Below are 56,372 nucleotides of genomic sequence, written 5' to 3' on the forward strand. Positions count from 1 at the left end.
CGGTGTTGTCGGCCTCGACCCCGCCCGCGAAGCCGGCGCGCTGCACCGATTTCGAGCGGAGATAGTAGAGCGATTTGATGCCGAGTTCCCACGCGCGGTAGTGGAGCATGAGCAGGTCCCACTTCTCGACGTCCGCCGGGATGAACAGGTTCAGCGATGCGGCCTGGTCGATATAGGGTGTGCGGTCGGCGGCGAGTTCGAGCAGCCAGCGCTGGTCGATCTCGAAGCTCGTTTTGTACACATCCTTTTCGTCCTGCGTCAGGAAGTCGAGGTGCTGGACGCTGCCGCCGCGTTCGAGGATCGAGTTCCACACCGCGTCGCTGTTCTTCGCCTTGTCGACGAGCAGGGCTTCCAAATGCGGGTTGCGGATCGAGAAGCTGCCCGAGAGCGTCTTGTGCGTGTAGATGTTCGCGGGGATCGGCTCGATGCACGCGCTGGTGCCGCCGCAGATGATGCTGATCGACGCGGTCGGCGCGATCGCCATCTTGCAGCTGAAACGCTCCATCACTCCCTGATCGGCGGCGTCGGGGCAGGGGCCGCGCTCATTGGCGAGCAGCATCGAGGCGGCGTCGACCTGCGCGCGGATATGCTTGAAGACGCGGAGGTTCGAGGACTTCGCCATCGCGCCCTCGAACGGCAGGCCGCGCGCCTGCAGGAAGCTGTGGAAGCCCATGACACCGAGGCCGACCGAGCGTTCGCGCGACGCGCTATATTTGGCGCGCGCCATTTCGGGCGGGGCGCGGTCGATATAATCCTGAAGGACGTTATCGAGCATGCGCATGACATCCTCGATGAAGCGCTTGTCGCCGTTCCACTCGTCCCAGGTTTCGAGGTTGAGGCTCGACAGGCAGCAGACCGCGGTGCGATCGTTGCCGAGATGGTCGCGGCCGGTCGGCAGGGTGATTTCGGAGCAGAGGTTCGAGGTGGTGACCTTGAGCCCGAGGTCGCGATGATGCTTGGGCATCATGCGGTTCACCTGATCGATGAAGATGATGTAGGGTTCGCCGGTCGCGAGGCGCGTTTCGACGAGCTTCTGGAACAGCCCGCGCGCGTCGACGCTGCCGCGGACGCTGCCGTCCTTGGGCGATTTCAGGTTGAATTCATTGCCGTCGCGGACGGCCTCCATGAACTCGTCGGTGATCAGGACGCCGTGGTGGAGGTTCAAGGCCTTGCGGTTGAAGTCGCCCGAGGGTTTGCGGACTTCGAGAAACTCCTCGATCTCGGGGTGCGAGATGTCGAGGTAGCAGGCCGCCGAACCGCGGCGGAGCGAGCCTTGGCTGATCGCGAGGGTGAGCGAGTCCATCACGCGGACGAAGGGGATAATGCCGCTGGTCTTGCCGTTCAAACCGACGGGTTCGCCGATGCCGCGCACCGCGCCCCAATAGGTGCCGATGCCGCCGCCGCGGCTGGCGAGCCAGACATTCTCGTTCCAGGTGCCGACGATGCCCTCGAGGCTGTCGTCGACCGAGTTGAGGTAGCAGCTGATCGGCAGGCCGCGACCGGTGCCGCCGTTCGACAGCACGGGGGTGGCGGGCATGAACCACAGTTTCGAGATATAGTCGTAGAGCCGCTGCGCATGCTCCTGATCATCGGCATAGGCCGACGCGACGCGCGCGAACAGATCCTGATATGATTCGCCGGGGAGGAGGTAGCGGTCCTCGAGCGTTTCCTTGCCGAAGTCGGTGAGCAGCGCGTCGCGGCTCGCGTCGGTCACGATTTCGAATCGGCGCGCGTGGACCTTGGCCTCGCTGCTGTCGTTAAGCTTGGCGGCAGGCGCTGTTGCCGGGGTCGATTCGTTCGCTGGGGGCGCTTCGTTTTTCGTCAATTCCATCGTCGCCACGTCGCTCGTCTCCACCCGTTCTGTCTCGCGAAAATCCATCTTTTCCGTCCCCGATTGCCCATGCGCCGCGGCGCATATGTTCCTGTCTTGTTCGACTCGGGACGAAGCCCCAGCCTAGCATTTATTCGATCCGCGGGGGCACATATTTTTGGCCGCACGAAGTAGTTTTCCGAGCCCATGTGCAGCGGGCGACGGAAATCCGCCATTTTTGGCTAACCACTAATGCTTGGGGTGCCCCCTCGGCTGACCCACCATCTATAGTGCCACGTCGGCGTGACGATGCAAGACGGTAAATGACGTTTTAGCGACTCGGTTCGTCGATATTTTGATTCGTCTCGTCGCTGGCGATGCCCGCGCGCGGCGCGCCATGCCAGCGTTTCCGCCGCTCAGGGCCGGTGGCTGCGCCGCGCGACCGCGCGCAATGTTTTTGCAAGCGGGATCGGGCGGTGATGAAGGAGCGGCGCGGAGGTGGCGCTTCGCCGGATCGCTATTCGCGGTTTCGCCAATCGCCCGCGCCGGAGACGGACGCATGACAGGCAAAGAACATGACAGGCAAAGAAAAAGGGCCCCGGACATGTCCGGGACCCTTTTCTGTTTGATATTCGGATTAAGCTTCTGCGCCGCCGTTGCCGGAGCCGCCGCCGCCCATCCATCTCCAAAACCAACCCATAAGATATCTCCTGTCGGCACTGCCCACGAAGAACAGTTAACGGAGCATATACCATCTTTGGTAAGGTAAATCGAGTCTTAACCATAAAATTGCCACCAATATGGCAGCTATCCGGTGCGGTTTTGTTGCGGTGCAGCAAGGGTTGCCGTGAGCTCGGAAAACAATTGCGGTTTTCCAAGATGATAACCTTGGCCAACGTCGCAGCCGAGCTGGCCGAGCAGCGTCATGGTTTCGGCATCTTCGATGCCTTCGGCGACTGCTACGGCGCCCAGGCGATGTGCTAGGTCAATGGTCGACTTAACGACTTCGAGGTTGCGCTGCGAATCGCGCATGGTCATCACGAATCGCTTGTCGATCTTGATTTCGTCGGCCTCGATTTCGGTCAGATATTCGAGATTTGACTGCCCCGTGCCATAATCGTCGATCGACAGCCGGATGCCGGTGCGGCGAAGCTGCGCGAGCGTCTGGCGCGCCTGGCGGCTGTTTTCGATCTGCGCGGTTTCGGTGATCTCGATCGTCAATATCTCGGGCGGCAGATGATGCGCGGTCAGCATGACGCGGATCGTCCCGACCAGATCATTATGGTCGAGCAGCGCCGCCGACAGGTTGACCGACATGTTGATCCGCATTCCGCGCTCGTGGAGCTGCGCCGCCGAACGGATCGCCTGATCCATGACGAACAGGGTCAGGCGGTAGATGTCCTGGCTCTTTTCGGCCTGCACGATGAATTCGTCGGGCGGGATCGGGCCGCGCGTCGGGTGGGTCCAGCGCGCCAGCGCCTCGACCCCGACCAGCTTGCCCGTCGCGATGGCATATTGCGGCTGGAACGCGACCCAGATGTCGCCCCCGGTCAGCGCATCTTCGAGCTGCGAGTGGAAGGAGAGCTGCCAGCCGGCATCGTCCTTTTGCCGCGGGACATATTTGGTCCACAGCGCGCGCGTACGGATCGCGCGTTCGGCGGCGACGAGCGCGGCGGCGAGCCGCTGTGCGTTCGATCCTTCGAACTCGTCGTTGACCCCGAAGGCGATCGCGACGTCGACGCGCAATTCGCCGATCGTGAGCGGTGCGTTGAACAGCGCGGCGAGGCCCGCCAGCTGCCCTTCGATCTGGCTGTGCTGATAATAGGGGACGAGCCAGGCGAAGGTGCCGTCGAGATCGTGGTGCAGCGTCGTCCCCTGCGACGCCAGTTGCAGGCGGCGGGTGACCTGTTCGACCAGCTTGCCGATGCCGTCGCCCGGAATGAAGGCGGCGAGATCCTCGAAATTGACCACCTTGGCGGCGATAACGGTCGCGCTGCCGAAGGGAGCCTGGGTACGCAGCGCTTCGAAATTGGGCAGGCCGGATACGGGATTTTCGCGCTGCGCAGACGAGCGGCGGCGGGTGCGCGCGACGTTGGCACTTATCGCCGCGATCAGGAAGCAGGCCGCGCCGATGTGGATCGTGACGAGCGAGAGGCTGCCGACGACCTTTACGACCAGCAGCGCCGCAGCGATCACGCCCGCCGTCACGCCCTGCCACCGGCCGTTTCGCCACGCGAGCGCCGCGAGCATGGCGAGGAAGCTGACGGCAAGGGCAGGGAGCCAGCCAATATCGACCGGCTGCCCACGCTTGAGTGCTTCTCCCGCGATCAAATGGATATAGGCGCCATGCACCTTGTCACGACCCGGCAGATAATGCTGGTCAGGCAAGGCCGCCGACGCCGAGGCAAAGATCACATCCTTGCCGCGGAGCAGCTCTGGATCCAGTTTGCCCGTCATGACGTCGATCGCGCTATATTGCGTGATCGTGTCGGGGTCGTAGGACAGGTCGAGGGCGAATTGGCCGGGCGCGTCGAGCGGGCGATTCGCCAGCAGTGCGGCAAAGCTGGGCAGGATCCGGCCTTCGGCGTTCACCGCGAGAGGCACTTTCCATACCTGCCAGAATTCATATTCCAAACCGATGAAGCCAAGCGTGGCCTGGTTGCCAAAGCGCGAATCGGGCCATCGCAGCGCGGTGGCCGTGGTTCCACCAAAGCTGGCGGACGGTACCGCGAGGATGATGCGATCGCCCATCTGGCGCACCGCTGCGGCAAATTTTGGAAAATCCCGATCCTCGGTCCGGCGTGCGTAGGAAAAGTCGACGAACAGGCGCTTTGCTGGCGACGCGTCGATGGCGCGCACCAGTTGCATGTGGTGGTTGATGTCGAAATCCTGATTGCCGACCGCCTGCAGCGTCTTGTCGTCGAGCGCAACGACCACCGTGTCACCCGATACCGCGCGCGCGGTCATGCGGCTGGTCGCGACCGACGCCAGCCGGTCGGGCAGTTCGCCCGCACCGCTGACGCCGACGATCAGGCTGAGAATCAACGCCAGGGCGATCGTGCGCCAGCTGATGATCAGACTTTTGACCGGGATGGGCACGCACGTCTCCAGCAATTGCCGGATGTGCCTAGTCCCAGATGGTTATCATCGCGTTAATCATGAACAAATTCTTGCCGGGATCGAGGCGCCCGAAACCGGCTTGAATCCGCCGGATTCAGGCGAGTTTCGGGAGCGGAGCCAGCACGGCGTCGCCGGCCAGCGCCGACGGTGCCAGGCCGATCGCCGCGGGGACGATCTGGGCCAGGTAAAAATGCGTCGACGCGAGCTTGGCTTCGAGGAAGGCGCGGTCGCCGCTGCCCTCGTCGAGCGCGATTTTCGCCGCGCGATGCTGAAGCGCCATCAGCCGGCCGCAGGTCGCGGTCGCGAGCATCGTCAGATAGGGGTAGCTGCCCGCGAGCCGATCGGCGGTGTTCGCATCGACCATCCAGTCGGTCACGGCACGGCATGCATGGGCGAGCTGCTGAAGCTCGGCGAAATCGGTGGCGGCATCGGTGATGTCGTCGATCAACCCGCGGACCAGATCGCCACCCGCCATGCCGAGCTTGCGCCCGACGAGATCGGCCGCCTGAATGCCGTTGGTGCCTTCGTAGATCGGGGCGATGCGCGCGTCGCGATAATGCTGCGCGGCGCCGGTTTCCTCGATAAAGCCCATGCCGCCATGGACCTGGATGCCGAGGCTGGCGACCTCGCAGCCGATGTCGGTGGCGTGCGCCTTGACCAACGGGATCAGGATTTCGGCGCGCATCGCCGCGTCCTCGTCGCCCAATTTGCCGAAATCGGTCTGCGCCGCGGCGTAATAGGTGAGCGCGCGCGCCGCTTCGGTCTGGGCGCGCATCCGCCACAGCATGCGGCGCACGTCGGGATGCTGGTCGATCGTCACCGGGGTGCGGTCGGGCGAGCCCGCGAGCGACGACTGGACGCGCTCGGCGGCAAAGCGCTGCGCCTGCTGAGTCGCGCGTTCGGCGATCTGGACGCCCTGGCAACCGACCATCAGCCGCGCATTGTTCATCATCACGAACATGGCGCGCATCCCGCCCATTTCGTCGCCGACGATCTCGCCGAGGCAGTCTTCGCCCTCGCCATAGACCATCACCGCGGTCGGCGAGCCGTGGATGCCGAGTTTGTGCTCGATCGAGGCGCAATGGACGCCGTTCGAAATCGTCGGATTGCCGTCCGCGTCGAGGCGGTATTTGGGGACGAGGAACAGCGAAATGCCGCGCGTCCCCTCGGGCGCGCCGGGGGTGCGCGCGAGGACGAGGTGGACGATATTGTCGGTGAGGTCATGCTCGCCGAAGGTGATGAAGATTTTCTGGCCCTTGATCCGGTAGAGGCCCGCATTTGGGCCTTCGGTGACCTTTTCCGCCGTCGAGCGCAGCGCGCCGACGTCGCTGCCCGCGGCGGGTTCGGTCAGGTTCATCGTCCCGTTCCATGCGCCCGACACCAGCTTCGGGAGCCATGTCTGGCGCTGCTCCTCGGTGCCATAGGCCATCAGCGCGTGGATCGCGCCCGGGGTCAGGATGTTGCAGAGGGTAAAGCCCATGTCGGCGCTGCCCAGCGCCTCGATGATCACGGTCGCGAGGGTGAAGGGCAGGCCTTGCCCACCATATTCGGTCGGGCCGTCGATGCTGCCCCAGCCGGCATCGACGAACTGTTGGTACGCTTCCTTGAACCCCGGGGGCATGGTGACCTTGCCGTCCTGCCATTTGGGGTTCTCGACGTCGCCGACGCGGTTCAGCGGCGCGTACACCTCGGCCGCGAATTCGCCGATGCCGGTGACGATCGCCTCGACCATGTCGGGGGTCGCATCGGCGAAACGATCATGCTGCGCCATCGCGTCGATGCGCGCGATGTGATTGAGGACGAAGATCTGTTCGGTGGTGGGCGGCGTATAGGTCATAGCGGGTACTTTGCTGGTGAATATCGTTGCGTGGGCGCTATAGCGCGGCATGGCCAAGGGTCAAAACAACAGCGGTGCGACCGAAACCTTCCCCTACGGCGCCGACGCGATCGCGCGCGCGGCGGCGCTGGTCGCGGCGGGACAGCCCGTCGCGGTGCCGACCGAGACGGTTTACGGACTCGCCGCCGATGCGCGCAACGCGGCGGCGGTGGCGCGGATCTATGCGGCGAAGGGGCGGCCCGATTTCAATCCGTTGATCGTGCATGTGCCCGATCTGGCGGCGGCGGAGCTTTTGGGGGTGTTCGGCGCGGCCGAACGGGCGCTGGCGACGCTTTTCTGGCCGGGGCCGCTGACGCTGGTCGTGCCGCGTACGGACGACTGCCCGGTGGCGAGCATCGCGACGGCGGGGCTGGCGACGATCGCGCTCAGGGTGCCCGGGCATCGCGCGATGCAGGCCTTGCTGGCGGCGAGCGGGGCGCCTTTGGCGGCGCCCAGTGCCAATGCGAGCGGCGGGGTCAGCCCGACGAGGGCAAGCCATGTGCTCGCGACGCTGGACGGGCGGATTGCGCTGGTGGTCGACGACGGGCCGACGACGGCAGGGGTCGAATCGACGATCGCGCGCGTGAATGAGGGCGCGGTCGAGGTGCTGCGGCCGGGGCCGGTGACGGCGGCGATGCTGGGCGAAGCGAGCGGCTTTCCGGTGACGGGGGTCAAGGGATCCGAGATTGTCGCGCCGGGGATGCTGGCGAGCCATTATGCGCCGGGCAAGCCGGTGCGGCTGGAGGCGACGGATTTTGCGGAGGACGAGTTCGGGATCGGATTCGGCGCGGTTCGGGGCGATTATGATTTGAGCGCGGCGAGCGATCTGACCGAAGCGGCGGCGCGGCTGTTCGATGCGCTGCACGCCGGGGCGGCGAGCGCGAAGACGCGGATTGGGGTGGCCGCTATTCCGGCGGAGGGGTTGGGTGTGGCGATCAACGATCGGCTTTCGCGCGCGGCGGTGTGATATTTGGTTCACACGAAGATCTCGGGTCGCCGCTCTTCAGTCCGCTTATCGCCGCAGGCGATTTATACGAAAGGCGCTTCGCGCAATCGGCAAGCGAATGGGGGGCTATTGCCGGTGTCTTCGTGTCTTTGTGTCTTCGTGCGAACTATTCTTCTCAAGCCGCCGCCGGTTCGACCGGGTCGAGCTGCGGGGTCTTGCGCGCCACGATCAGGCAGCCGACGACGATCAGCGCCGCGCCGGCGATCGTCGGCCAGGTCACCGCTTCGTCGAAGAACATCCAGCCGAACAGCATCGCCCACAGGAAGCCGGTATATTCGGTGGTTGCCAGAATCTGTGCCTCGGCGCGGGCATAGGCCCAGCTGAGCAGCAGGAGCGAGGCGACCGCAAGGAAGGCGGCGCCGACGATCGGTAGCGTCTGGTCGCCGCCGGGGACGGCGAGGAACCAGGGGGCGCCGAGCGCGAGGATCAGCGCGACGAAGCCGTTCTGGAAAAAGGCGATTTCCATCGGTTCGGCCATCTTCGCCTGCCGCCGCGCGAGGATCAGGTTATAGGCATAGAGCAGCGCCGAGCCGACCACCGCACCGACCGCCCACAAGGCTTCGGGCGCATAGTCGCCGCGGCCGAGCTTGCCCGCGACGATCACCAGCACCCCGCCGAGACCGAGCAGCGAGGCGAGGATCGAGCGCGGGCCGATCTTTTCGCCGAGAAAGATCGCCGCCATGTAGAGCGTGACGAGCGGCGCGATGAAGGCGATCGCGATCGCCTCCGCCATCGGCAGCCGCGCCAGCGCCCAGAAAAAGCTGACCGCCATGCCCGCCACGAATAGCGAGCGCACCGCGTGGATGCGGAGGGTTGCGCGGTCGGGCATCGCGGGGCGCGAGGCGAAATAGAGCGCGCCGCTGAGGATCGTCCCGGCGCCGGTGCGCCACAGGACGGCGTTATAGGCGCCGATGTCGATCGAGAGCCCCTTCATCAGCACGTCCATCGCGGAAAAGGTCGCGATCCCCGCGCAGGCGATGAGGAAGGGGATGACGGGGGAGGGCGAATCGGGGCGCATGGGCGGGCTTTAGCGAAGATTGCGCTGGTTAGCTCCCCTCCCTGCAAGGGAGGGGCCGGGGGTGGGTGCGCGGCCTGGCCGCGCAGCGACGTCGCGAGATATTCGCCCGGCGGGGCATCGAGCCCCGCCCGACGAGACCCACCCCTAACCCCTCCCTTGCAGGGAGGGGAAATCTATCGAAACGTCGCCTGCCCGGCGCCGTCGATGTTGAGTTTCTGGCCCGAGCAATAGCTGTTCGCATCGCTGACGAACCACACGACCGCTGCGGCGACGTCGGCGGGCACGGCGACGCGGCCGAAGGGCATTTTGGTATCGAGGTGGTGGATATCCTCGTTGCCGGTGATCGCGCGCGACAGTTTTGCGCCCATGTCGCTGACGGTGAGCGCGGGGGCGACGATGTTGACGCGGACGCCGTTTTTCAGCTCTTCCTTGGCGAGGGTGAGCGCGAGGGCTTCGCCTGCCGCCTTCGCCATCGTGTAGGGCGCGCCGTTCGGCGAGTTCACATAGGTGGCGATGCTGGAAATGACGATGATGTCGCTGCGCTTGTGCTGGCGGAGCTGCGGCAGCGCGAGGCGGCTGAGGCGGTGCGGCCCCGCGGCGTGGACCGCGAAAAGCTTGTCGACTTCTTCGGGGGTCGTGTCGGCGACCGACAGCCCGCGGCTCGCGATGCCCGCGTTGTTGACGAGGATCGACATCGCCCCGAAGTCGGCCTCGATCGCGGCGACCATTGCGGCGCAGGCGGCCTCGTCGGTGACCGACGCCTGATAGGCCTTGGCCTTGCGGCCGAGTGCTTCGATCGCGGCGACGGTTTCGGCGGCGGCCTCTTCGCCGCGGGTATAGTTGACCGCGACATCGGCGCCCGCTTCGGCAAGGCCGATCGCGATGCCGCGGCCGATGCCGCGCGAGGCGCCGGTGACGAGCGCGACGCGCCCCGTCAGGTTCATGTCGGCCATGTCTCTCTCTCCCTAATCCATCAGCTCGTTGTAGATATCGTCGTCGCTGCGGCTGGCGGCGTTGCGCCATTTGGGGGCGGCCTTGCGATTGAGGACGCGGCCATCGGCGGCGAGGATCGCGACGGTCGGCGTGCCCTTGATCTTGAAGCGGAAGCGTTTGGCGACTTCGGGATTGCGACCTAGCCCGCGGACATGCGGCATACCGATGTCGGCATAGACGATCTCGTAGCGCGCGCGGACGGGGGCGAAGCGGTCGGTGGCGATCAGGTTGGCGAGCCAGGCGCTGTCGTGGCAGCCCCCGGTGCCCATGATCAGGAGGACGGGTTTGCCCGATTGTCTGGCAGCGGCGAGCGCCGCGTCGATCGCGGGCATCGGATCGGCGACAAAGGCGGCGCTCTTATACACATCCTCGACGCCGGGGAGTGTGCGTGGTTCGGCTGCACCGGCGGGCCACGTTGCGAGCATCGCGGCGGCGAGAGCGAGGGTAATCGGGCGCGTCATGTCCGGACGATAGGTTTCGGATGACGTTTCCGTCAACGTAAGATAGCCTCCCGCCCATGAGCTGGGAAAAAGAGATTGACGAACTCGCCGCGCGGCGCGCGATGGCGGAGAAGATGGGCGGCGAAGAAAAGGTCGCGCGCCAGCATGGGCGCGGCAAGATGGACGCGCGGGCACGGCTCGCGGGGATCGTCGATGCGGGCAGCTTTCGCGAGATCGGCAAGATCGCGGGGCGCGGGACTTATGGCCCCGACGGCGAACTCGAAGACCTTGCGGCCAGCAATTTCATTTTCGGACGCGCCAATATCGACGGGCGCCCGGTGGTGGCTAGCGCCGACGATTTTACCGTGCGCGGCGGCGCGGCCGATGCGGCGCTGCACCGCAAGTTCGTCCAATGCGAGGCAATGGCGCATGAATATCGCCTGCCGCTCATTCGCATGATCGACGGCACCGGCGGCGGCGGGTCGGTCAAGACGCTGGAGGATATGGGCTATACCTACATCCCGCATGTGCCGGGGTGGCATGAGATCATCGCCAACCTCGATACGGTGCCGGTGGTCGCGCTGGCGCTGGGGCCGACGGCGGGGCTGGGCGCGGCGCGGGTGGTGGCGAGCCATTACAGCGTGATGGTGCGCGGGCTGTCGCAGCTGTTCGCAGCAGGACCGGCGGTCGCGGCGGCGATCGGCGATACGCTCGATCGTGAGGAACTTGGCGGCAGCGACGTCCATACGCGCAACGGGGTCGTCGACGATGAGGTCGCAAGCGAGGCCGAGGCGTTCGCCGCGGCGCGGCGGTTCCTGTCCTACCTGCCGTCGTCGATCGATGACCGGGCCGAGCGTAGGCCGTGCAGCGATCCGGTCGATCGCCGCGACGAGAGCCTGCTGTCGGTGGTGCCGCGCGAGGCGAAGCAGGTTTATTCGATGCGGCGCATCGCCGACGCGGTGTTCGACAAGGGCAGCTTTTTCGAAATGGGTTCGCGCTGGGGCCGCGCGGTGATCACGGCCTTCGCGCGATTGGACGGCTATCCGGTCGCGGTGCTCGCGAGCGATCCTTCCTATCTGGGCGGATCGTGGGATGCGAAGACGAGCGAGAAGGCCGAGCGCTTCGTGAAGCTCGCCGACCAGTTCCGGCTGCCGATCGTCCATCTGGTCGACAATCCCGGCTTCATGATCGGCGGCGAGGCCGAGCGGACGGGGACGATCCGCTATGGTGTGCAAGCAATGAACGCGATCTACCGCGCGACAGTGCCATTGGCGTCGGTGGTGGTGCGCCGCGCCTACGGGATCGCGGGCAGCGCCATGTCGAACGCCGAGCGGTTCCAATATCGTTTCGCCTGGCCGTCGGGCGACTGGGGCAGCCTGCCGATCGAGGGCGGGGTCGAGGTCGCGTACAAGAGCGAGCTGGAGGCGGCGGCGGACCCGGCGGCGCATCTGGAGGCGATCAGGGAGCGGCTCAACCGGGTGCGTAGCCCGTTCCGGACGGCGGAGAAATTCGGGGTCGAGGATATTATCGACCCAAGGGATACGCGGCCGCTCTTGTGCGAGTTTGCCGAGCTGGCGTGGCGGGTGCTTGGATAGCCGGAAGGTGACGTTGGACGTAGTTGCGGGGTGCCACAACAGCGCTGAGACATTCTCTTGGTCCGTCATCCCGGCGAAGGGTGAGACGGTGGAGAAATAACGTCGTCATTGCGAGCGCAGCGAAGCAATCCAGAGTTGCGTAAACCGCTCTGGATTGCTTCGCTGCGCTCGCAATGACGGGATGGGAAGGCAGCGCATGAATTCTACGCGCCATTACGGCATGGACTGGCTGCGGATTGCGGCGTTTGCGCTGCTCATCCTTTATCATATCGGCATGTATTTCGTGCCGTGGGGCTGGCATGTGAAGATTGCCGAACCGCTCGACTGGGTGGCGATCCCGATGCTGGCGACCAATGGCTGGCGGCTGGCGCTGCTGTTCCTCGTTTCCGGCTACGCGAGCGCCGCGCTGTTCGCCAAGCTGGGTGGCAGCGGTGCGTTTGCGCGTTCGCGCAGTGCCCGGCTGCTAATTCCCTTATTCTTTGCGGTGGCGGTGATCATTCCGCCGCAGCCGTGGATCGACCTCAAGGGACAGCATGGCTATCCGCATGATTTTCTCCATTTCTGGCTGCGCGATTATTTCGGGTTTCAGTTCATCGACGGCATCGCGCTGCCGACCTGGCAGCATCTGTGGTTTGTCGTGTATCTGTGGGCGTACACGATGCTCGCGGCGCTGGTGATCGCCGTCGTCCCCGGGACGGCGCGCGCGCGGGTTGCGGACGCGGCGGCACGGCTGTTGCACAGATGGGGCGTGCTGGCCGTGCCGATGCTGCTGTGGATCGCGATTTATGTCGCCTTTCCCGACCATGACGAGACGCATGCGCTGTTCGACGATGGCCCGTCGCACCTTCACTATCTGGTCGCCTTTGCCGCCGGCTGGCTGCTGCGGGTGCGCCCGCAGCTGTTCGCGGCGGTCGCACATTGCTGGAAGCCTGCCGCGGTGCTGGCGGTGATCGCCTTTGTTCCCATCGCCTGGGTCTAGCTGAGCTGGCCCGGCGATACCCGCGCGCCGGACGGGGCGATCCTGCTCTACCACCTGATGCGGCAGGTGCAGGGGTGGGCAACGATCGTCGCGCTGCTGGGGATCGCCGACCGATATTGGAACCGCGACCATGCGCGGCGCGCGATGCTGGCCGAGGCGGTGTTCCCCTTTTACATCGTCCACCAGACGATCATCGTCGTTGTCGGCTGGTATCTGTTGGGCGCCGGGGTCGCGGCGCTGCCGTCCTTCCTGATCCTGCTCGCGGCGACGGTGACGGGATGCTGGCTTTTCTATTGGATCGGGCGCAGCATCGGCTGGCTGCGGCCGCTGATCGGATTGCAGCGCATATAGGGGGAGGTCATCATGGGTGCATTGAAGGGCGTTTTCGCGATTCTGGGGGTCGCGATGATCCTGGTCGGCGGGCTGTGGGCGTTGCAGGGGCTCGACATCGTCCGCTGGCCGGCGAGCAGCTTCATGCTGGGCGATACGACGTGGACGCGCAACGGCATCGTGCTCGCGGTGGTCGGCATCTTTCTGGTCTGGTTCGCGCGCAAGCGTTGATTTGGGCTATCGACTACAAATGTAGTTGATCTGTATTGCCGGTACGATACACTTCCTTTTGGCCGGGGCTGGATGGGAGATCAAAGGTGATTCGTTCGACGCATATTATGGCCGCTTTGCTGCTTGCCGGCGGCGCCGCGCTGGTTCCGGTGATCATGGCGGCGCCCGCCCAGGCAGCCGACGATACCAGCGCCGATGCGATCGCGGAAACATATGCGGCGTTGCTCGAACGCGATTATGTCTATCCCGACATTGGCAAACGCTATGCGGCGGCGATCCGCGCCGCCATTGCGTCGGGCCGCTATGCACCGCTGTCGGGCGACGCGCTGGCGAAGGCGCTCGATGCGACGGTCAACGGGGTGTCGCCCGATGGCCATTTGCGCGTTCGCCCGCCCGAAGGCAGCACGCCGGTCGCGCCGCCCGCGGGGAGCGGCCCGCCGCGCGCGGCGCCGGTGAGCCTGCCCCCCGTCGAGCAGCCCGGGTGGATCGCGCCGGGGGTCGCCTATATCCGCTTCAACCTGTTTCCGATGGACGCGGCGGTGACCGCGCAGGCAGCAAAGTTCATGGCCGATCACGCCGACGCCAAAGCGATCATCTTTGACATCCGCACCCATCGCGGCGGCGGGCTCGACCAGATGGATGTCATTTTCCCGTGGCTGTTCGACAAGCCGACGCGGCTGGTGACGATGGCGACGCGCACCTCTGTCGACGCGGCGGGCGGCTCGCCGATCGCGGGTGTTCCGACGCTGCGCCAAGTCGGCGGTGATCCGGGCATGGTGGCGCGCGAGCATTGGGCAACCCCCAATGGCGACAAGCGACTGCATGATGCGAAAATCTTTGTGCTGACGTCGGGCGCGAGTGGGTCGGCGGCCGAACATTTTGCGCTGGCGATGAAGCATACGGGGCGCGGCACGCTGGTCGGCAGCGCCACCGGCGGCGCCAATCATTTCGGCTATGGCGAGGAGCTGGGCGGCGGGTTCCAGGCGTTCATCCCGGTCGGGCGAACCTACGACCCCGTCACCGGCAAGGATTGGGAAGGCGAAGGCGTCGCGCCCGATGTCGCGGTGGCCCCGGCGGATGCGCTGGTGCGCGTGCTGACCGACCTGGGGGTCGCGACGGGCGAAGCGAGGCGATTGTCGGATCTCCATCTGCCGAAAGCGCCGATGGAACGGCGGCGGCCAAGGGGTGCCCGCTAGCTCTCCATTGTCATGACGGCCTTATCCGGGATGACGGGTCGCTAGGACGCGGCGAGTTTCGTCAGTGCGTCGCCATCGACGCGCATGACGGTCCATTCGTCCATCAGCCTAGCGCCGAGGCTCTGGTAAAAGCCGATCGCGGGCGCGTTCCAGTCGAGCACGCTCCATTCGAGCCGCGCGCAGTCGCGGGTCACGCACAGCTCGGCCAGATGCGCGAGCAGCGCCTTGCCGAGCCCCGATCCGCGCGCGGTCGGGCGGACAAAGAGATCTTCGAGATAGATGCCGGGGCGCCCTTCGAAGGTCGAGAAATTGTGGAAGAAGAGCGCGAAGCCCTGCGCTTCGCCGTCGATCTCGCCGATCAGCACCTCGGCATAAGGGCGCGGGCCGAACAGCTTCGCACCGAGCGTGGCTTCGTCGAAGCGAACCTCGTGCGCGAGCTTTTCATAGTCGGCAAGGTCGCGGATGAACTGCGCGATCAACGGCAGGTCGGCGGGCGTGGCAGGGCGGATCGCGAGGGTCATGCCCGCCCTGTGTCGCGCGCCGCCGTCGCTGTCAAACCTCCAGCTTGTGGAGCGCGCAGCTGTTCGCGAAGCCGAGTCCGCGCTTCAGCGCCGGATAGGCGGTGACCGTTGCCGCGGTGAGCGCCATTTCGAAGCGGACGGTGCGCCCATAGAGCATTTCGACCTGCGCGCCATGCGCGTCGGCGGCGGGGTCGTGGCTGCCGATCGCGACGCCGAAGGCAAAGGCTTCGGCAAGGTCGGCGGGCGGGTCGGCGGCGAGCAGGCGGTTGACGGTGGCGCGCGCGACGCCGTCGCCGAGCGCGCTTTCGGCCGCAATCAGCGCGCAGGGACCGCAATCGGCAGCAAGCGTCGCGCCGATCCGCGCGGCGTGGAAGGCGTCGGCGGGTGCGGCGTGGCGGTGCGCGGTGACCGGCATAAAGTGCTGGAATTTTTCGGCAGCATGACCGGGCGCGGCGATCAGGTCGGGGAGATAGGGGCTGTTGCCGCCGGTCGCCTTGTCCGCGGCCTGCGCGAACAGCCGCGCGGGGATGCCCGCGGGGGCGATCCGCTGGCGCGCGAACAGGATCGCCAGCGCCGCGATCACCAGCAAGGGATGGCCCAGAACTCCCGGTGCGTCGGCCCAGAAGGTCGCCGGACCGCAAATGCCCGCCAGCACTTCATAGATGTGGAGCAGCCCGTGGAGCGTCAGCCACAGCCCGCCGACGACCGCAGCGCGCCAGCGCAGAATGGGATGCCCGGCGGCGTAGAGCAGGATCAGTCCCGACCCGACATAGGCGAGGCCGATGTCACGGATGAAATGCGCGTTCGGCGGCCCGGTGGTGATGACGGTCGGGATGAACACATACCAGGCGAGCGGATCGACGAGCATGAAGCCGCCATTGGCGATGGCGCCGACCGCGGCGATCAGCAGCAGCAGCTGGACCAACCGGTCCAGCGCATCGAATTTGCCCAGCATATCGGATCCCCCCTCGCTTGGTATCGCCGGGCAATTTAGGCGGCTGCGGCCAGCGTGTAAAAAGCTAAGATGTACCGGGCGCAGGCATCTATTTCCCCTTGATCCCCGCCGCCTGTTCCAGTTCGACCAGCGCATCCTCCAGATAGTCGATCAGCCGCTGGACGTGCGGCACGCTGCGGCGGCACGCGGTGATGCCGAAGTCGATATTCTTGTTGTTGCTGACCTGGGTGATGTTCATCGCCATGCCGTCGACCGGGATGCTCGCGGGATACATGCCGTCCAATCGCGCGCCATTCCAATAAAGCTGTTCGCGCGGACCGGGGACGTTCGAGATGGTGACGCTGTACGCGGGAAATCGGTCGGCGGTGCGGGTGAGCGCGGTCAGCATTTGCGGCATTTGGGTGATCGCGGTATAGATCTGGATCTGCTGCGCGGTCATCTCGCGCAGCTGCGCCTTCGCCGCGTTCATCGATGCCTGGATCGTGCGCATGCGCTCGGCGGGATCGTCGATATGCGTCGCGAGATTGGCGGTCACCGCGGCGACCGAATTGCCCGAATCGATGTCGTCCTTGGCGCGGATCGACACCGGGGCCATGGCCTTCAGCGGCTTGTCGGGCAGCTCGTTCAGCGATTGCAGATATTTGCGCATCGCGCCCGAACACATGGCGAGCACCGCGTCGTTGATCGTCCCGTCATAGGCCTTGCCCATCGCGCGCACGCGTTCGAGCGACCAGCTTTGCGCGACGAAGCGGCGGGCGCCGGTGATGTTGCGGTTGAAGCTGGTGCGCGGCAGGCCCGCCCACGGTGTTGCAAGGTCGCCGCCGCCCAATCCGAACATCGCCGCGGCATATTGGTTCAAGGCCTTGGTCACCCCGACGCTGTTGCCCCATTGCTCCTTCAGAAAGGCGCCGATGGCCTTGAGGTCGGTGATGCTGGGGGTCGGCGCCTTTTTCGCGGTCGGGAATTTGCGCTTATAGGCCTCATAGACCTCGACCGACATCGGCGAGGCGGTCGGTTTGTAATTCTTGTCGTTGCTGAGCATCGCATTGGTGAAATGCATCGAGCTGGCGCCGTCCATGAAGGCATGGTGGATTTTGAAATAGGTCGCGATCTGGCGGTTCGGCAGCCCCGAGATCAGCGTGATCTCCCACATCGGCCGGGTGCGATCGAGCAGGGTGCCGTGGAGGCGCGAGGCGAGCTCGAACATCTCGCGATAGCGCCCCGGTTTCGGCAGCGCCGCGGCGCGGACATGATAATGCATGTCGATGTCCTTGTCGGGGACCAGCCGGATCGGGCCATATTGGCCGAGCGGGGTGAGCTTCAGGACTTCGGAAAACGGCCGCCGCAGCCCTTCCTGCTGGCGGAGCAAGGCGAGCATCTCGTTCAGCCATTCCGTCTCGTCGACCTTTTCGGGCAGGGTGTAGAGATTGACCCCGCCGACATGCATCGGCGTCTCGCGCGTTTCGGCGACGAGAAACATCGCGTCGGTCACCGGCATCAACCGCATGGCAGCTCTCCCCACTGTTTATGCTGCGTCTTTGGTGCGCAGCATGAAAGTGGGGTGGGGGTGAGTCAAGCAATCCAGCCTTCAAGGAAATCGTCATCCCGGCGAAGGCCGGGATCTCAACGGTGCGTTTTGGCGCGCGGGCGAGATCCCGGCCTTCGCCGGGATGACGAGGAGGGGGTGATTGCCTCGCCCAAATTGAGCGGTTATCGCACCCCCATGGCCAAGCTCTATTTCTATTATGCCAGCATGAATGCGGGCAAATCGACCACGCTGCTCCAGGCGGATTTCAACTATCGCGAGCGCGGCATGCAGACGATGCTGTGGACCGCGGCGCTCGACGACCGTTATGGCGTGGGGCAGGTGACGAGCCGCATCGGGTTGATGGCCGAGGCGCATAAGTTCGATCCCGACAGCGACCTGTGGGCCGCGGTGAATGCCGAACATGCGCAGCGCCCGCTCGCCTGCGTGCTGGTCGACGAGGCGCAGTTTCTGACCCGGGCGCAGGTGCTGGAACTGGCGCGGCTTGCCGACGAAAGCGGCATTCCGGTGCTCTGCTATGGCCTGCGTACCGATTTTTCGGCCGAGCTGTTCCCGGGTTCGGCGGCGCTGCTCGGCATCGCCGACGCGCTCGTTGAACTCAAGGCCGTGTGCGAATGCGGACGCAAGGCGACGATGAACCTGCGCGTTGACGAACAGGGCCGCGCGGTGGTCGAAGGCGCGCAGACCGAGATCGGCGGCAACGATCGCTACGTCGCGATGTGCCGACGCCATTTCATGGCAAAGCGGCGCGAGGCCGCCGCCGCCGGGGTTCCCGCTTGATCGCGGGCGCGTGCCGACACTTCGGTTTTGATGAAAGGATTTCCATGCGTAACACGCTGTTGCTGACCGCTGCTGCCCTGCTGGCCGCCGCACCCGTCCAGGTCGCATCGCAGCCGAAGCCCGAAGCGGTGCTCGAGACCAAGGGCTATGTGTCGGCGGTCCGCATCCTCGATCGCGATCACGACCGGATGGTCGATGAAATCATCAAGCTGACCGAAATTCCGGCGCCGCCGTTCAAGGAGGCCGCCCGCGCCGCTGCGTATCGTGACATGTTGATCGATGCCGGGCTGGCAGACGTCGAAATCGATGCGGAAGGCAATGCGATGGGCGTCTATCGCGGCACCGGCCCTGCAGGCGGTCCGGCGGTGATGATCGCCGCGCATCTCGACACGGTGTTTCCCGAAGGCACGCCGGTCAAGGTGCGCCGCGAAGGCACGCGCCTGCACGCCCCCGGCGTCGGCGACGACACGCGCGGCTTGGCGGTGTTGCTTGCCTATGCGCGCGCGATGAAGGAAAGCGGCGTCCGGGTGAAGCAGGACATCATCTTTGTCGGCAATGTCGGCGAGGAAGGGCCGGGCGATCTACGCGGGGTCCGTTACCTGTTCACCAAGGGCAAATATAAGGATCGGGTTCAGACCTTTATCTCGATGGACGGCATCGATCCGTCGAGCATCGTCACCGGCGGGGTCGGGTCGAAACGCTATCGCGTCACGTACAAGGGACCGGGCGGCCACAGCTTCAATGCGTTCGGCCTGGTCAATCCGATGGCTGCGATGAGCCAGACGATCGTCGATTTCTACAAGATACCGGTGCCGGCAACGCCCAAGACGACCTATTCGGCCAGCGTCACCGGCGGCGGCACGTCGGTCAATTCGATCCCGAACGAGGTGTTCGTCGAATTCGATATGCGGTCCGAAAATCCGGCTGAGCTCGCCAAGCTGGAACAGGCGTTCCTCGCGGTCGTCAAGCGGGGCGTCGAAACCGAAAATGCCGCGCGGTCGGTGAAGGAAGGGCCGATCACCGCCGACATCAAGCCGATCGGCGACCGACCGGCGGGCGAAACGGCGGCGACGCAGCCGATCGTCCGCACTGCCAATGCGATCATTCGCGCGCTGGGACTGACCCCCCGAGCCGCCTTTTCGTCGACCGATGCCAACCTGCCGATGAGCCTGGGGATTCCGGCGGTGACGATCGGGTCGGGCGGCGAGGGCGGACGCGCGCATGCGCTCGACGAGTGGATCGACGTCGAGAAGACCAAGAGCGTTCATGGCGCGTCGGTGGGGCTCGCCATCCTGCTCGCGACCGCGGGCGCCCGATGATCCGCGATCGCCTGTATGTCGAATTGGCCGACGGGGATTTGCGGCTCGTCAAATTGGCCGAGGCGCATCGCGAGGCGCTGCGCGCGGCTTGCGCCGCCGACGGCGACATCTGGACGATCTATTCCTCCAGCTTTGGCGGGGAGCATTTCGATCGGAGTTTTGACGCGCTGATCGGCGGCGGTGGGCGGATGCCCTATGCGATTTTCGACGGCGACACGCTGGTCGGGATGACCGCGTGGCTGCGCCCCGACTGGTCGGCCGAGACGGTGGAGATCGGCAACAGCTATCTCCATCCCAATGCGCGCGGTACCGGCTTCAACGGGCGCCTGAAGCGGTTGATGATCGACCACGCCTTTGCCGCCGGTATCCGCCGCATCGAATTTCGCATCGATGAGCGCAATAAGCGCAGTCAGGCCGCGGTCGCGAAGCTCGGCTGTACCAAGGAGGCGACGCTGCGGTCGGAACGGATCACCTGGACCGGCCATGTCCGCGATACCGCGCTGTGGTCGCTGCTGGCCGACGAATGGGCGAGCGGGCGCGCTTGAACGGCTGGATCATCCTCGACAAACCGCTGGGACTTGGCTCGACGCAGGCGGTCGGCGCGGTGAAGCGCGTGTGCCGCGAGGCGGGGCTCGGCAAGGTGAAGGTCGGCCATGGCGGCACGCTCGATCCGCTGGCGACCGGGGTGCTGCCGATCGCGCTCGGCGAGGCGACGAAACTGTGCGGGCGGATGCTCGATGCCAGCAAAATCTATGAATTTGCCGTGCGGTTCGGGACCGAGACCGCAGGGCTCGATGCCGAGGGCGAAGTGGTCGCGGTAAGCGATGTGCGACCGACACTGGCGGAGGTGGAGGCGGTGCTGCCGCGCTTCACCGGGCCGATCGAGCAGGTGCCGCCGGCCTACTCGGCGATCAAGATCGACGGCGAACGGGCCTATGATCGCGCGCGCAAGGGTGAAGAAGTCGAGATGAAAGCGCGGGGGGTGACGGTGCATTCGCTTGAGCCCCTCCCCTTCAGGGGAGGGGTTGGGGTGGGGGCCATCGGCCTTGCGCAGGGCCGATGGCCCCCACCCGCTGCGACTAAGCCGGCAAGCCGGCAAGTCTCGCTGCCCTCCCCTGAAGGGGAGGGCGTGGAGGAAATCACCCTCATCGCCCACGTTTCCAAGGGTACCTATATCCGCAGCCTTGCCCGCGACATCGCGTACGCCGTCGGCACCGTCGGCCATGTCACGATGCTCCGCCGCACGAAGGCCGGGCCGTTCGACCTGTCACAGGCGATTTCGCTGGACAAATTGAACGCGTTCGGCCAAGGGGCCGCGCAATCAGAGATATTTCTGCCGCTCGAGGCAGGGCTGGTCGACATCCCGGCTCTGAACCTTTCCCCGGAAGCGGCAGGGGCGATCCGTCGGGGTCGTGTCTGGACCGGGGTAGCTACGGATGACGGGCTCTATTGGGGACGGGACGATCAAGATCGTCCGATCGCCCTGATCGAGGCTTTGGCGGGAACGCTGAAGGTCGTCCGGGGCTTCAATCTGTAAACAAGGATGTTCGAGGAAAAAAGAATATGTCGATTACCGCCGAGCGCAAAACCGAAGTTATCAACGACAATGCCCGCGCAAAGGGCGATACCGGTTCGCCGGAAGTGCAGGTCGCAATCCTGACCGACCGCATCAACACGCTGACCGCCCATTTCAAGGCGCATCACAAGGACAACCACAGCCGCCGCGGCCTTTTGATGATGGTCAACAAGCGCCGCAGCCTCCTCGACTATCTGAAGAAGAAGGACGAGGCCCGCTATCTGGCGCTGATCGCGAAGCTGGGTCTGCGTAAATAATTCACGGTGAACGGCCCCTTCGCGGGGCCGTTTGCTTGTCCAAGCCTCCGTTTGTCCTGAGGAGGGACTGAGCGAAGGCGAAGGCCCGTCTCGAAGGACGCAGACGCAAACATCCTTCGAGACGCCATTTCGACAAGCTCAATGGCTCCTCAGGACGAGCGGGTGTTGAGTTTGACAAAAGGCCGCCCCGCATCCGGCGGGGCCGCCATAGGGCAGACAGACGCCCTACACCGCCCCGGGCCGGATTGCCCGGACACAGAGGCCCCGCCCGGCATAGGGCCCGGCGGGCGAAGGAAACCACATGTTTGACGTGAAAAAAGTATCGATCGAGTGGGGCGGTGAAACGCTGACGCTCGAAACGGGCAAGGTTGCCCGCCAGGCCGACGGCGCCGTGATGGCGACGCTGGGCGAAACGGTCGTCCTGTGCGCCGTGACCGCCGCGAAGTCGGTGAAGGACGGGCAGGACTTCTTCCCGCTCACCGTCCATTATCAGGAAAAATATTCGGCCGCGGGTCGCATCCCCGGCGGCTTCTTCAAGCGCGAACGCGGCGCGACCGAAAAGGAAACTTTGGTCAGCCGCCTGATCGACCGTCCGATCCGCCCGCTGTTCCCCGAAGGTTTCTACAACGAAATCAACGCCATTGCCCAGGTTCTGAGCTATGACGGTCATAACGAGCCCGACATCCTTGCGATGGTCGCCGCGTCGGCTGCGCTCACCATTTCGGGCGTGCCCTTCATGGGCCCGATCGGTGCCGCGCGCGTTGGCTACCTGAACGGCGAATATATTCTGAACCCGACCGACGAACAGGTCGCCGAGGGCGACCTCGACCTCGTCGTCGCCGCCACTTACGACGCGGTGATGATGGTCGAATCCGAAGCCAATGAGCTGTCGGAAGACATCATGCTCGGCGCCGTGCTGTTCGCGCACGACGCGTGCCGCGAAGTCGTGAAGGCGATCATCAAGCTCGCCGAACAAGCTGCCAAGGATCCGTGGGAAATGGCCGCGTCGGACGACAATGCCGCGCTCAAGGACAAGCTGAAGAAGCTGATCGGCAAGGACATTGCGGCGGCTTACAAGCTGACCGACAAGTCGGCGCGTTCGAATGCCTTGAACGAAGCGCGCGCGAAGGCGAAGGAAAGCTTCACGGCCGACGGCCTCAGCCCGCAGGACGTCATGGCGGGCATCAAGCTCACCAAGAAGCTCGAAGCCGAAATCGTGCGCGGCGCCATCCTGAAGGACGGCAAGCGCATCGACGGCCGCACGACGACGCAGATCCGCCCGATCGTCGCCGAAACGCACTTCCTGCCGCGCGCGCATGGTTCGGCGCTGTTCACCCGCGGCGAAACCCAGACGATCGCTACGGCTACTCTGGGCACCAAGGATGCGGAGCAGATGATCGACGGCCTCAACGGCCTGTCGTACCAGAACTTCATGCTGCACTATAACTTCCCGCCCTATTCGGTCGGTGAAGTCGGCCGCTTCGGCGCCCCGGGCCGCCGCGAAGTCGGTCACGGCAAGCTCGCATGGCGCGCGCTGCACCCGGTGCTGCCGACCAAGGACGAGTTCCCCTACACGATCCGCCTCACCAGCGACATCACCGAGTCGAACGGCTCGTCGTCGATGGCGTCGGTGTGTGGTGGTTCGCTCGCGATGATGGACGCCGGCGTGCCGATCAAGCGCCCCGTGTCGGGCATCGCGATGGGCCTGATCCTCGAAGGCAAGGATTATGCGATCCTCAGCGACATCTTGGGCGACGAGGATCACCTCGGCGACATGGACTTCAAGGTCGCGGGGACGTCCGAAGGCATCACCACGATGCAGATGGACATCAAGATCGCGGGCATCACGAAGGAAATCTTTGAAGCCGCGCTCAACCAGGCGAAGGAAGGCCGCGCGCACATCCTTGGCGAGATGAACAAGGCGCTCGGCGAGACCCGCAGCGAATTGTCGGCGCACGCGCCGCGCATCGAAACGATGCAGATCGACAAGTCGAAGATCCGCGACGTCATCGGCACCGGCGGCAAGGTGATCCGCGAGATCGTCGCGACCACCGGCGCCAAGGTCGACATCGACGACGAAGGCCTGATCAAGATCTCGTCGAGCGACCTCGACCAGATCGAAGCCGCGCGCAAGTGGATCAGCGGCATCGTCGAGGAAGCCGAAGTCGGCAAAATCTATGACGGCAAGGTCGTCAACCTCGTCGATTTCGGGGCGTTCGTGAATTTCATGGGCGGCAAGGACGGCCTGGTTCACGTCAGCGAAATCGCCAATGAGCGCGTCGAGAAGGTCTCGGACGTCCTCAGCGAAGGCCAGGAAGTCAAGGTCAAGGTGCTCGAGATCGACCAGCGCGGCAAGGTTCGCCTGTCGATGCGCGTCGTCGATCAGGAAACCGGCGCCGAGCTGGAAGACACCCGCCCGCCGCGCGAACCGCGCGGGGATCGTGGTCCGCGCGGTGACCGCGGCGATCGTGGCCCGCGCCGCGATGGCGGCGGTCGTGGCGACCGTGGTCCGCGCCGCGACGGCGACCGCGATCGCGGCCCGCGCCGCGAACGCAACGACGGCCCGGAAGATCAGGGCCATGTGCCTGATTTCCTGAAGGACTAAACCTTCGGTTTATCGAAACAGGAAAGGGGCTGCCGAGAGGCGGCCCCTTTTTTCTTAACCTGCTTAAGGATATCAGAATATCCAGGCAGGAGAGGAGTAGGGCGATGGGTAAGTGGAGCGTTCTGTTTCTTGCAGTCGCTTTAATCGCCGTTTCTGGTCTCTTAGGGACATCGACCAGCGCCTGCGCCTGCGTCGAACCGATGCCGGAAAAGGAGCTGCGAGCTCTGATCCGAAAAGCCGACACAGGCGATATCCGCGCTGTTGGACAAGTGTGGCAGGAATATGCGTTTGTTCGTGAGGATCGCCGCAAGGGAAAGATATGGGCTAGCCGAGCGATCCGCGTTGGGGATCCGCATACGATGGCGTCCATGGCCGACGATTGGATGTGGGAAGGTCAGCGTGCGATCGACAAACGGCATAAGCTTGTTTTCTATGACGCCGCGATCCGGCTATTGGAAAACGGATACCGCAATCGCAACATGCTTTCTACCTGTGGTCCCGGCGGGTCCAACGATAGATATTTCTACATCGCAAATCTCCGCAGCGCGCGCGCAGCCCTGGCTACTGCAAGTAGCGGTCCAAGCAGCTGGATTCGCAGCGCAGGCAGGAAAAATGCTTCGGCTGCATATCATGTTGCAAACCACTATTTCTGGGTAGAGCTGGACCAAAGTAAGCGTGGGCAATGGGAACTTCGCGCTTCCGAACTGGGTGACCCAATGTATGCGGGCAGCGTGGTCGATAAGCGCCCGCAATCGGATGACATTCGAGATATTGTCTATTCCTTGGGCAGGGCTGATGGGATCGCAAAACTGGGCGACAACTGGGTTCAGCAGGCCGTGACTGCGGAGCTCCGGGATCGACTAGCCAGAGCGCGGCATTTTGCCAGCGGCAAAAAGGGCAAATTTGTCGACCCAAATTGCAAAGCCGCCTGACGGGATTTTCTAATCCGCCAATGCGGCCTTCCTCGCATTGCGCTGCCGTCGCGATGGCGGGCTATTTGCGCGCCGCGGCGCTCTGGTCGCGGATCGCCTTGAATTCGCTGCCGGCTTTCCAGCCGGGCCAGCGATCCGAGCGCGCCAGTTCGTCGCCGATCGTGTAGAATAGCGAAATATCCTGCACCGCGCCGTCGAGGTTCCAGTCGGGCCCCCAGGCGTCGCATGCCTGATGATAGCATTTGCCGGTATAGGCATCGACCCACGCCTGCCCTGCGGGCTTGCCGCCGCTTACAAGGTCGGAGGCACCCGCGATCCCCATCATCAGCAGGACGGGGACGCCGCGCTTGGCCATGCTGAAATGGTCGGCGCGGTAGAACAGCCCGCGTTCGGGCAGGCTTTCGACCGAAACGGTGCGGCCCTGCGCGGCGGCGACGCGCGCGAGATCATCCTCGAGCGTTCCCTGCCCCTTGCCGACAAGGATGACGTCCTTGGCGCGCCCCGCGGTCTGCAGGATGTCGAGGCCGAGGTTGGCGACGGTCTTTTCGACCGGATAGAGTGGGTTCGCCGCATAGGCCTCGGAACCGAGCAGGCCGCGCTCCTCGGCGGTCCAGAAGGCGAAGAGGATGCTGCGGTCGGGCGGTGGCGCGGCCTTGAAGCCGCGCGCGATTTCGAACAACCCCGCGACGCCGAGCGCGTCGTCGTTGGCGCCGGCGCGGTAGATGCGCCCCGTTTCGTCGGGCGCGCCCGCGCCATAGGCGTCCCAGTGCGCGCCGTACATCACGACCTCGTCGGGGCGTTTGGCGCCGGGGATCTTCGCGAGGACGTTCTGGCTTTGCACGACCGCGTGCGTCACCGGGACGGCGGCGTTGAAGCTGGTGCCAAGGGCGACGGGTTTGAAGTCCTTGCGGCGCGCGGCGATGCGCAGTTTGGCGAGATCCTGCCCGGCGTCGGCGAACAATTTCGTCGCGGTCTCGCCCGAAATCCAGCCCTGCAGCACCAGGCTCGTCATCTTTTCGGGCGGCACGACGAGGCCGTAATTTTCGCCGCCGCCGCTTTTGACGACATTCCAGCCATAGCCGACGCCGTCGGTGTCGTGGACGATCAGCGCCGCGATCGCGCCGCGCCGCGCCGCTTCCTCGAACTTGTAGGTCCAGCGGCCATAATAGGTCATCGTACGGTCGCCAAACTTGCCGAACGCATCCTCGCCCTTGGCCGCGACGAAATCGGGGTCGTTGATCAGGAAGACCGCGACCTTGCCCTTCAGATCCTGCCCCTTGAAATCATCCCAGCCGCGTTCGGGCGCGGTGACGCCATAGCCGACGAAAACGAGCGGCGCGTTCTGAACTACCGCCTGATCCTGGGGCTGGAGCGTCGAGACATAGATGTCGGTGCCGAAGGCGAGCGGCGTCGCCGCGCCCTTGCGGTCGAACGCCAGCGTCGTGGCGGTTCCAAGGCGGGTGTGCAGCAACGGCACAGGCTGGGTCCAGCCGCCGTCGACGCCCGCGGGTTCGAGCCCGAGCGCCTGCAGCCGCCCGATCAGATAGCCGATCGTGCGTTCCTCGCCGATCGTCCCCGGCGCGCGGCCCTGAAACTGGTCGGAGGCGAGCGTGCGCACGGTTTCGGTGAGGTTGGCGGGGTCGATCGCCGGGGCGGTTTGCGCGACGGCAGGGACTGAAACGGCAGCAAGGAGCGCGGCGGCGGCGAGGCGTAGGGTCATGAGGCAAAGGCTTCCCGGTTGATGAGCCGCCAGCCTAAGCGGTTTCGACGCGACATTGAAGCGCGCAGGTCGCGTCAGACCTCCAGACAGGCCAGAACAGCAGGAAGCAGCGCGGCGGCGGCGCGCTCGCGGGTGCCGGGATCGCTGCCGAACACGTCCTCAACCGCCAGTTTTGCGAAACCGTGGACCAGCGACCATGCGGCGACGGTCGGCGCCAGTGCGGGATCGAGCGGGTCGGCGATGGCGGGCTGGCCCGCGCGGACCACCTCGTCGAGCATCGCAAAGGCGCGGCGGCCGGCGGCGGCGAAATCGGGATCGGCGGCATCGACCACCGCGCGCCGCCACATCAGGTCGAACGCCGCGGGGTGCGCGAGCGCGAAGCCGACATACGCCGCGCCCTGTGCTTCCAGTCGGGTACGGCGATTACCGGGAATCGCCGCCGCTGCGGTCAGGACATCGCCCAGTTCGGTAAAGGCCGCGGTGGCGACGGCGGTGAGCAGGCCGCGCGCATCGCCGAAATGATGCCCGGGCGCGGCGGGCGATACCCCGGCGCGGCGCGCTGCCTCACGAAGCGAGAAGCCATCGACCCCGCGCTCGGTAATCACCGCTTCGGCGGCTGCAATCAACGCGGCGCGAAGGTCGCCATGGTGATAGGGGCGCGACTTGTCCGTCATCTTGACATTGTTTAGATTGCTGCTCACAACGCCATCTTTGCAGTGTTCAGATGGGGGTGGCAAGATGGTTGAACCGGCGGCACTTTTTTCACTGGCGGGAACGCTGGCGCTTTTGGGATGGGTGGCGCTGCTCGTCGCCCTGTTCTTCCGGCGCGCGCGGCCCGGGGTCTGGACGGTCACCCAATATGTCATCCCCGGGCTGATCGCGGTCGCCTATGGCCTGCTGTGGTGGGGTGGGCGCGGCGCCTATGCCGACGGCGGCTTCGGGTCGATCCCCGAAGTTCGCGCCTGGTTCGCCAATGATTTTCTGCTGACCGCGGGGTGGCTGCATTATCTGGCATTTGACCTGTTCATCGGAACCTGGATTTGCCGCGATGCCGAGGCGCGGGGGGTTCATCCGCTGCTGGTGCTGCCGACGTTGCCGCTGACCTTTTTGTTCGGTCCGCTGGGATTGCTGCTGTGGTTCGCGGTCCGCGCAGGGGTTCGCGGGATCGCGCGCACGGAATGATTTGATCGCAAGAAACGGGGCGCCCGCCACGCGGCGACGTGGCAGGGGCGCGGCATGACCGAGACGATCGATACCGAGATTGCCGCGCGCAGCGCCGCGCTCGACTGGCCTGCCATTGCCGCCTCGCTCGACAGCGAGGGGTGGGCGGTGTTGCCGCGGCTGCTGTCGCTGCGCGAATCCGATGCGGCCGCGGCGCAATATGGCGACGAGGCATTGTTCCGCAGCCATGTCCATATGGCGCGGCACGGGTTCGGGCGCGGCGAGTATCGCTATTTCGCCTATCCGTTGCCGCCGCTGGTCGCGGCGCTACGCGGGGCGCTTTATACCCGTCTGGCGCCGATCGCGAACCGCTGGCACGAACGGACGGGGCAGGATTCGCGCTTTCCCGCTCGCCACGCCGACTATCTGGCGCATTGCCATGCGGCGGGGCAGGCGCGTCCGACGCCGCTGTTGCTGCAATATGGACCGGGCGACTATAATTGCCTGCACCGCGACCTCTATGGCGCCGAGGTCTTTCCGTTGCAGGTCGCGGTGCTGCTGTCGGCGCCGGGCGATGATTTCACCGGCGGCGAGTTCGTGCTGACCGAGCAGCGGCCCCGGATGCAGTCGCGCGCCGCTGTCGTGCCGCTGGACAAGGGCGATGCGGTGATCTTTGCGGTGAACGAACGGCCGGTCGCGGGCAGCCGCGGCGATTATCGCGTTGCGATGCGCCACGGGGTGAGCGCGATCCGCTCGGGGCGGCGGCATACGCTGGGGGTGATCTTTCACGACGCGGCCTAACTCCGCCCAGCGGGTGGACATGGCGGCTAGGGCGGCTAAGCCAGTGCTTCCCCCACGGCACCAGCGAGGACAGCGGCGATGGATTTTTCCCGGCTTCAGGCGAGCAGCAAGATCGGCGACGACTGGGTCTATCCGCAGCCGCCGTGCCTGAATTTCGGCTGGCTGGATGTCGACCGCGATCCCGACCACCGCGTCTATTGGGAGGAATATGGCAACCCCGCCGGTGAGCCCGTCATGTTCCTGCACGGCGGCCCCGGCGGCGCCTGCGCCCCCGCGATGGCGCGTTTCTTTGACCCCAAACGCTATCGCGTCATCCTCTTCGACCAGCGCGGGTGCGGCAAGAGCGAGCCCAATGTCGCGTCAGCCGGTCCCGCGGTCGCGCTCGCCAAAAATACCACCGCCGACCTGATCGGCGACATCGAGAAATTGCGCGACCATCTGGGGATCGCGGGGCCGATGCACGTGTTCGGCGGCAGCTGGGGCAGCACGCTGGCGATGGCCTATGCGATCGCGCATCCGGCGCATTGCGCCAGCCTGATCTTGCGCGGCATCTTCCTCGGCGCGCCGGAGGATCTCGACTATCTGTATCAGGGCAATGCCGCGACATGGGACGCCGACCCGTTCGGCCTGACCGCGCCGGGCGCCTATATCAAATATCCCGATGAATGGGCGGCGCTGCTGAACGTCCTGACCCCCGCCGAACGCGGCGATGTGATGGCGTCGTACAAGGCGATCTTTGACATGGTGCCGACCACCGCGGCGGAGAAGGCGCGGCAGCTGGAGGCGGCGCTGACCTGGTCGTTGTGGGAGGGGGTGATTTCGAACATGATCCCCGAAACCGCCGATACCGGCAAGTTCGGCGAGGCGGACTTCGCCTTGTGCTTTGCGCAGATCGAGGCGCATTATTTCGCGAACGCGCTGTTCCTGCCCGCGGGGCATTTCTTTGATCATATCGGGGCGCTCGCGGCGATCCCGATCCATATCGTCCACGGGCGGTTCGACGAAGTCTGTCCGCTGACGCAGGCGTCGCGGCTGGTCACCGCGCTGCGCGCGGCAGGCGCCGAGCCGGTGAGCTATATTATCACCAACGCCGGGCATAGCGCGATGGAGCGCGAAAATGCGCTGGCACTGACCGCGGTGATGGATGGACTGGTGCCGCTGCCCCGGGCTTAGGCATGGCGCGTTAAATCCGCATCCCCTTCAAATCCGTTTGTGCTGAGCTTGTCGAAGCACCGTTCTTCCTTCTGACGTCAAAAGAAAGAACGGCCCTTCGACAAGCTCAGGGCGAACGGTTCATATCAGATGCTCAGAGCTAAGATATTAGAGCGATCGGGTGCGTTTGCGCGCTTACGCGGCCTTGCCGTGTGTGACGTCCATGCTGACCGCGTTACCCGCATCGATTTCGGCGGCCTTGGCTTCGACCAGCTTGACGATGTGGCCGATCATATCGGCGTCTTCGACATGGTGGTCGGTGACGCCCGAGAGGTACACCATATGCTTGCCGTTGCCGCCGCCGGTGATGCCGATGTCGGTCTCGCGCGCCTCGCCGGGGCCGTTGACGACGCAGCCCAATACCGAGAGCGACATCGGGGTCTTGATGTGGCTGAGCGCCTCTTCGAGCGCCTGCACGGTGCGGATGACGTCGAAACCCTGCCGCGCGCAGCTGGGGCAGGAGACGACGCGCACGCCGCGGGTGCGGAGGCCGAGCGATTTGAGGATTTCATAGCCGACGCGCACTTCCTCTTCGGGTTCGGCCGACAGGCTGACGCGGATCGTGTCGCCGATCCCCGCCCAGAGGAGGTTGCCGATCCCGAGCGCCGATTTGACCGTGCCGCCGATCAGTCCGCCGGCTTCGGTGATGCCGAGGTGGAGCGGGCAGTCGACCGCGTCGGCGAGCTGCGCATAGGCGGCGACCGCAAGGAAGACGTCGCTCGCCTTTACCGCGACCTTATAGTCGTGGAAGTCGTGATCCTGGAGCAGCTTGATATGGTCGAGCGCGCTTTCGACGAGCGCTTCGGGGCAGGGCTCGCCATATTTTTCGAGCAGGTCTTTCTCAAGGCTGCCCGCGTTGACCCCGATGCGGATCGCGCAGCCGTTCGCCTTGGCGGCGCGGACGACCTCGCCGACGCGCTCGCTGCTGCCGATATTGCCGGGGTTGATGCGCAGGCACGCCGCGCCCGCATCGGCGGCTTCGAGCGCGCGCTTATAGTGGAAATGGATGTCGGCGATGATCGGGATGCGCGCGGCGCGAAAGATCTTGCCCAATGCCGCGGTCGAATCGGTGTCGGGGCACGACACGCGGATCAGGTCGGCGCCGGCTTCCTCGCAGCGGCGGATCTGGTCGATCGTTGCCACCGCATCGCTGGTCAGCGTGTTCGTCATCGTCTGGACCGTGATCGGTGCGCCGCCGCCGACCGGCACATCGCCGACCATGATCTGGCGGCATTGGCGCCGCGCGATGTCGCGCCAGGGGCGCAGGCCGGGGTTGTGATCGCTCATGGGTTCGGGCTCGATCGAGAAGGGGACAGGCGCGCTCTTTAGCCGTCGCGAGGCGACTTGGCAAAGCCTGCGCGCTCCGATCAAGCTGTTGCGCGAAAGACACAGTTTGTCGCCGAATCATGGGCAGGCGCAATTTTTGTTTGTGCGGCGCAGCAAAATCGGCAATTTTGAATCGTTCGACGTCACAGGCCCGCTCTAAAGAGGCGTGGACAGCGTACAGCAGGCTGGGACGATCCGTTGTTTTACTAGGGGGATCACCCATGAAGTTTCTTACCAAAGCGTGTTTCGGCATGCTGCTCGCCGCGTCGGCCATGTCGACGCCCGCCTTCGCCCAGGAAGAAGAAGCCAGCGGCCCGGTCTCGCTTTCGGGCGGTGTTTCGGTCGTGTCGGATTACCGGTTCCGCGGCATTTCGCTGTCGAACGAAAAGGTGGCGCTTCAGTCGACGATTACTGCCAGCCACGAAAGCGGCTTTTACGCCGGCGTTTGGGGATCGACGCTGCCCGACAGCCCCCTCTATGGCAAATATGAGCTCGATCTTTATGCCGGCTTCGCGACCGAAATCGCGCCCGGCACGACGGTCGATCTCGGCGCAACCTATTATGTCTATCCGGGCAATCAGGATTTTGCCGGTCCCAGCGACTATGTCGAAATCATCGGCAAGCTGTCGCACGACATCGGCCCCGTTTCGGCAACCGGCACGGTGGCTTATGCCCCCGACCAGAACTCGCTGGGCAGCAACGACAATATCTATCTGAACCTTGGCCTCGGCTACGGCATCCCCAACACCCCGGTGACGCTCAACGCCGGGCTCGGCTATACCGACGGTTCGCTCGGCGCGCTGGCGCCCGGCGGCAATTACCTCGACTGGATGCTCGGCGCTTCGTTCGCCGCTGGTCCCGCGACCTTTACCGTTCAATATATCGACACCGACATCAAAAAGTCGGGCATCAAGGCCGTCGATACGCTGTTCGATCCAACCGTGGTCTTTACGCTGGGCTTTTCTTTCTGATCGCCTAGCGGGTCAGCGACCACGCGCGAAGGGGGCGGCTTCGGGGGAGGCCGCCCCCTTTTTCGTGCGTGCAGCAAAAGCACCGTGCATCAATTCTGTACGATCTCCCAACCCGTTCGTGCTGAGCTTGTCGAAGCACCGTTCTTCTTCTTGCGACGCTAAAAGAAAGAACGGCCCTTCGACAAGCTCAGGGCAAACGGCTCACATTTTACACACGATGCTCTAGCGCCAGCGGAGATTGTCGCGCGACAGGTCGGTGAGCGACTTGGCGCCCATCAATTTCATGCCACGCTCCATTTCGGCGCGCAGCAGCGCGATGGCGCGGGCGACACCATCCTCGCCCGCCGCGGCGAGCGCGTAGAGATAGAGGCGGCCGCCCGAACAGGCTTTCGCGCCGACCGATAGCGCCTTCAGCACATGGGTGCCGCGGGTGATGCCGCCGTCGCAGATGACCTCGATCCTGTCGCCGACCGCATCGACGATCTCGGCCAGCGCATCGAACGGCGCACGGCTGCCGTCGAGCTGGCGCCCGCCGTGGTTCGACACCATGATCGCAGTGGCGCCAATCTCGACCGCACGCTTGGCATCCTCGACCGCGACGATGCCTTTCAGGCAGAAGGGGCCGTCCCACTGCTGGCGGATTGCTTCGGCGCGGTTCCAGTCGAGGCTCTGGTCGAGCATCGAGGTGAAATAGTCGGCGACCGATTTGGGGACGCTCGATCCTTCGGAGACATGCGTCGCGAGGTTCGGCAGGCTGAATTTCTCGCGCAGCACATAGTTGAGCCCCCAGCCGGGCTTGGCGGCGTAGCTCAGCATATTGCCCGGCGTGAAGCGCGGCGGCGAAGTGAAGCCCGAGCGCAGGCAGCGCTCGCGGTTGCCGCCGACGATCGTATCGACGGTGAGCGCGACGGCGTCGAACTTCGCATCGCGCGCCGCGGCCAGCATCGCGCGGTTGAGGCCTTCATCCTTGTGGACATAGAGCTGGAACAGCTTGGGACCGCCCGTCAGCGCGCCCGCTTCGGCCAGGCTGATCGTCGCGAGGCTGGAGATGCCCGCCATCGTCCCGGCGCCTGCGGCGGCGCGCAGCACCGCGCGCTCGCCCTGCCAGTGGAACAGGCGCTGGAGCGCGGTCGGCGACAGGAACAGCGGCATCGCCATCTCGCGCCCGAACAGGGTGGTGCGCATATCGACGCTTTCGACCCCGGCGAGGACGCGGGGGATCAGGTCGCAATCGTCGAACGCGGCGCGGTTGCGGCGGCGGGTGACCTCGTCATCGGCGGCGCCGTCGATATAGTCGAACACCGGCCAGGGTAGGCGGCGTTTTGCGAGCGCGCGGAAGTCGTCGATATTGTGGCAGTCGGTGAGGCGCACGCTTGTCTGTCCCCCTTAAATCGTCATCCCGGCGAAGGCCGGGATCTCACCCTCTCGTTCTCCCTCGCCGGCGAGATCCCGGCCTTCGCCGGGATGACTCGGTTGGGGTGCGTGATCGAAATTAGAAGACCGTTCTTGCCGCCACCGTCCCCTTGGTCGCAAAGCTGAAGCGCGGTTCGACCGCCAGCTTCGCGTCAAGGATATGCGCCGCGATCCGCTTGCCCACCGCCGGGCCGTTCTTGAACCCGTGCCCCGATCCGCCGCCGACGAGCCAGACGCGCTCCTGCCCCGGAAAGCGGTCGATCAGATAATCGCCGTTCGAGCTATTCTCATATTGGCAGACGCGCCCGCCGATCAGCGGTGCCGACGCGAGGGCGGGGAAGCGGCGGGCGATATAGGCGCGCGCCTCGGCGATCCCCGCCGGGGTCAGGCTGCGCTCCATCGTGTCGGGGTCGATCGCCGGGCCGTGGCGGTCGATCGCGATCTTGAACCCGGCCCCCTCAAGGTCGGGGATGCCATAGAAAATGCCGTTGTTGCTGTTGTCGGCCCACACCGGCAGTTCGGGCGGCGCAAAGCGCGTGTCGCCCTGCGGCGCACCGAAATGATAGACCTCCTGCCGCGTCGCGACGATCTTGTTCATCAGCTGCTGCGGGAAGAGTTCGGCGAGCCACGGCCCCGCGGCATAGACGAGATGGTCGGCGGTGCCGCCGTCGGGCAGGCTGTGGCGCTTGATCCGTTTCGACAGCAGGGGCGCGGGCATCACGACGCGCTCGACGGCGATCTCAGCATCGGCGATGACTTCCTGGACCCCGCGGCCCGCGATCAGCGCGCCGCATTCGGTTTCGAGGATGCCGGTCTCGCCCTGATAGAATTGGATCTGGCGATATTTGTCCTGCAGCCAACGGACGTCGCCATGCTCGTGGCCGACGCGATTGGCCTGAAGCCACGCCAGCGACTGCGCGGTATAGGCGTCGCCCTGCGGCGCGAACCACAGCACGCCGGTGTTGTGAAAGATCGGCGCACTGGCGCTGTCCGACAGTGCTTTCCAATAGGGCAGCGATTCGCGCGCCATTTCGGAATAGATGGTATCGGCGCCATAGCCCATGCGGATGACGCGGCTTTCGCCGCCCGAGGACGAGCGGACATGCCCCGCGCCATAGGCGTCGAACAGGCGCACGCTCTTGCCCGCCCGCAGCAGATGCCACGCGGTCCATGCGCCGAACACCCCGGCGCCGATGATCGCGACATCGACGTGCTGGACCTTGGGCTTGGCGGGTTTGCGCTTCTTCGAGCGCCGTTCGGCCGCCGCCGCACTCGCCGCAACCGGCAGCGCAGCGAGTCCGGTCAGCAGCGCCCGCCGGCTGGGGACGCTATCGCCCGCCACCCGGCGCGTCCTTCTTGTAATAGCGGTAGCCGCCGATCCACGTTTCGAGCGGCACCATCTTGCGAATTTCGTCGGGGCTGGCGAGCATCGGGTCGGCGTCGATCATCAGGAAGTCGGCGCGCATCCCCGGCATCAGCGTGCCGATGCGGTCCTCGGCGAAGGCGGCGTAGGCCGCGGTGCGGGTAAAGCCGTCGAGCGCCGCTTCGCGGTTCACCGCTTCCTCGGGCCGCCAGCCGCCAAAGGGCTGGCCGTTCGCGTCGGTGCGCGAGATGGCGGCAGCAAGGCCGGCAAAGGGATCGGCGCTTTCGACCGGGACGTCGGAACCAAAGGCGAGGCGGGCGCCCGCCGCTTGCAGGCTGCGCCACGCATAGGCGCCCTTCAGCCGATCGGGGCCGAGCCGTGCCTCGGCCATCAGCCGGTCGCTGGTCTGGTGGACCGGCTGCATCGAGGCGATCACCTTCAGGCTGGCAAAGCGCGCGATGTCGGCGGGGTCGATCACCTGCGCATGTTCGATGCGCCAGCGGCGTTCGCCCGGCAAGTCGGCGTTAAGGTCGGCGATCGCGTTCAAGGCCTCGGCATTGGCGGCGTCGCCGATCGCGTGGATCGTCACCTGGAACTTGTCCATCGACGCGCGCACCATCTTGTTGCGGAGCTGCGCCGGGGTGAGCAGCGGCAGGCCGGCCTGGCCCGGCGCGTCGCTGTATGGCGCCTTCAGCCATGCGCCGCGCGACCCGAGCGCGCCGTCGAGGTAGAGCTTGACCCCGACCATGCGCAGCCGGTCGTCGTACAGCCACGGCGTCGGTTCACCGCCCGCGATCATCGCCATATTGTCGATGTCGCCGCCGTAGCTGAGGATGCGGACCGCGAGCTGTTTCTTGTCGCCGGCGCGGCGGAACGCCTGCCAGTCGAGGATCGACGTCCCCATGTCGGCGATCGCGGTAATTCCCTGTTCGAGCAGTTTCTGCTGCGCGAGCAGCAAGGCGCGGTCGAGGTCGCGGGCGAGGGGTTTGGGCTTGGCGCTATCGATCAGGCTCATCGCGGCGTCGACAAAGACGCCGCTCGGCTTGCCGTCCGCCATCTCGATGCGGCCGCCGTCGGGTGACTTGCTGGCGGCGGTCACCTTGGCCGCGGTCATCGCGGCGGTGTTCGCCCAGCCCGCATGGCCGTCGACGCGTTCGAGCCAGACCGGGCGGTTCGGCACCGCGGCGTCAAGGTCGGCGGCGGTCGGGAACCGGCCCAGACCCCATTTTTCCTGATTCCATCCCGACCCGATGATCCACGGCATTTCGGGATTGTCGGCGGCATATTTCCGGATCGCCGCCTGGGCTTCGGCCAGCGAGTTGGTGCCCGAGAGGTCGAGCAGCATCAGCTGGAAACCCAGCCCCATGACATGACCGTGCGCGTCGATCAGCCCGGGGATCAGGGTGCGGCCCTTGCCATCCTCCTTGAAATCGGGGCGTTCGGGGCGCTTGTCCTTGCGGTCGAGCAGCTCTTTGACCTTGCCCTCCTTGTCGATGACCAGCCCGGTAAAGCGCACCAGCTTGCCGTCCTTGTCGAGCGTGATGCCGTTGACATTGTCGACGAGCGTGTCGGCGTGCGCGGGGGCGGCGATGGAGAGGGCGAGCGCGGCCGCAATCAAGCCCCTCCCCTTCAGGAGCGTCGGGTCGGCCATGCCCCCGGCATGGCCTGAATAGTCCGGGGGACTGTTCACCCGACGCTGGGTTGGGGTGGGGGCCCGCGGCGTGGCGTGAGGCCACTGGCCCTCACCCGCTGCGACTAGGCAGCAAGCTGCCAAGTCTCGCTGCCCTCCCCTGAAGGGGAGGGCGAATTTTTGAAGTCGGTTCATTTCGGCAACCTTGTTACGAGTGAGCTGGTGTCGCGGCGGCCATGTCCGGCCTTTTGCACATCGGCGTAGAATTGATCGACGATCGCGGCGACGGGGATCGTCGCGCCGTTCGAGCGCGCTTCGTCGAGCGCGAGGCCGAGGTCCTTGCGCATCCAGTCGACCGCAAAGCCAAAGTCGAACTCGTCCTTGGCCATCGTGTCCCAGCGGTTGAGCATCTGCCAGCTCGCCGCCGCGCCGCCCGACACCGCCTCGAACACCTTGTCGGTGTCGAGCTTCGACGCCTGCGCAAAGCGCAGCGCTTCGGACAGGCCTTGCAGCACCCCGGCGATCGCGATCTGGTTGACCATCTTGGTCGTCTGCCCCGCGCCGGGGCCGCCGATATGAACCATGCGCGCGGCATAGGCCTGCATCACCGGCTCGGCGGCCGCGAACGCCGCCCTGGTCCCGCCGCACATGATCGACAGCGTGCCGTTCTGCGCCCCCGCTTCGCCGCCCGACACCGGCGCATCGACGCACAGCAGGCCAAGCCCGTCGGCCTCGACCGACAGCTGGCGGGCGATCCGCGCCGATACCGTGGTATGGTCGATAAACAAGGCGCCTTTGCGCATCGCGCGGAACGCCCCGTCGCGCCCCAGCGTCACCTGCGCCAGATCATCGTCGTTGCCGACGCAGGTCAGCACGACATCGGCGTCCTGCGCCGCCTCCGCCGGGGTCGCCGCCGCCTTGCCGCCATGCGCCGCGACCCAGGCGTCGGCCTTGGCGCGCGTGCGGTTATAGACGGTGAGGTCATGGCCCGCTTTCGCAAGATGCCCCGCCATCGGACCGCCCATGACGCCGGTGCCGATGAAGCTGATGCGCAATTTTTGTTCGCTCATGCTCGGTCCATAGCATTGTTTTGAGGGGGTGCCAGAGCGAGCAGCACAATCAAGCCCCTCCCCTTCAGGGGAGGGGTTGGGGTGGGGGCCATCGGCCTTGCGCAAGGCCGATGGCCCCCACCCGCTGCAACTAGGCAGCAAGCTGCCAAGTTTCGCTGCCCTCCCCTGAAGGGGAGGGCGCAAGAAGGCCTTTCCCTTCGCTGCCCTTGCCGTTAGGGCCGCAACGCTATGACCGATCACCTGACTCTGACGCCCGCCGCCGATTTGCCGGCGATCACATTGGACGATGTGCGCGCGGCGGCGGAGCGAATTGATGGCGCGGTGGTGCGCACGCCGACGCTGAAGTCGCAGACGCTTTCGGAGCTGGTCGGCGCCGATGTGTGGCTGAAGTTCGAGAATCTGCAATTCACCGCGGCGTACAAGGAACGCGGCGCCTTGAATGCCCTGCTGTTGCTGAGCGAGGAAGCCAAGGCCCGCGGTGCGATCGCCGCATCGGCGGGCAATCATGCGCAAGGGCTGGCCTATCATGGCAAAAGGCTGGGCGTGCCGGTGACGATCGTGATGCCCAAGACCACGCCGCAGGTGAAAGTGTCGCAGACCGCGAGCCACGGCGCGACGATCGTGCTGCACGGCGAGACGTTCGACGACGCCTATGCCCATGCGCGGCTGCTGGAGGTCGAGCGCGGGCTGACCTTTGTCCACCCCTTCGACCATCCGCACGTCGCGGCGGGGCAGGGGACGGTTGCGCTCGAAATGCTCGAGGACGTGCCCGAGCTTGATACCCTCATCGTGCCGATCGGCGGCGGCGGGCTGCTTGCGGGCATGGGCACCGCGGCGCGCGGGATCAAGAACGACATGCGGCTGGTTGGCGTGCAGGCCGAACTATATCCGTCGATGTATGCCGAGTTGAACGGTGTCGACATGGCGTGCGAGGGCGACACGCTGGCCGAGGGCATCGCGGTCAAGGAACCGGGGTCCTACACCCGCAAGCTCGTTGCCGAACTTAACGACGACATCGTGCTCGTCGCCGAACGGCATCTGGAGCGGGCGGTGAGCCTGCTGCTCCAGATCGAAAAGACGGTGGTTGAGGGCGCGGGCGCGGCAGGACTCGCGGCGATGCTCGCGCATCCGGAGGAGTTTGCGGGGCGCAAGGTCGGGCTTGTGCTCACCGGCGGCAATATCGACACGCGGCTGCTCGCGAACGTGTTGCTGCGCGACCTCGCGCGCTCGGGCCGCATCGCGCGGCTGCGCATCCGCTTGCAGGATCGACCGGGCGCGTTGTTCAAGGTGATGAAGCTGTTCGACGAGAAACAGGTCAACATCATCGAAATCTATCACCAGCGCATCTTCACGACCTTGCCTGCCAAGGGGCTGATCACCGATATCGAATGCGAAGCGCGCGACCGCGAACATCTCGACAGCCTTGTCGCCTCGCTGCGCGATGCGGGGTATATGGTGACCACGGTGGAGTTGGCTTAAACGCAATATGCCCCTCCCCTTCAGGGGAGGGGCAACGAAGACTTGGCAGCTTGCTGCCTAGTCGTAGTGGGGTGGGGGCCAGCGGCCTTGCGCAAGGCCGCGGGCCCCACCCGCTGCGACTAACGAACAAGTTCGTAAGTCTCGTTGCCCTCCCCTGAAGGGGAGGGCGTAGAGGATATGACCCCAATGAAATCCTTCACCCTCCAACTCACCGCCACCCCCGACGCCATCGACGAACTCGGCCATGTCAACAATGCGGTCTGGGTCCAGTGGATCCAGCAGGTCGCGACCGGGCATTGGGACGCCGCGGCGCCGCAAAGCCATAAGGACGCCTATGTCTGGGTCGTGGTGCGGCACGAGATCGACTATCTGCGCGCGCTTGGTCCCGGCGAAACGGTGACCGCGCGGACGTGGGTCGCCGACACGCCGCAGGGGGCGAAGTTCGACCGGTTCATGGAGTTCACCGGCGCCGACGGCAAGGTGCATGTGCGGGCACGGACGGTGTGGGCGCTGCTCGACAAGGCGAGCGGGCGGCCGCTGCGCGTGACCGCCGAAGTGGTGGCGCCGTTCCTCGATTAGCGGGATTGTGGCGGCGTGCGTTCGCGAAGCGGCCGCTCTTTGAGCGCCCGCAAGGTTTTCAATATCATCGCATGCACATCGCCGGTCTCTTCGAAGAGTCGTCGGTACACCTCGGAAATTTCTTCGCTATATCGGTCTTGCATCGCCATTTGGGCCTGTCCCTTTTCGGTCAGGCGAAACAGCTTGCGGCGCGCGTCGGCCGGATCGGGATGCTGGGTTATCAGGCCGAGGCGAATCAGCGCCGGGCATTTCTGGATCACCAGCTGGTGCGACTGCCCCAGCGTTCGCGCCAGCTCCGCCGCCGACGCCTCCCCCGCCTGCCGCAGCGCGGTGAGCAGCGAGCAGGATCGCACCGGGATGACGATGCCCGCCGCATCGAACAGCTCGCGCGTCTGGTCCTCGATCGTCTGGCTCAAGGCCTCGCTGAGCCGACCGAGGAACGATATGTCGTCGAGGTCGGCTGCGCGGTCAGTCGAGGCGGGCATAGCTGTCGGTCGTTCCATCGCGGTTGATGCGTTCGAGCGCGATGACCTTGCCCGCCTTGCGCACAACACGGAAGCGGAAATCGCTGACGCCCTCGACGGCGAAAAGATCATCGCCGAGCGGTTCGAGCGTGGCACGGAAACGCTCGCGCCAGGTGTAGAGCAGCTTGCCGTCCGCCATGGCGACCTGCGGACCATCATAGCGTCCGGCGACTGCCCTCATGTCGGCGGGCGTCAGCTGGACCGCCTTGGCGCGCGCGGCAAGCGTCGGCGCGAACCAGTCGGCGTCGGCCTGTTTCGCGGGATCGGCCTTTGCGACGTCCGCCATCGCCATGCGATGCGCGACGATCAGCGCGTCGGCGGATGTTACCCGATGATCGGGAGTGACGCCGCGCCCTTCGAAATCGCCGCGATCGACGGGGTCGTGGATCTGGCCGATCGGCACCTGGACGAAAAAGTCGGTCCCCACCGGCTTGCGGTCGACCGGGTGCGCGCCGCCCGCCGTGCGCTCGCCGACCAGCGTCGCGCGGCCGAGCTTTTGCAGCGAATAGCCGAACCATTCCGCCGCCGAAAAGCTGGTCGAGGACGTCAGCACATAGACGGGTTTGCCGGTCAGGCGTTTGGCGGGAAGGGCGGGGAGCACCCATTGGCCGCGGGCGACGCGGCGGCCATCGTCGGTGTAATAATAATCGAACAGCTCCTGATCCTTGTCGGCGCGGAACAGCTGGCTCGCAAGCAGCTGCGCCATCTCAAGATGCCCGCCATTATTGTAGCGCATGTCATAGATGACCGCGTCGCTATTCTCGATAAAGCGCATCGCGGCGGCCGCCGCGTCATGGCCGAGTTCGGGGTCGGCGAAGTGCGACATTCCGACATAGGCAATATTGCCCTCGAGCCGGCGCAGCTCAGTGAAGCCGAAATTTTTGCGTGCCTCGTCCCGCCGGTCGGTTTCGCGCAATTCGGCGGCGCGCGTGGGATCTTTCCGCGCGGCATAGTCGGCGGCGAACTTCGGATCGACGCCGACGAAGAAATGGAGGTCGTTGCTGGCCGCGACCAGATCTTTGGTCAGCGCCTGCGCGAGTGCGGCCTTGTCCTGCGCGCCATCATAGTCGCCCTTGTCGAGATTGGCGCGCAGCGTGGCGGCGAGCGTCTTGGCCTTGTCGGCAAAGACGTAATTGGCCTCCAATGTTTGCCCAAGCTGCTCGACCACCCGTTGCCGGTCGGCGGGCGTCAACGGCGCCTCGCCGGTGGCGCCGACGCCGAGTAGCCACGCGGCCGCAACAACCGCAGCCGATCCGAACTTTCTCATGGGAAGCATCAATATTCACCCGTGACTCAGTTATACAATATATTGCGCAATATATTGTATAACCCGCACAGGCAAGCGCGAAAACGGCTGTGCGTCAGGCGTAGGCGACCCAGCCGCGCCAGGTGAACGCCCCATAGAATTGCTCGACGCCGGTAAAGCCTGCGTCGCGCAAGACGGCTTCGTCCGCCTCCGGGCTCAACATCGCGACATGCGCGGCGACGGCGGCGCGGGCGGTGTTGGTCTGGTCGGGGTCGGCGCCCGAGGCGATGGCATAGGACGCGTAGCGATCGAGCCAGCGGTCGCGTTCGTCCGGGCCTTGCGGGAAGCTGCCATGCGCGGCGACGAATGGCGCGCCGGGTTTCAACCGCGCGCGGATTTGGGCCGCGGTCCGGACGCGCTCGTCGGCGGCGAGGAAATGCAGGGTGAGCAGGCAGACGGCGCCATCGAAGGGGCCAGGAGGCGCGTCGTCAATATAGCCCTCGATCAGTTCGGCGCGATCGGCGTTGGCGCCAAGCGTGTGCGCGGCAAGGCGCAGCATCGCGGCTGCCGGATCGACGCCGGTGAAGGTCCAGCCGGGATAGGCCTCGGCCATCGCCTTGAGCTCGAGGCCGCCGCCAGCCCCGAGCACGAGAATGCGCGCGTCGGCGGGCACGCGTTCGGCGAGCAGCAGCCCGGTCATCCGATGCAGCGCGTCGAAGCCGGGAACGAAGCGGCGCGGGCCGTCGGCGTAGCGCGCAACCGCATCGGCATCGTTGAAATGGTCGAGGAAATGCTGGGCGCCGTCAGCCATGAATATGATCCTTTACGGACGTCGCCGGGCGCGCCGCCATGCGGGCGTGGAAGTCGGCGGCGAGTTCGGCGAGCGTCACTTGCGCGAACCGTGCGAGCAGCAACGCCTCCGCGTCGCGAAAGCTGGTGTCGAGCGCCGCGTTGACCGCCTGCTCGACCAGGCATCCGGGCGCGTCGGTGCGGTGGCCCATCGCCATCAGCGCGGGGCGGCCGATCGCGTCATAGATGTCGCGCATTGTGATATCGCCAAGCGCGCGCTGGATCGTCCACCCGCCGCCATGGCCCTTTTCGGAGCGGACGAACCCCGCATCGCGCAAACCGCCGAGGATGCGGCGGATCACCACGGGATGCGTCTGCATCGCCTGCGCCAGCGCCTCCGACGTCATCGGATCGCGCCGCTCGGCCATATGGAGGAGGACGTGGAGTACGCCCGAAAGTCGGCTGTCGCGTTTCATGTAACTTTAAATAATACGTGAAATCGCCCTGTCAATCGATAGAGGCCGGAATATGCAGATCCGCCCCGCCACGTCCGCCGATGCCGCCGCAATCTGGGCGATCATCGGCCCCACGATCCGCGCCGGCGAAACCTACACGCTCGATCGCGACATGACCGAGGCGGAGGCGATCGCCTATTGGTTCGGTGTGGGGAAGGCGGTGTTCGTTGCCGAAGCGGGGGGTGCCATTGTCGGCACCTATTATCTCCACGCCAACCGGGCGGGCGGCGGTGCGCACGTCGCGAACTGCGGCTATATGACCGCGGCATCGGCCACGGGGCGCGGGGTCGCGCGGGCGATGGCCGAGCATAGCCTGACCGAAGCGCGCGATCGCGGTTTCCGCGCGATGCAATTCAACTTCGTCGTCGCGACCAACGATCGCGCGGTACGCCTTTGGCAGTCGCTGGGGTTCGAGACTGTCGGGCGGTTGCCGGGCTCCTTCGCGCATCCGGCGCACGGCCTGGTCGATGCGCTGGTCATGTACCGCATGCTTGACCCGCAGCGACCGAGCGATTAGCCCCGCCGACGATGACCAGCAACCGATCCACCCGATTCAAGGCATATTGGCGCTCCTTTACCTAGGGGCGGCATGGCATCACCTTTGACCATCGCCGCCGTGACCGGAAGGCGAATGGTTGTCATCACATCATCAAACCATGATCCCCGGCTGCGGCGCGTTTTTTTTTGAAGAAGACGCGACATGACCGACACTTTGCTTGCCCTTTCGACCGCGCGGTGCCGCATCGCGCCCTTGCACGCCGACGATGCCGCGGCGCTGGCCGCCATCACTGACGCTTCGGTGACCGATCGCGTCGATTTCCTGCCCGCGCCCTTCACCGCGGCCGACGCGCGCGCGTTGATCGCGGGGTCGGGCGGCGGCGACGTGTTCCATGCGGTGCGCGACCGCAGCGGCGGGCGGCTGCACGGCGTGATCGGGGTCCACCGCCGCGATGCGCAGATGGTCGAGGTCGGTTACTGGTTCGCGGCGTCTGCGCGCGGGCAGGGACTGGCGACCGAGGCGGTCGAGGCGGTCGTGCGCGAAATCGCGGCGTCGCGCCCTAGCGCTGCGATCATCGCCGAATGCCATCCGAACAACGAACGCTCGCGCGCGCTGCTGCGCCGGATCGGGTTTCTGGCGACGGGGCAGGCGGGGCGGCGGTCCGGGCGCAAGGTGATGAAATGGCGCCCCGGTGCCGGGATCGACGTCTGCTGATCAATCCGCGCGCGCCACATCTTCTTTCAGCGCCTTGACGATCGCCGCCACCGACGTCGGTGCATAGGCAAAGCCCATATGGCCGCAATCGACCTCGACCTGGCGATCGCTTTCGTGCGGCTGGCCGCGCGCGCTGCCCACCGCGACGACGCCGTCATAGGCCGACCACAAGGCAAAGGTCGGCATTTCGGGGCGCGGGGCGGGGTGGAAGTCGATCGGCGGATTGTCGACCGGATGGCGCGCGACGAGGTGGTAGAGGCGCCAGGCGCGATTGGCGCGGCGGCTGCCCGAAAAGGGCGAGCCGAGGGTGACGATGCGCGCGACCTTGTGCGGGTGATGCTTGGCATATTCGCGCGCGTAAATGCCGCCAAGGCTCCAGCCGACCAGCGCGGGAGCCTGACCGGTGCGATCGATGATCCATTGCACGCGGCTGTCGATCCGCTCGATGATGTCGGGGGTGGCGCCGCGGTTGAAGCCGAGCCCCCAGGCGTAGCAGCGAAAGCCCGCGCGGCGCAGGTCGGCGCGCAGCGCCTTGGTCGCCCAGTCGCCCGACAGGAACCCCGGCAGCACCATCACCGGCGGATGATCGCTGTCGGGATTGGCCTCGGCGGGCATCGGCCGGATGCGCCCCCACAGCGCACGCGCGAGGCTTGTCACTTCGCGCCACAGCAGCCCCAGCGGCGGCAGCGCGTCGGGATCGGGAATGCGCGCGGGCCATTCGGCGCGCCGGGTGAGGAAGCCGCGGATCATGGCAAAACCCTATCACCGTCCCTCCCGCGAAAGGAGGGTTTGGGTTCAGCGCTTCGGAACCAGCTTGACCAGCTTGCCATTCTCGCCATCGGTCAGCAGCCATACGGTTCCGTCATCGCGCACCTCGACCTCGCGGATGCGGGTGCCGAAGTCCCAGCGATCGGCCTTGCTCAGCCGCTCGCCATCGATGCTGGCGCGGACGAGGCCTTCGCCCGAAAGCGCCCCCATCAGCAGGCTGTTCTTCCAGCCGGGATAGAGGTCGCCGCCGTACCATGCGAGGCCGCCGGGCGAGACTGCGGGGTTCCACCACAGCTTCGGCGCCGCAAATTCGGGCCGCGTCGGGTGGTCGGGGATCGCGCTGCCATTATAATGGTCGCCGTTCGACACCACCGGCCAGCCATAGTTGGCGCTGCGTTCGACAAGGTTGATTTCATCGCCGTGGCGCGGCCCCATTTCCTGGTTCCACAGCTTGCCCGCGCCGTCGAAGGTCAGGCCAAGGATGTTGCGGTGGCCGAGCGACCAGATCTGGGCCGTGACGCCGCCCGCGGCCGCGAACGGATTGTCGCTGGGCACGCTGCCATCGGGTTTGAGCCGGACGATCTTGCCCAGCGTGCCGCTCTTGTCCTGCGCCGGTTCCATCTTTTGCCGATCGCCCGATCCGATGAAAAGATATTGCCCGTCGGGCGAAAAGGCGAGGCGGTGCGAATAATGGCCTTTGCCGCTGACCTTGGGCGACTGCGACCAGATCGTTTTCAGCCCCTCCAGCCGCGGTGCGGCGCCCTGCACCAGCTTCGCCATGCCGACGACCGCGCCGGCAGTGTCCCCGGCGCCGGGTTCGACCCAGCTCAGATAGACGGTCCCGCTCGTCGCGAAATCGGGCGCGACGATGACGTCACCCAATCCGCCCTGGCCGCCATAGGCCACCGCCGGAACGCCCGCGACATCGAGCGTCGGGCCATTTTCTTGCCAGAGTTTCAGCTTGCCCGATTTTTCGGTGATCAGTGCGGCCCGGGTGCCAGGGATGAAGGTCATCGCCCAGGGTTCATTGAAGCTGGCCACCTCCTCTACGGTGAACGGCGCATCGGCGACCGGGGTCGCCGGGTGCTCACCAGAAGCATCGAGCGCGGCGGGGTCGGCGGCCTGGCTTGAGGCCGTGGTGGCCGAGCAAGCGCCTGCCGCAAGCGCGGCGGCGATGGCGAGGAGCGGCAGTGATTTCATGGACAGAAGCTCGCTTTGCTAGGAGGGATGTGCCAATCTGGCGCGGCAATGCGGCAAAGTCGAGAGGGCTTAACGGTTTGCCGCCTCACGCCGCGCGGTGATCGTCTCGACGCTGTCCATGATCGCATCGACGGCCTCGCTGGCGGGCGGCGCGTCGGCGCGCTTCTGCGAGAATTGGCCGCTGTTCATGATTTCCTCGAGCGCGGTGCGCGCGCGTGATACGCGGCTCTTCATCGTGCCGAGCGCGCAGTCGCAGATGCTGGCGGCCTCTTCATACGACATGCCGCCCGCGCCGACCAGGATCAGCGCCTCGCGCTGGTCCTGCGGCAATTCCATCAGTCCGCGTTGCAGGTCGGCCATTTCGCCGCTGTCTTCCTGGCTGGCCGGGGTCGACATCGTGCGTTCGACCGCCGTTTCGTCATATTCGCCGACGAACTTGTTGCGGCGCATCTGCGACAGAAATGTGTTGCGCAGGATGACGAAGGTCCACGCTTTGATCGATGTGCCGCGCTCGAAACGATCGCGCGAGGCCCATGCCTTGACCATCGTGTCCTGCGTCAGGTCATCGGCGAGGTCGGGGTTGCCCGACAGGCTGCGGCCATAGGCGCGCAGATGCGGGATGACCGCGGCGAGCAATGCCTTGAATTCGGCGTCGGACAGGCTTCCGCCGGTCGGCGCCGCAGCGGCGGGCGCGGCCATTAGCGCTTCGGACTTTTCTGATCGAGTTGCGACAAGAGGTCGAGCATTTGATCGGGCAATTGTTCCGATACGATATTGCCGTAAATCATCCGCAGCTTGGCGCTGACGGGTTCGGGTGCCTGACGACCGGTCAGCGTGCGATGCCATTCATCGCTGTCCGTCCCGGGAAAGCTTCCTTGCTTGCGATTTGGCGCATCAGCCCCCGGGGGCGGGGTGCCCGTGCCGTTCGACCTGTTGTTGCCTTGCGTAGCCATGTCGGAGCAACGACGAAAAGCGCTGCGGGTTCCCGGCAGTTGCGTTTTTTGCGACGAAAGCGTTGCCAAGATGTCACAACCGCCCTATCCGGTCCGCCGCGTAGGCGACCAGGCTTGCGGCGAGGGGTTATGCTTTGCCTTTCCCGCGTGGCGGGAGGCTGGAGGACGTCGCTTGCTTTCCGTTATCTATGTCAGCGTTGCCGATCCGTTGATCGGCGAACAGGATATTGCTGCCCTCCTCGTCCAGGCCCGTCGCAACAATCAGCGCGATGCCTTGACCGGCGCGTTGATTTTCAACGGCCACAATTTCCTGCAATTGCTGGAAGGGCCGGGCGACAAGGTCGATGCCTGCCTGGCGGTGATCCGCAACGATCCGCGGCATAGCGGAATGGTCGAGGTTCGCCGCCGCGAAATCGCGGAACGGGCCTTTGCCGAGTGGACGATGCTGTACGACCCCGAGTTCCGCAGTCATGACGATGATCTGGCGCAGGTGGTTGCGCGCGGTCGGCTTGACCCCCAGGATGCGTTAATGATGGAAAATTTCATCGCGTTGGGGCGCCGGACGCGGCCCGCCGACTGACGTTTTCGTGTCGCACTGCGGTTCTCGTTTGCATCATGGGCGCGACGCGTTAAGCCTGACGGGCATATCAACGACTTCTGCGTAAACTAAGGCTAGATTATCAACGACCTGACGCCTCCGCCGCTCGATCACCAGCCGCTCGACGATGCCAGCTTCAAGCGCGAGCTGGCGGCCATGTTGCCGCATTTGCGCGCCTTTGGCCGCAGCCTGTGCGGCAACGCCGACCTGGCCGATGACCTCGTGCAGGAAACGATGCTGAAGGCTTGGAAGGCGCGCGCGCAATATGTGCCGGGGCCCGCCAGCATGAAAAGCTGGGCGTTCGTGATCCTGCGCAACTGCTTCCTGTCGCAGATGCGGCGCAAGAAATTCACCGCCGAATATGACGAAATGGCCGCCGAACGGCTGCTGGTGGCGCCCGACGATCAGGACGACAGCCTGCATTTGGCCGATGTCCAGCGCGCGCTGTTGATGCTGCCCGTCGACCAGCGCGAGGCGCTGGTGCTGATCGGCGCGGGACAGCTGTCCTATGAGGAAGGCGCGGCGATCTGCGACTGCGCGGTCGGGACGATGAAAAGCCGCGTGTCGCGCGCGCGTGCTGCGCTGCAAGCGATATTGGAAAGCGGCGCGATGCCGCTGCGCAGCGCGGACGAACTGGCGTCGAGCGACGTCTTTGGGTCGATCATGGACGATGTCGACCAGCTGACCGCGAACGGTCCGGGACGCGACTAGGATCCTGACCCCAATCCTCGCTACGCCGCCAGCTGCGGCGTGAACATCAGGCTCTGGCTGATCGCTGCGCGCACGGTATTCTCGCGGAAGGGTTTCGAGATCAGGAAGGTCGGCTCGACGCGCCCGCCGGTCAGCAGGCGTTCGGGAAAGGCGGTGATGAAGATCGCCGGCACCGGCGCGATCGCCAGAATATCCTGCACCGCGTCGATCCCCGACGATCCGTCGGCAAGCTGGATATCGGCGAGCACCAGTCCCGCGTCGGTCGCCTCGAATGCGGCGACCGCGTCGGCATGGGTGGTGGCGACCCCGGCGACCGTGTGACCCAGTTCGCGGACGATTTGTTCGAGCTCCATCGCGATCAGCGGTTCGTCCTCGATGATCAGCACCGACGTCCGCGATTCGCGGTCCAGTTCGCCGACCGCCTCGGCGAGCAAAGTTTCGACGGTGCCATGGTCGGTGCCGGTGATGATCCCGGCCTCGGCGACCGAAAAACCCTCGAGTGCGGTCAGCAGCAGGATCTGCCGCCCCAGCGGGGTGATGCGGGCGAGGCGCTGGTTGGCGGCGCGAACCAGCGGGTCTTCGCCATCGTCATCGCCCTCGCCATCGTCGATATAGGCGCTTTCCCAGATGCGGTGGAAATTGCGGTAAAGGTCGATGCGGGTTCCGTTGCCCGCGCTGAATTCGTCCGGGGCGGCGACGATCACCTCCAGCGTCGTGTGGACAAAATTGTCGCCATGCTGCTGGCTGCCCGTCAGCGCGCGCGCGTAGCGCCGCAGATACGGCAAATGTCCCCGAAGCTCTTCACCCAACGGCATATATTACCTCCCGCTTTGGCCCATCATACGCGCCCCGCCGGGCGACGGTTCCGTAACCTTGGGTCAAAAATGCACGACGAAGCGCTGCAACTTGTCATCGCGCAATGCGTAGAGTCAGCCGGGACGCTTCGCCGCCATCGGTAAGTCAGTGGAATTGGGCCGCTTTCTGTTTCCAATGGCAAACAGACTTTTGTAGGGACCATATTCATGGCAGAGCGGCCCACAGGATCCGGCGGAGGTGAGGGGCATCAGTTGGCGGACGGTGGTTATGCAAGTCCGGAGCAGGCCGAGCGCCTGCGCCTCGATACGCTTCGCGAATATCGGATCATGGACACCGATCCCGAGGAAGCGTTCGACCGCGTGACCAAGATGGTCGCCGACCTTTACGATGCACCGATCGCGCTGGTGTCGCTGGTCGACGATTGCCGGCAATGGTTCAAATCCTCTTATGGCCTTGATGTCCCCGAAACGCCTCGCGAAATCAGTTTTTGCCAATATGTGATCGCCGAAGACAGGCCGGTGGTGATCGCCGACGTGCTGGGCGATGCGCGCTTTCGCGACAATCCGCTGGTCACCGGCGATCCGTTCATTCGCTTTTACGCGGGGGTGCCGCTGCGCGCCTATAACGGGGCGATCCTGGGCACCTTATGCGTGATCGATCGCAAGGAACGCCCCTTGTTGAACGATCGTGAGTTGGAGCGGCTCGAAGATTTCGCCGCGATCATCATGGCCGAAGCCGACCTGCGGCGCATCGTCGCGCAGCGCGACGAGGCGCGGCAGACGCTCGAGCGGGCGCTCGATTTTTCGGGTATCGCGACCTGGCGTTACGACGCGCGGACCGGATCGATCGAATGGGGCGGCGCCGTCGCCGAATTGTGGGGCGCCGATTTCGCCACTGCGCTGGCCGATATCGAAGGTTTTTGGGAACGGCTGCTGCCCGACGACCGCGACATGGTGCGCGGCGTGCTGGGCGGCTCGGTCGAAAGCGGCACCCATTATGCGACCGAATATCGCATTCAGCACCCCGAACGCGGGGTGCGCTGGATCGCGGTCCGCGCCGATTGGGACGTCAACACCACCGACGCGATCCTGACCGGCATCAGCATCGACATCACCGAGCAGAAAAGCCGTCAGGAAAATGCCAATCTGCTGATGCGCGAACTGCATCACCGGATGCGCAACCTGTTCGCGACGGTTAGCGCGATCATCTCGCTGACCCGTCATGCCGCGACCGATGTCGACGATTATGTCGAGCGGATCACCGGCCGCCTCGACGCGCTCAATCGCGCCCAAAATGTGCTGCTCGGCGCCAATTTCATGACCGGGTCGATGCACGCGCTGCTGCGCGAGGTCGAAGCCGCCTTTCCGCGCATTCGCTGGTCGGGACCGGATCTCCTGCTTCCCGAAAACGCCCTCGTCGCGATGGCATTGGTGTTCAACGAACTCGCGACCAATGCGGTCAAGCATGGCGCGCTGTCGGGCGCCAATGGCGAGGTCGACGTGCAATGGACGCAGGATCCCGAAGATGCCGATCCGCGACTGTTTCGGCTCACCTGGACGGAAACCGGCACCGATGCGCCGGTCGGCCCGCCCGAACGCACCAGTTTTGGCACGCTCTTGATGGAACGGAGCGTCCGCAACAATCTGGGCGGGACGATCGAGCGGCACTGGAAGCCGACGGGACTCGTCCTCGACATCACCTTGCCGGCGCGGTGGCGCGACGCCTGAGCGCGGCGATGTGATTTGTTCCTGATATGTTCCTATGCTATGTGTAGGAAATGTCTGGAAAAGCGATTCTCGAAAAACTCGGCATTTTGGCCGATGCCGCCAAATATGACGCGTCATGCGCGTCGTCGGGAACGGTGAAGCGCGATTCGACCGGCACCAAAGGCATCGGGTCGACCGAAGGCATGGGCATCTGTCACAGCTATGCGCCCGATGGCCGCTGTATCTCGCTTCTCAAGATATTGCTCACCAATTTCTGTATCTATGACTGCCGGTTCTGCATCAACCGGGCGTCGAGCAATGTGCCGCGCGCGCGGTTCAATCCGCAGGAAGTGGTCCGGTTGACCCTCGATTTCTACAAGCGCAATTATATCGAGGGGCTGTTCCTGTCGTCGGGGATCATCCGGTCCGAAGATTATACGATGGAGCAGCTGGTCGAGGTGGCGCGCATCCTGCGCGAGGAGCATCGCTTCGGCGGCTATATCCATTTGAAGACGATTGCGGGCGCCGATCCGGGCCTGATCGCGCTCGCGGGCCTTTATGCCGACCGGCTGTCGACCAATGTCGAATTGCCGACCGAGGCGGGGCTGTCGAGCTTTGCGCCCGAGAAGAAACCCGAAACGATCCGCAAGACGATGGCATCGGTGCGCGTCGGCGCCGACGATGCGATCGAAGCAGCGAAAGGGCGGCTGCTGAAAAAGGCAAATCCGCCGCGTTTTGCCCCGGCGGGCCAATCGACCCAGATGATTGTCGGCGCCGACGGATCGCGCGACGACGACATTCTCGCGGCCGCGACGAACCTTTATTCGGGCTATCGCCTCCGCCGCGTCTATTATTCGGCGTACAGCCCGATCCCCGATGCGAGCAGCGACCTGCCGCCGGTGCGGCCGCCGTTGATGCGCGAACATCGGCTGTATCAGGCCGACTGGCTGCTGCGCTTCTACGGCTTCGAACGCGCCGAGATCATGGAGGGCGCAAATGGGGGTATGCTCGACCTGGCGATCGACCCCAAGCTCGCCTGGGCGCTCCAGCGGCGCGAAGCGTTCCCGGTCGATATCAATCGCGCCCCGCGCGAGATGCTGCTGCGCGTGCCGGGGCTGGGGACGCGCGCGGTCGACCGGATCGTCGCGGCGCGGCGGCTGGGGAAACTCAGGCTGGGCGATCTCGCCAAATTGACCGCCTCGGTGAAAAAGCTGTTGCCGTTCATCGTCACCCCCGACTGGCGGCCGGGATCGCTGACCGACAGCGCCAGCCTGCGCGCGCGCTTTGCGCCGCCCGCCGAGCAATTGTCGCTGGCGCTATGAGAGAGGTCGTGCTGGCCCATCCCGGCGATTTCGCCGAATGGCGCGATGCGGCGCGCGGGCTGCTGGCGGGCGGGGTGGCGCCCGAGGATGTGAGCTGGCGCAGCGCCGACGAGGGCGCGTCGCTGTTTGGCGGCACGGCGCCCTTGGCGGCGCCCGGCACCGTGGCGCTGCCGCGCGAATTGCTCGCGATGGCCGATCGCGTCATCTGCCACCGCGATGCCGCGGTTCCCGCCCGGCTCTACCGCATCGTCTGGCGCGCGGCGCGCGACCGGCAGCTGCTGGCGCGGCGCACCGACCCCGACATTGATTGGCTGCGCAAGGCCGACAAGGCGATCCGGCGCGACGTCCACAAGATGCACGCCTTTGTGCGCTTCCGGCGGCTGGGAGAGGACGCGGGCCGCGAATCCTTTGCGGCGTGGTTCGAGCCCGATCACCGCATCCTGCGGCTCACCGCGCCTTTCTTTCGGCGGCGCTTTTACGGCATGGATTGGGCGATCGTGACCCCCGATGCGCGGGCGATCTGGCACAAGGAGGCGCTGGTCTATGGCGCGGGCGGCACGAAGGACGAAGTGCCGGACAGCGACGTCGTCGAGGATCAATGGCGGACCTATTATGGCGCGATCTTCAACCCCGCGCGGGTCAAGGTCGACGCGATGCGCGCTGAAATGCCCAAAAAATATTGGAAGAACCTGCCCGAGGCGCAGGACATTGCGCCGCTCCTGGCCGGGGCCGAAGCGCGGGTGGAACGGATGCGCGAGGCCGCCGTTTCCATGGCCAACCCCTTGACCGACAAATGGCGGACGCGCGTGGCCGATGAACTGCTCCTCGACGATAACATCCAGACGCTGGCCGACGTCGCGCGCGCCGTCGATCGCTGCAATCGCTGTCCGATCGGGTGCAACGCGACGCAGGGGGTCGCGGGTGAGGGGCCAGCGGACGCGCAGATCATGCTCGTCGGCGAACAGCCCGGCGATCAGGAGGATCTGCAGGGGCGTCCCTTTGTCGGACCGGCGGGGCAGGTGCTGGATCAGGCTCTGGCGGAAGCTGGGCTCGACCGCACGCGATTGTTCCTCACCAACGCGGTCAAGCATTTCAAATATGAACCGCGCGGCAAGCGGCGGCTGCATCAGAATCCGACGGCGGGGGAGATCGACATCTGCCGCTGGTGGCTCGACAAGGAACGCGCGCTGGTGCAGCCCAAGCTGATCGTCACGCTGGGCGGCAGCGCGCTGCGGGGGGTCATGGGCAAAAGCATCAGCGTCACGTCGAAGCGCGGCGCGGTGCATGAACTTGGGGGAGGTGTAAAGCTGGTGGCGACGATCCATCCGTCCTTCCTGCTGCGCCTGCCCGACCGCGAGCGGGCGGCGCAAGAGCGCGCCGCCTTCGTCGCCGATCTGGCGCAGGCGCGAAAGCTCGCCGCCTGATGGCCAAGCCTAAGTCCTGGCTCGAACCGCATCCGCAGGGGCTCTATGTGAAGCCCGCCGACCTGTGGATCGATCCGTCGCGCCCCGTCGAACGCGCTGCGGTGACGCATGGTCACGCCGATCATGCGCGCAGCGGCCACGGCGCGGTGTTCGCGACCCCCGAAACGCTGGCGATCATGGCGCTGCGCTATGGCGTCGATGTCGCGGCAAGCCATAATCAGGCGTTCGCTTATGGCGACGGGTTCGAACGTGGCGGCGTCCGCTTCAGCTTCCATCCCGCCGGGCATGTGCTGGGCAGCGCGCAGATATTGATGGAATATGCGGGCGAGCGCATTGTCATCACCGGCGATTACAAGCGCCGCGCCGACCCGACCTGCGCCCCGTTCGAGGTCGTACCGTGCGACATCTTCATCACCGAGGCGACCTTCGGCCTGCCGGTGTTCCGCCACCCGCCGACGGGGCAGGAGATCGCCAAGCTGATCGGCGCGGTGCGCGCCGAACCCGATCGGTCGGTGCTCGTCGGCGCCTATGCGCTGGGCAAGGCGCAGCGCGTGATCGCGGAGCTCCGCGCGGCGGGGTGGGATGCGCCGATCTACATCCATGGCGCGCTCGAAAAAATGTGCGCGCTCTATGCCGCGCACGGCATCGATCTCGGCGATCTCAGACTGGTGAGCGAAACCGACAAGGCTGACATGGCGGGGCAGATCATCGTTGCTCCGCCCTCGGCGCTGAACGACCGCTGGTCGCGGCGGCTGCCCGATCCGGTGACTGCGATGGCGTCGGGCTGGATGCGGGTGCGCCAGCGCGCGCGGCAACGGATGGTCGAGCTGCCGCTGGTCATTTCGGACCATGCCGACTGGGACGAACTGACCATGACAATCAGTGAGGTGAACCCCAAGGAAACGTGGATCACCCACGGCAGCGAGGACGGCCTGCTGCGTTGGTGCGAACTGCATCAGCGCAAAGCGCGCGCGTTGCACCTCGTCGGCCGGGATTTGGAGGAAGAGGCGTGAAGCGGTTCGCGGCCTTGATCGACCGGCTGATCTATACGCGCTCGCGCAACAGCAAGCTGGCGCTGATCGTCGATTATCTCCGCCATACGCCCGACCCCGATCGCGGCTGGGCGATCGCGGCGCTGACCGAAAGCCTCGATTTCCCCGCGGTGAAATCGGCGATGGTGCGGGCGCTCTTGGCGACGCGGGTCGATGAGGAATTGTTCCGGCTGTCGCGGCATTTCGTCGGGGATACGGCGGAGACCGCGGCGCTGCTTTGGCCGGAGTCCCCAACCGTTCGTGGTGAGGAGCGGCTGAGCCTGTCGAAGTCGCGTCTCGAACCACCCGCCGCGGTCCTTCGAGATGCCCCTTCGACAAGCTCAGGGGCGCCTCAGGACGAACGGAATTCGTTGACCGTCTCCGCCGCCGTCGACGCCCTCTCCGCCGCCACCCGCGCTACCGCCCCCGCAATCCTCGCCTCGCTCCTCGACCGCCTCGATGCCGACGGCCGCTATGCTTTGCTCAAGCTCGCGCTCGGCGGAATGCGCGTCGGGGTGTCGGCGCGGCTCGCGAAACAGGCGTTTGCGCAGGCGTTCGACGTGGCGGTCGATGACGTCGAGGAGCTGTGGCACGCGATCCCGCCGCCCTATGCGCCGCTGTTCGCGTGGGGCGAGGGGAGGGCGGAGCGCCCCGACCTTGCCGACGTCGCGTTCTTCCGTCCCTTCATGCTTGCGCATCCGCTGGAGGACGGAACGGTCGACCTCGCCGATTATGCCGCCGAGTGGAAATGGGACGGCATCCGCGTCCAGATCGTGCGCGGCGGCGCTGAGACGCGCATCTACAGCCGCGGCGGCGAGGAGATCAGCGCCGCCTTTCCCGAACTGGTCGCGGCCTTCGATCAGGATGCGGTGATCGACGGCGAACTGCTTGTGCGGGGCGAGGTGCAGGGCGGCGAGGCCGCAAGCTTCAATGCGCTGCAACAAAGGCTCGGGCGCAAGACCGTGTCCAAGAAGATGCTCGCCGACTATCCGGCGTTTGTCCGCGTCTATGACCTGCTCGCCGTGGACGGGAACGATCTGCGCCCGCTGCCGTGGACCGAACGGCGGCGGCAGCTGGAGGGCTTCGTCCCGCGCCTCGCCGCCAGCCATTTCGACCTGTCGCACGTCATCGACGCGACCGACTTCGACGACCTCGCCGAACGCCGCGCGGGCGCGCGCGATGCCGCGATCGAGGGGGTGATGCTCAAGCGCCGCGATGCTCCTTATGTGGCGGGCCGCCGCGCCGGGCTCTGGTATAAATGGAAACGCGACCCGCTCACCGCCGATTGCGTGATGATGTACGCGCAGCGCGGCAACGGGCGGCGTGCGAGCTTCTATTCGGATTATACTTTCGGCTGCTGGAGCGACGAGGGCGAGCTGCTCCCGGTCGGCAAGGCCTATTCGGGCTTCACCGACGAGGAGCTGAAATGGCTCGACAAGTTCGTCCGCGATAACACGCTGAACCGCTTCGGTCCGGTGCACGAGGTCGAAAAATCGCTGGTGCTCGAGGTCGCCTTCGATTCGATCCACGCGTCCAAGCGCCACAAGTCGGGGCTCGCGATGCGCTTCCCGCGTATCTCGCGCATCAGGCGGGACAAGCCCGCCGAGGAGGCGGATCGGATTGCGACGTTGCTGGCGATGGTGACGTAGCGTCGCCGTCATTGCGAGCGAAGCGAAGCAATCCAGGGCGGTTTACGCCGCTCTGGATTGCCGCGTCGCCTTCGGCTCCTCGCAATGACGCATTTGG

The 56,372-nt window shown here is 65.5% G+C and carries 54 protein-coding genes (1 of these 54 cut by a window edge); 29 read left to right on the top strand and 25 right to left on the bottom strand.

Annotated features, from left to right (window positions below):
* The 3 genes from G9408_RS13290 to G9408_RS13300 form a co-directional block, all read right to left on the bottom strand.
* On the bottom strand, positions 1–1,879 hold the 5' portion of the coding sequence (locus G9408_RS13290) for a ribonucleoside-diphosphate reductase subunit alpha (RefSeq protein WP_210423364.1). It extends 62 nt beyond the left edge of the window; 1,879 of the gene's 1,941 nt are visible here — the first part of the coding sequence; it begins with the start codon at positions 1,877–1,879; the stop codon falls past the left edge of the window.
* A 738-nt stretch (positions 1,880–2,617) separates the two neighbouring features.
* Positions 2,618–4,909, bottom strand: coding sequence for an EAL domain-containing protein (locus G9408_RS13295; RefSeq protein WP_168454459.1), 2,292 nt, complete (start codon positions 4,907–4,909; stop codon positions 2,618–2,620).
* Positions 4,910–5,024: 115 nt separating this feature from the next.
* Positions 5,025–6,767, bottom strand: coding sequence for an acyl-CoA dehydrogenase (locus tag G9408_RS13300; RefSeq protein WP_168454460.1), 1,743 nt, complete (start codon positions 6,765–6,767; stop codon positions 5,025–5,027).
* A 49-nt stretch (positions 6,768–6,816) separates the two neighbouring features.
* Between G9408_RS13300 and G9408_RS13305 the strand changes: the two genes are divergently transcribed.
* The gene (locus G9408_RS13305) at positions 6,817–7,773 is read left to right on the top strand and encodes an L-threonylcarbamoyladenylate synthase (RefSeq protein WP_168454461.1); all 957 of its coding nucleotides are present in this window, start codon (positions 6,817–6,819) and stop codon (positions 7,771–7,773) included.
* 154 nt (positions 7,774–7,927) lie between these two features.
* On the opposite strand, the gene G9408_RS13310 is transcribed toward G9408_RS13305, so the two are convergent.
* From G9408_RS13310 to G9408_RS13320, 3 genes are all read right to left on the bottom strand, one after another.
* Positions 7,928–8,830, bottom strand: coding sequence for a DMT family transporter (locus G9408_RS13310; protein WP_168454462.1), 903 nt, complete (start codon positions 8,828–8,830; stop codon positions 7,928–7,930).
* A 173-nt stretch (positions 8,831–9,003) separates the two neighbouring features.
* Entirely contained in the window at positions 9,004–9,783 is a 780-nt protein-coding gene (locus G9408_RS13315) for an SDR family NAD(P)-dependent oxidoreductase (RefSeq protein ID WP_168454463.1), read from the bottom strand.
* 12 nt (positions 9,784–9,795) lie between these two features.
* Positions 9,796–10,284: a thioredoxin family protein gene (locus G9408_RS13320; protein WP_168454464.1), complete on the bottom strand. Its 489-nt coding sequence runs from the start codon at positions 10,282–10,284 to the stop codon at positions 9,796–9,798.
* A gap of 56 nt (positions 10,285–10,340) precedes the next feature.
* Between G9408_RS13320 and G9408_RS13325 the strand changes: the two genes are divergently transcribed.
* From G9408_RS13325 to G9408_RS13340, 5 genes are all read left to right on the top strand, one after another.
* A complete protein-coding gene (locus G9408_RS13325) occupies positions 10,341–11,858 on the top strand; it encodes an acyl-CoA carboxylase subunit beta (RefSeq protein ID WP_168454465.1) in 1,518 nt (505 codons plus the stop codon).
* Between the two features lie 196 nt (positions 11,859–12,054).
* Positions 12,055–12,837, top strand: a complete 783-nt coding sequence (locus G9408_RS13330) for an acyltransferase family protein (protein ID WP_328804465.1) — start codon at positions 12,055–12,057, stop codon at positions 12,835–12,837.
* A gap of 57 nt (positions 12,838–12,894) precedes the next feature.
* Positions 12,895–13,188: a hypothetical protein gene (locus G9408_RS16705; protein ID WP_328804466.1), complete on the top strand. Its 294-nt coding sequence runs from the start codon at positions 12,895–12,897 to the stop codon at positions 13,186–13,188.
* Positions 13,189–13,200: 12 nt separating this feature from the next.
* Positions 13,201–13,398: a hypothetical protein gene (locus G9408_RS13335; protein ID WP_168454466.1), complete on the top strand. Its 198-nt coding sequence runs from the start codon at positions 13,201–13,203 to the stop codon at positions 13,396–13,398.
* A gap of 107 nt (positions 13,399–13,505) precedes the next feature.
* A complete protein-coding gene (locus G9408_RS13340; RefSeq protein WP_168454467.1) occupies positions 13,506–14,594 on the top strand; it encodes a S41 family peptidase in 1,089 nt (362 codons plus the stop codon).
* A gap of 41 nt (positions 14,595–14,635) precedes the next feature.
* Here G9408_RS13340 and G9408_RS13345 read toward each other — a convergent pair whose 3' ends face one another.
* From G9408_RS13345 to G9408_RS13355, 3 genes are all read right to left on the bottom strand, one after another.
* Positions 14,636–15,115 (bottom strand): GNAT family N-acetyltransferase, encoded by a 480-nt coding sequence (locus tag G9408_RS13345; RefSeq protein WP_168454468.1) that lies wholly within the window; start codon positions 15,113–15,115, stop codon positions 14,636–14,638.
* 31 nt (positions 15,116–15,146) lie between these two features.
* Positions 15,147–16,070 (bottom strand): hypothetical protein, encoded by a 924-nt coding sequence (locus tag G9408_RS13350; RefSeq protein ID WP_168454469.1) that lies wholly within the window; start codon positions 16,068–16,070, stop codon positions 15,147–15,149.
* Between the two features lie 88 nt (positions 16,071–16,158).
* The gene (locus G9408_RS13355) at positions 16,159–17,577 is read right to left on the bottom strand and encodes a WS/DGAT/MGAT family O-acyltransferase (protein ID WP_168454470.1); all 1,419 of its coding nucleotides are present in this window, start codon (positions 17,575–17,577) and stop codon (positions 16,159–16,161) included.
* A gap of 216 nt (positions 17,578–17,793) precedes the next feature.
* Between G9408_RS13355 and G9408_RS13360 the strand changes: the two genes are divergently transcribed.
* The 7 genes from G9408_RS13360 (at position 17,794) to G9408_RS13390 (ending at position 25,085) form a co-directional block, all read left to right on the top strand.
* A complete protein-coding gene (locus tag G9408_RS13360) occupies positions 17,794–18,396 on the top strand; it encodes a thymidine kinase (RefSeq protein WP_168454471.1) in 603 nt (200 codons plus the stop codon).
* Positions 18,397–18,440: 44 nt separating this feature from the next.
* Complete coding sequence (locus G9408_RS13365) at positions 18,441–19,715, top strand: M20/M25/M40 family metallo-hydrolase (protein ID WP_168454472.1); 1,275 nt, start codon at positions 18,441–18,443, stop codon at positions 19,713–19,715.
* Positions 19,712–20,260, top strand: a complete 549-nt coding sequence (locus G9408_RS13370; protein WP_168454473.1) for a GNAT family N-acetyltransferase — start codon at positions 19,712–19,714, stop codon at positions 20,258–20,260. The genes G9408_RS13365 and G9408_RS13370 overlap by 4 nt, the downstream gene beginning before the upstream one ends.
* Positions 20,239–21,252: a tRNA pseudouridine(55) synthase TruB gene (truB, locus tag G9408_RS13375; protein ID WP_168454474.1), complete on the top strand. Its 1,014-nt coding sequence runs from the start codon at positions 20,239–20,241 to the stop codon at positions 21,250–21,252. Before G9408_RS13370 ends, truB begins: the two co-directional genes overlap by 22 nt.
* A 26-nt stretch (positions 21,253–21,278) precedes the next feature.
* Positions 21,279–21,548, top strand: a complete 270-nt coding sequence (gene rpsO, locus G9408_RS13380; RefSeq protein ID WP_168454475.1) for a 30S ribosomal protein S15 — start codon at positions 21,279–21,281, stop codon at positions 21,546–21,548.
* A gap of 301 nt (positions 21,549–21,849) precedes the next feature.
* Positions 21,850–24,153, top strand: coding sequence for a polyribonucleotide nucleotidyltransferase (gene pnp / locus G9408_RS13385; protein ID WP_168454476.1), 2,304 nt, complete (start codon positions 21,850–21,852; stop codon positions 24,151–24,153).
* A 104-nt stretch (positions 24,154–24,257) separates the two neighbouring features.
* Complete coding sequence (locus tag G9408_RS13390) at positions 24,258–25,085, top strand: hypothetical protein (RefSeq protein ID WP_168454477.1); 828 nt, start codon at positions 24,258–24,260, stop codon at positions 25,083–25,085.
* A gap of 61 nt (positions 25,086–25,146) precedes the next feature.
* On the opposite strand, the gene G9408_RS13395 is transcribed toward G9408_RS13390, so the two are convergent.
* Positions 25,147–26,805, bottom strand: coding sequence for a M28 family metallopeptidase (locus G9408_RS13395; RefSeq protein WP_168454478.1), 1,659 nt, complete (start codon positions 26,803–26,805; stop codon positions 25,147–25,149).
* Positions 26,806–26,879: 74 nt separating this feature from the next.
* Positions 26,880–27,479 (bottom strand): TetR/AcrR family transcriptional regulator, encoded by a 600-nt coding sequence (locus G9408_RS13400; RefSeq protein WP_168454479.1) that lies wholly within the window; start codon positions 27,477–27,479, stop codon positions 26,880–26,882.
* Between the two features lie 64 nt (positions 27,480–27,543).
* Here G9408_RS13400 and G9408_RS13405 point away from each other — a divergent pair, with 64 nt between their 5' ends.
* The 3 genes from G9408_RS13405 (at position 27,544) to pip (ending at position 29,940) form a co-directional block, all read left to right on the top strand.
* A complete protein-coding gene (locus G9408_RS13405; RefSeq protein ID WP_168454480.1) occupies positions 27,544–27,987 on the top strand; it encodes an abscisic acid-deficient protein Aba4 family protein in 444 nt (147 codons plus the stop codon).
* A gap of 54 nt (positions 27,988–28,041) precedes the next feature.
* On the top strand, positions 28,042–28,767 hold the full coding sequence (locus tag G9408_RS13410; RefSeq protein ID WP_168454481.1) for a 2OG-Fe(II) oxygenase: 726 nt from the start codon (positions 28,042–28,044) through the stop codon (positions 28,765–28,767).
* A 78-nt stretch (positions 28,768–28,845) separates the two neighbouring features.
* Positions 28,846–29,940: a prolyl aminopeptidase gene (pip, locus tag G9408_RS13415; RefSeq protein WP_168454482.1), complete on the top strand. Its 1,095-nt coding sequence runs from the start codon at positions 28,846–28,848 to the stop codon at positions 29,938–29,940.
* A gap of 174 nt (positions 29,941–30,114) precedes the next feature.
* On the opposite strand, the gene ispG is transcribed toward pip, so the two are convergent.
* Positions 30,115–31,266: a flavodoxin-dependent (E)-4-hydroxy-3-methylbut-2-enyl-diphosphate synthase gene (gene ispG, locus G9408_RS13420; RefSeq protein WP_168454483.1), complete on the bottom strand. Its 1,152-nt coding sequence runs from the start codon at positions 31,264–31,266 to the stop codon at positions 30,115–30,117.
* Between ispG and G9408_RS13425 the strand changes: the two genes are divergently transcribed.
* A complete protein-coding gene (locus tag G9408_RS13425; protein WP_120217150.1) occupies positions 31,265–31,465 on the top strand; it encodes a hypothetical protein in 201 nt (66 codons plus the stop codon). The genes ispG and G9408_RS13425 overlap by 2 nt on opposite strands.
* Before the next feature lie 61 nt (positions 31,466–31,526).
* Positions 31,527–32,276, top strand: a complete 750-nt coding sequence (locus G9408_RS13430; protein WP_168454484.1) for a TorF family putative porin — start codon at positions 31,527–31,529, stop codon at positions 32,274–32,276.
* Between the two features lie 222 nt (positions 32,277–32,498).
* Here G9408_RS13430 and G9408_RS13435 read toward each other — a convergent pair whose 3' ends face one another.
* From G9408_RS13435 to G9408_RS13450, 4 genes are all read right to left on the bottom strand, one after another.
* Positions 32,499–33,647 (bottom strand): alpha-hydroxy acid oxidase, encoded by a 1,149-nt coding sequence (locus G9408_RS13435; protein WP_168454485.1) that lies wholly within the window; start codon positions 33,645–33,647, stop codon positions 32,499–32,501.
* 121 nt (positions 33,648–33,768) lie between these two features.
* Complete coding sequence (locus tag G9408_RS13440; RefSeq protein ID WP_168454486.1) at positions 33,769–35,031, bottom strand: FAD-dependent oxidoreductase; 1,263 nt, start codon at positions 35,029–35,031, stop codon at positions 33,769–33,771.
* The gene (locus tag G9408_RS13445) at positions 35,018–36,703 is read right to left on the bottom strand and encodes an amidohydrolase (RefSeq protein WP_210423365.1); all 1,686 of its coding nucleotides are present in this window, start codon (positions 36,701–36,703) and stop codon (positions 35,018–35,020) included. Before G9408_RS13445 ends, G9408_RS13440 begins: the two co-directional genes overlap by 14 nt.
* Positions 36,704–36,873: 170 nt before the next feature.
* Entirely contained in the window at positions 36,874–37,752 is an 879-nt protein-coding gene (locus tag G9408_RS13450; protein ID WP_168454487.1) for an NAD(P)-dependent oxidoreductase, read from the bottom strand.
* Positions 37,753–37,980: 228 nt separating this feature from the next.
* On the opposite strand from G9408_RS13450, the gene G9408_RS13455 reads away from it, so the two are divergent.
* Entirely contained in the window at positions 37,981–39,231 is a 1,251-nt protein-coding gene (locus G9408_RS13455) for a threonine ammonia-lyase (RefSeq protein ID WP_168454488.1), read from the top strand.
* Between the two features lie 186 nt (positions 39,232–39,417).
* Positions 39,418–39,810 carry an acyl-CoA thioesterase gene (locus G9408_RS13460; protein WP_168454489.1) on the top strand — a complete coding sequence of 131 codons (393 nt, stop codon included), beginning with the start codon at positions 39,418–39,420 and terminating at the stop codon, positions 39,808–39,810.
* Here the strand turns inward: G9408_RS13460 and G9408_RS13465 are convergent.
* From G9408_RS13465 to G9408_RS13480, 4 genes are all read right to left on the bottom strand, one after another.
* Positions 39,807–40,295 (bottom strand): MarR family winged helix-turn-helix transcriptional regulator, encoded by a 489-nt coding sequence (locus G9408_RS13465; RefSeq protein WP_168454490.1) that lies wholly within the window; start codon positions 40,293–40,295, stop codon positions 39,807–39,809. The two genes, G9408_RS13460 and G9408_RS13465, sit on opposite strands and share 4 nt — an antisense overlap.
* Complete coding sequence (locus tag G9408_RS13470) at positions 40,279–41,601, bottom strand: S41 family peptidase (RefSeq protein WP_168454491.1); 1,323 nt, start codon at positions 41,599–41,601, stop codon at positions 40,279–40,281. The genes G9408_RS13465 and G9408_RS13470 overlap by 17 nt, the downstream gene beginning before the upstream one ends.
* A gap of 94 nt (positions 41,602–41,695) precedes the next feature.
* Positions 41,696–42,391 (bottom strand): class I SAM-dependent methyltransferase, encoded by a 696-nt coding sequence (locus tag G9408_RS13475; protein WP_168454492.1) that lies wholly within the window; start codon positions 42,389–42,391, stop codon positions 41,696–41,698.
* Positions 42,384–42,845 carry an Rrf2 family transcriptional regulator gene (locus tag G9408_RS13480; protein WP_168454493.1) on the bottom strand — a complete coding sequence of 154 codons (462 nt, stop codon included), beginning with the start codon at positions 42,843–42,845 and terminating at the stop codon, positions 42,384–42,386. The genes G9408_RS13475 and G9408_RS13480 overlap by 8 nt, the downstream gene beginning before the upstream one ends.
* Before the next feature lie 52 nt (positions 42,846–42,897).
* Here G9408_RS13480 and G9408_RS13485 point away from each other — a divergent pair, with 52 nt between their 5' ends.
* Entirely contained in the window at positions 42,898–43,401 is a 504-nt protein-coding gene (locus G9408_RS13485) for a GNAT family N-acetyltransferase (protein ID WP_168454494.1), read from the top strand.
* Between the two features lie 183 nt (positions 43,402–43,584).
* Positions 43,585–44,097 (top strand): GNAT family N-acetyltransferase, encoded by a 513-nt coding sequence (locus G9408_RS13490; RefSeq protein ID WP_168454495.1) that lies wholly within the window; start codon positions 43,585–43,587, stop codon positions 44,095–44,097.
* Here G9408_RS13490 and G9408_RS13495 read toward each other — a convergent pair whose 3' ends face one another.
* The 4 genes from G9408_RS13495 to G9408_RS13510 form a co-directional block, all read right to left on the bottom strand.
* Entirely contained in the window at positions 44,098–44,847 is a 750-nt protein-coding gene (locus tag G9408_RS13495; protein ID WP_168454496.1) for an esterase/lipase family protein, read from the bottom strand.
* 45 nt (positions 44,848–44,892) lie between these two features.
* Positions 44,893–46,065, bottom strand: a complete 1,173-nt coding sequence (locus tag G9408_RS13500) for a PQQ-dependent sugar dehydrogenase (protein ID WP_168454497.1) — start codon at positions 46,063–46,065, stop codon at positions 44,893–44,895.
* A gap of 69 nt (positions 46,066–46,134) precedes the next feature.
* Positions 46,135–46,764, bottom strand: coding sequence for a sigma-70 family RNA polymerase sigma factor (locus G9408_RS13505; protein WP_168454498.1), 630 nt, complete (start codon positions 46,762–46,764; stop codon positions 46,135–46,137).
* Positions 46,764–47,087: a NepR family anti-sigma factor gene (locus G9408_RS13510; RefSeq protein ID WP_235957798.1), complete on the bottom strand. Its 324-nt coding sequence runs from the start codon at positions 47,085–47,087 to the stop codon at positions 46,764–46,766. The genes G9408_RS13505 and G9408_RS13510 overlap by 1 nt, the downstream gene beginning before the upstream one ends.
* Positions 47,088–47,190: 103 nt before the next feature.
* On the opposite strand from G9408_RS13510, the gene G9408_RS13515 reads away from it, so the two are divergent.
* The gene (locus G9408_RS13515) at positions 47,191–47,598 is read left to right on the top strand and encodes a BLUF domain-containing protein (protein ID WP_168454499.1); all 408 of its coding nucleotides are present in this window, start codon (positions 47,191–47,193) and stop codon (positions 47,596–47,598) included.
* Positions 47,599–47,772: 174 nt separating this feature from the next.
* Positions 47,773–48,327 carry a sigma-70 family RNA polymerase sigma factor gene (locus G9408_RS13520; protein WP_168454500.1) on the top strand — a complete coding sequence of 185 codons (555 nt, stop codon included), beginning with the start codon at positions 47,773–47,775 and terminating at the stop codon, positions 48,325–48,327.
* A gap of 20 nt (positions 48,328–48,347) precedes the next feature.
* Here the strand turns inward: G9408_RS13520 and G9408_RS13525 are convergent, their stop codons facing one another.
* Positions 48,348–49,142 (bottom strand): response regulator, encoded by a 795-nt coding sequence (locus G9408_RS13525; RefSeq protein ID WP_168454501.1) that lies wholly within the window; start codon positions 49,140–49,142, stop codon positions 48,348–48,350.
* Positions 49,143–49,394: 252 nt separating this feature from the next.
* Here G9408_RS13525 and G9408_RS13530 point away from each other — a divergent pair, with 252 nt between their 5' ends.
* The 5 genes from G9408_RS13530 to G9408_RS13550 are packed head-to-tail and all read left to right on the top strand — an operon-like array spanning position 49,395 to position 56,275.
* Positions 49,395–50,870, top strand: a complete 1,476-nt coding sequence (locus tag G9408_RS13530; RefSeq protein ID WP_235957800.1) for a sensor histidine kinase — start codon at positions 49,395–49,397, stop codon at positions 50,868–50,870.
* Positions 50,871–50,920: 50 nt separating this feature from the next.
* Positions 50,921–52,171 carry a putative DNA modification/repair radical SAM protein gene (locus tag G9408_RS13535; protein ID WP_168454503.1) on the top strand — a complete coding sequence of 417 codons (1,251 nt, stop codon included), beginning with the start codon at positions 50,921–50,923 and terminating at the stop codon, positions 52,169–52,171.
* 8 nt (positions 52,172–52,179) lie between these two features.
* Positions 52,180–53,595 carry a UdgX family uracil-DNA binding protein gene (locus G9408_RS13540; protein WP_328804468.1) on the top strand — a complete coding sequence of 472 codons (1,416 nt, stop codon included), beginning with the start codon at positions 52,180–52,182 and terminating at the stop codon, positions 53,593–53,595.
* Positions 53,595–54,608: a ligase-associated DNA damage response exonuclease gene (locus G9408_RS13545; RefSeq protein WP_210423366.1), complete on the top strand. Its 1,014-nt coding sequence runs from the start codon at positions 53,595–53,597 to the stop codon at positions 54,606–54,608. The genes G9408_RS13540 and G9408_RS13545 overlap by 1 nt, the downstream gene beginning before the upstream one ends.
* Entirely contained in the window at positions 54,605–56,275 is a 1,671-nt protein-coding gene (locus tag G9408_RS13550; protein ID WP_168454505.1) for a cisplatin damage response ATP-dependent DNA ligase, read from the top strand. The genes G9408_RS13545 and G9408_RS13550 overlap by 4 nt, the downstream gene beginning before the upstream one ends.
* Positions 56,276–56,372: the final 97 nt, after the last annotated feature.

The sequence above is a fragment of the Sphingopyxis microcysteis genome (genome assembly GCF_012274265.1).
In the GTDB taxonomy this organism is placed as follows: domain Bacteria; phylum Pseudomonadota; class Alphaproteobacteria; order Sphingomonadales; family Sphingomonadaceae; genus Sphingopyxis; species Sphingopyxis microcysteis.

Bases quoted from the DNA above. Each gene is read 5' to 3' on its own strand.
- G9408_RS13325 (WP_168454465.1), top strand. From the start codon at position 10,341: ATGAGCTGGGAAAAAGAGATTGACGAACTCGCCGCGCGGCGCGCGATG.
- G9408_RS13525 (WP_168454501.1), bottom strand. From the start codon at position 49,142: ATGCCGTTGGGTGAAGAGCTTCGGGGACATTTGCCGTATCTGCGGCGC.
- G9408_RS13495 (WP_168454496.1), bottom strand. From the start codon at position 44,847: ATGATCCGCGGCTTCCTCACCCGGCGCGCCGAATGGCCCGCGCGCATT.
- G9408_RS13425 (WP_120217150.1), top strand. From the start codon at position 31,265: ATGGGTTCGGGCTCGATCGAGAAGGGGACAGGCGCGCTCTTTAGCCGT.
- G9408_RS13320 (WP_168454464.1), bottom strand. From the start codon at position 10,284: ATGACGCGCCCGATTACCCTCGCTCTCGCCGCCGCGATGCTCGCAACG.
- G9408_RS13465 (WP_168454490.1), bottom strand. From the start codon at position 40,295: ATGCCCGCCTCGACTGACCGCGCAGCCGACCTCGACGACATATCGTTC.
- G9408_RS13490 (WP_168454495.1), top strand. From the start codon at position 43,585: ATGACCGACACTTTGCTTGCCCTTTCGACCGCGCGGTGCCGCATCGCG.
- G9408_RS13410 (WP_168454481.1), top strand. From the start codon at position 28,042: ATGACCGAGACGATCGATACCGAGATTGCCGCGCGCAGCGCCGCGCTC.
- G9408_RS16705 (WP_328804466.1), top strand. From the start codon at position 12,895: ATGCGGCAGGTGCAGGGGTGGGCAACGATCGTCGCGCTGCTGGGGATC.
- G9408_RS13545 (WP_210423366.1), top strand. From the start codon at position 53,595: ATGGCCAAGCCTAAGTCCTGGCTCGAACCGCATCCGCAGGGGCTCTAT.
- G9408_RS13390 (WP_168454477.1), top strand. From the start codon at position 24,258: ATGGGTAAGTGGAGCGTTCTGTTTCTTGCAGTCGCTTTAATCGCCGTT.
- G9408_RS13350 (WP_168454469.1), bottom strand. From the start codon at position 16,070: ATGCTGGGCAAATTCGATGCGCTGGACCGGTTGGTCCAGCTGCTGCTG.
- G9408_RS13300 (WP_168454460.1), bottom strand. From the start codon at position 6,767: ATGACCTATACGCCGCCCACCACCGAACAGATCTTCGTCCTCAATCAC.
- G9408_RS13345 (WP_168454468.1), bottom strand. From the start codon at position 15,115: ATGACCCTCGCGATCCGCCCTGCCACGCCCGCCGACCTGCCGTTGATC.
- G9408_RS13305 (WP_168454461.1), top strand. From the start codon at position 6,817: ATGGCCAAGGGTCAAAACAACAGCGGTGCGACCGAAACCTTCCCCTAC.
- G9408_RS13370 (WP_168454473.1), top strand. From the start codon at position 19,712: ATGATCCGCGATCGCCTGTATGTCGAATTGGCCGACGGGGATTTGCGG.
- G9408_RS13445 (WP_210423365.1), bottom strand. From the start codon at position 36,703: ATGGCCGACCCGACGCTCCTGAAGGGGAGGGGCTTGATTGCGGCCGCG.
- G9408_RS13535 (WP_168454503.1), top strand. From the start codon at position 50,921: ATGTCTGGAAAAGCGATTCTCGAAAAACTCGGCATTTTGGCCGATGCC.
- rpsO (WP_168454475.1), top strand. From the start codon at position 21,279: ATGTCGATTACCGCCGAGCGCAAAACCGAAGTTATCAACGACAATGCC.
- G9408_RS13455 (WP_168454488.1), top strand. From the start codon at position 37,981: ATGACCGATCACCTGACTCTGACGCCCGCCGCCGATTTGCCGGCGATC.
- G9408_RS13460 (WP_168454489.1), top strand. From the start codon at position 39,418: ATGAAATCCTTCACCCTCCAACTCACCGCCACCCCCGACGCCATCGAC.
- G9408_RS13405 (WP_168454480.1), top strand. From the start codon at position 27,544: ATGGTTGAACCGGCGGCACTTTTTTCACTGGCGGGAACGCTGGCGCTT.
- G9408_RS13500 (WP_168454497.1), bottom strand. From the start codon at position 46,065: ATGAAATCACTGCCGCTCCTCGCCATCGCCGCCGCGCTTGCGGCAGGC.
- G9408_RS13365 (WP_168454472.1), top strand. From the start codon at position 18,441: ATGCGTAACACGCTGTTGCTGACCGCTGCTGCCCTGCTGGCCGCCGCA.
- G9408_RS13430 (WP_168454484.1), top strand. From the start codon at position 31,527: ATGAAGTTTCTTACCAAAGCGTGTTTCGGCATGCTGCTCGCCGCGTCG.
- G9408_RS13480 (WP_168454493.1), bottom strand. From the start codon at position 42,845: ATGAAACGCGACAGCCGACTTTCGGGCGTACTCCACGTCCTCCTCCAT.
- pip (WP_168454482.1), top strand. From the start codon at position 28,846: ATGGATTTTTCCCGGCTTCAGGCGAGCAGCAAGATCGGCGACGACTGG.
- ispG (WP_168454483.1), bottom strand. From the start codon at position 31,266: ATGAGCGATCACAACCCCGGCCTGCGCCCCTGGCGCGACATCGCGCGG.
- G9408_RS13505 (WP_168454498.1), bottom strand. From the start codon at position 46,764: ATGGCCGCGCCCGCCGCTGCGGCGCCGACCGGCGGAAGCCTGTCCGAC.
- truB (WP_168454474.1), top strand. From the start codon at position 20,239: ATGGGCGAGCGGGCGCGCTTGAACGGCTGGATCATCCTCGACAAACCG.
- G9408_RS13340 (WP_168454467.1), top strand. From the start codon at position 13,506: ATGGCCGCTTTGCTGCTTGCCGGCGGCGCCGCGCTGGTTCCGGTGATC.
- G9408_RS13475 (WP_168454492.1), bottom strand. From the start codon at position 42,391: ATGGCTGACGGCGCCCAGCATTTCCTCGACCATTTCAACGATGCCGAT.
- G9408_RS13310 (WP_168454462.1), bottom strand. From the start codon at position 8,830: ATGCGCCCCGATTCGCCCTCCCCCGTCATCCCCTTCCTCATCGCCTGC.
- G9408_RS13315 (WP_168454463.1), bottom strand. From the start codon at position 9,783: ATGGCCGACATGAACCTGACGGGGCGCGTCGCGCTCGTCACCGGCGCC.
- G9408_RS13400 (WP_168454479.1), bottom strand. From the start codon at position 27,479: ATGACGGACAAGTCGCGCCCCTATCACCATGGCGACCTTCGCGCCGCG.
- G9408_RS13470 (WP_168454491.1), bottom strand. From the start codon at position 41,601: ATGAGAAAGTTCGGATCGGCTGCGGTTGTTGCGGCCGCGTGGCTACTC.
- pnp (WP_168454476.1), top strand. From the start codon at position 21,850: ATGTTTGACGTGAAAAAAGTATCGATCGAGTGGGGCGGTGAAACGCTG.
- G9408_RS13520 (WP_168454500.1), top strand. From the start codon at position 47,773: ATGTTGCCGCATTTGCGCGCCTTTGGCCGCAGCCTGTGCGGCAACGCC.
- G9408_RS13395 (WP_168454478.1), bottom strand. From the start codon at position 26,805: ATGACCCTACGCCTCGCCGCCGCCGCGCTCCTTGCTGCCGTTTCAGTC.
- G9408_RS13450 (WP_168454487.1), bottom strand. From the start codon at position 37,752: ATGAGCGAACAAAAATTGCGCATCAGCTTCATCGGCACCGGCGTCATG.
- G9408_RS13485 (WP_168454494.1), top strand. From the start codon at position 42,898: ATGCAGATCCGCCCCGCCACGTCCGCCGATGCCGCCGCAATCTGGGCG.
- G9408_RS13360 (WP_168454471.1), top strand. From the start codon at position 17,794: ATGGCCAAGCTCTATTTCTATTATGCCAGCATGAATGCGGGCAAATCG.
- G9408_RS13330 (WP_328804465.1), top strand. From the start codon at position 12,055: ATGAATTCTACGCGCCATTACGGCATGGACTGGCTGCGGATTGCGGCG.
- G9408_RS13355 (WP_168454470.1), bottom strand. From the start codon at position 17,577: ATGCGGTTGATGCCGGTGACCGACGCGATGTTTCTCGTCGCCGAAACG.
- G9408_RS13335 (WP_168454466.1), top strand. From the start codon at position 13,201: ATGGGTGCATTGAAGGGCGTTTTCGCGATTCTGGGGGTCGCGATGATC.